At 70.8% G+C, this 57,671-nt stretch carries 46 protein-coding genes (2 of these 46 only partly in view); 36 read left to right on the top strand and 10 right to left on the bottom strand.

Annotation, left to right across the window (positions count from 1 at the left end):
- Both JYK02_RS28475 and JYK02_RS28470 read left to right on the top strand, forming a co-directional pair.
- On the top strand, positions 1-1,140 hold the 3' portion of the coding sequence (locus JYK02_RS28475) for a hypothetical protein (RefSeq protein ID WP_347402605.1). Its footprint begins 81 nt before the window's first position; only the last 1,140 of its 1,221 coding nucleotides appear in the window; the start codon falls outside the window, past its left edge; the stop codon is at positions 1,138-1,140.
- Positions 1,141-1,279: 139 nt separating this feature from the next.
- A complete protein-coding gene (locus JYK02_RS28470) occupies positions 1,280-3,058 on the top strand; it encodes a bifunctional diguanylate cyclase/phosphodiesterase (RefSeq protein WP_207055746.1) in 1,779 nt (592 codons plus the stop codon).
- 31 nt (positions 3,059-3,089) lie between these two features.
- Here JYK02_RS28470 and JYK02_RS28465 read toward each other — a convergent pair whose 3' ends face one another.
- Both JYK02_RS28465 and JYK02_RS28460 read right to left on the bottom strand, forming a co-directional pair.
- The gene (locus tag JYK02_RS28465; protein ID WP_207055745.1) at positions 3,090-3,647 is read right to left on the bottom strand and encodes a DUF192 domain-containing protein; all 558 of its coding nucleotides are present in this window, start codon (positions 3,645-3,647) and stop codon (positions 3,090-3,092) included.
- Positions 3,644-4,048 carry a TIGR02266 family protein gene (locus tag JYK02_RS28460; RefSeq protein WP_120528360.1) on the bottom strand — a complete coding sequence of 135 codons (405 nt, stop codon included), beginning with the start codon at positions 4,046-4,048 and terminating at the stop codon, positions 3,644-3,646. Before JYK02_RS28460 ends, JYK02_RS28465 begins: the two co-directional genes overlap by 4 nt.
- 25 nt (positions 4,049-4,073) lie before the next feature.
- Between JYK02_RS28460 and JYK02_RS28455 the strand changes: the two genes are divergently transcribed.
- The 3 genes from JYK02_RS28455 (at position 4,074) to JYK02_RS28445 (ending at position 7,565) form a co-directional block, all read left to right on the top strand.
- Positions 4,074-6,440 carry a hypothetical protein gene (locus JYK02_RS28455; protein WP_207055744.1) on the top strand — a complete coding sequence of 789 codons (2,367 nt, stop codon included), beginning with the start codon at positions 4,074-4,076 and terminating at the stop codon, positions 6,438-6,440.
- Positions 6,441-6,493: 53 nt separating this feature from the next.
- Positions 6,494-7,021: a hypothetical protein gene (locus JYK02_RS28450; protein WP_207055743.1), complete on the top strand. Its 528-nt coding sequence runs from the start codon at positions 6,494-6,496 to the stop codon at positions 7,019-7,021.
- Between the two features lie 73 nt (positions 7,022-7,094).
- A complete protein-coding gene (locus JYK02_RS28445) occupies positions 7,095-7,565 on the top strand; it encodes a nuclear transport factor 2 family protein (RefSeq protein WP_207055742.1) in 471 nt (156 codons plus the stop codon).
- 4 nt (positions 7,566-7,569) lie between these two features.
- Here the strand turns inward: JYK02_RS28445 and JYK02_RS28440 are convergent, their stop codons facing one another.
- Positions 7,570-8,538, bottom strand: a complete 969-nt coding sequence (locus JYK02_RS28440) for a homoserine kinase (RefSeq protein WP_207055741.1) — start codon at positions 8,536-8,538, stop codon at positions 7,570-7,572.
- A 144-nt stretch (positions 8,539-8,682) separates the two neighbouring features.
- On the opposite strand from JYK02_RS28440, the gene JYK02_RS28435 reads away from it, so the two are divergent.
- On the top strand, positions 8,683-10,269 hold the full coding sequence (locus JYK02_RS28435; RefSeq protein ID WP_207055740.1) for a tetratricopeptide repeat protein: 1,587 nt from the start codon (positions 8,683-8,685) through the stop codon (positions 10,267-10,269).
- A gap of 18 nt (positions 10,270-10,287) precedes the next feature.
- Here the strand turns inward: JYK02_RS28435 and JYK02_RS28430 are convergent, their stop codons facing one another.
- From JYK02_RS28430 to JYK02_RS28420, 3 genes are all read right to left on the bottom strand, one after another.
- Positions 10,288-10,779 (bottom strand): hypothetical protein, encoded by a 492-nt coding sequence (locus tag JYK02_RS28430; protein ID WP_207055739.1) that lies wholly within the window; start codon positions 10,777-10,779, stop codon positions 10,288-10,290.
- A 1-nt stretch (position 10,780) separates the two neighbouring features.
- Positions 10,781-12,118 carry a cyclic nucleotide-binding domain-containing protein gene (locus JYK02_RS28425; RefSeq protein WP_207055737.1) on the bottom strand — a complete coding sequence of 446 codons (1,338 nt, stop codon included), beginning with the start codon at positions 12,116-12,118 and terminating at the stop codon, positions 10,781-10,783.
- Positions 12,119-12,220: 102 nt separating this feature from the next.
- A complete protein-coding gene (locus tag JYK02_RS28420) occupies positions 12,221-14,164 on the bottom strand; it encodes an FHA domain-containing protein (protein WP_347402604.1) in 1,944 nt (647 codons plus the stop codon).
- A gap of 288 nt (positions 14,165-14,452) precedes the next feature.
- Here JYK02_RS28420 and JYK02_RS28415 point away from each other — a divergent pair, with 288 nt between their 5' ends.
- The 19 genes from JYK02_RS28415 (at position 14,453) to JYK02_RS28325 (ending at position 36,509) form a co-directional block, all read left to right on the top strand.
- Positions 14,453-15,934, top strand: coding sequence for a TldD/PmbA family protein (locus tag JYK02_RS28415; RefSeq protein ID WP_207055735.1), 1,482 nt, complete (start codon positions 14,453-14,455; stop codon positions 15,932-15,934).
- A 7-nt stretch (positions 15,935-15,941) separates the two neighbouring features.
- The gene (locus tag JYK02_RS28410) at positions 15,942-17,288 is read left to right on the top strand and encodes a metallopeptidase TldD-related protein (protein ID WP_207055734.1); all 1,347 of its coding nucleotides are present in this window, start codon (positions 15,942-15,944) and stop codon (positions 17,286-17,288) included.
- A gap of 61 nt (positions 17,289-17,349) precedes the next feature.
- On the top strand, positions 17,350-18,360 hold the full coding sequence (locus tag JYK02_RS28405) for a ParB/RepB/Spo0J family partition protein (protein ID WP_207055733.1): 1,011 nt from the start codon (positions 17,350-17,352) through the stop codon (positions 18,358-18,360).
- 47 nt (positions 18,361-18,407) lie between these two features.
- A complete protein-coding gene (locus JYK02_RS28400; protein ID WP_207055732.1) occupies positions 18,408-19,826 on the top strand; it encodes a sigma-54-dependent transcriptional regulator in 1,419 nt (472 codons plus the stop codon).
- A 200-nt stretch (positions 19,827-20,026) separates the two neighbouring features.
- On the top strand, positions 20,027-20,941 hold the full coding sequence (gene gspC, locus JYK02_RS28395) for a type II secretion system protein GspC (protein ID WP_207055731.1): 915 nt from the start codon (positions 20,027-20,029) through the stop codon (positions 20,939-20,941).
- A 28-nt stretch (positions 20,942-20,969) separates the two neighbouring features.
- Positions 20,970-23,573: a type II secretion system secretin GspD gene (gspD, locus tag JYK02_RS28390; protein ID WP_207055730.1), complete on the top strand. Its 2,604-nt coding sequence runs from the start codon at positions 20,970-20,972 to the stop codon at positions 23,571-23,573.
- Between the two features lie 5 nt (positions 23,574-23,578).
- Positions 23,579-25,405 carry a type II secretion system ATPase GspE gene (gspE, locus tag JYK02_RS28385; protein WP_207055729.1) on the top strand — a complete coding sequence of 609 codons (1,827 nt, stop codon included), beginning with the start codon at positions 23,579-23,581 and terminating at the stop codon, positions 25,403-25,405.
- Positions 25,406-25,412: 7 nt separating this feature from the next.
- Positions 25,413-26,669: a type II secretion system inner membrane protein GspF gene (gene gspF / locus JYK02_RS28380; RefSeq protein WP_207055727.1), complete on the top strand. Its 1,257-nt coding sequence runs from the start codon at positions 25,413-25,415 to the stop codon at positions 26,667-26,669.
- 15 nt (positions 26,670-26,684) lie between these two features.
- On the top strand, positions 26,685-26,828 hold the full coding sequence (locus tag JYK02_RS28375) for a hypothetical protein (protein WP_207055725.1): 144 nt from the start codon (positions 26,685-26,687) through the stop codon (positions 26,826-26,828).
- A gap of 72 nt (positions 26,829-26,900) precedes the next feature.
- Complete coding sequence (gspG, locus tag JYK02_RS28370) at positions 26,901-27,320, top strand: type II secretion system major pseudopilin GspG (RefSeq protein WP_207055723.1); 420 nt, start codon at positions 26,901-26,903, stop codon at positions 27,318-27,320.
- Between the two features lie 57 nt (positions 27,321-27,377).
- Positions 27,378-27,845 (top strand): type II secretion system protein GspG, encoded by a 468-nt coding sequence (locus tag JYK02_RS28365; RefSeq protein WP_207055721.1) that lies wholly within the window; start codon positions 27,378-27,380, stop codon positions 27,843-27,845.
- Positions 27,846-27,853: 8 nt separating this feature from the next.
- Positions 27,854-28,579 carry a pilus assembly FimT family protein gene (locus JYK02_RS28360; protein WP_207056306.1) on the top strand — a complete coding sequence of 242 codons (726 nt, stop codon included), beginning with the start codon at positions 27,854-27,856 and terminating at the stop codon, positions 28,577-28,579.
- The gene (locus JYK02_RS28355) at positions 28,576-29,508 is read left to right on the top strand and encodes a type IV pilus modification PilV family protein (protein ID WP_207055719.1); all 933 of its coding nucleotides are present in this window, start codon (positions 28,576-28,578) and stop codon (positions 29,506-29,508) included. Before JYK02_RS28360 ends, JYK02_RS28355 begins: the two co-directional genes overlap by 4 nt.
- The gene (locus tag JYK02_RS28350; protein WP_207055718.1) at positions 29,505-30,179 is read left to right on the top strand and encodes a type II secretion system protein GspJ; all 675 of its coding nucleotides are present in this window, start codon (positions 29,505-29,507) and stop codon (positions 30,177-30,179) included. Before JYK02_RS28355 ends, JYK02_RS28350 begins: the two co-directional genes overlap by 4 nt.
- Positions 30,179-31,615 carry a type II secretion system protein GspK gene (locus JYK02_RS28345; protein WP_207055717.1) on the top strand — a complete coding sequence of 479 codons (1,437 nt, stop codon included), beginning with the start codon at positions 30,179-30,181 and terminating at the stop codon, positions 31,613-31,615. The genes JYK02_RS28350 and JYK02_RS28345 overlap by 1 nt, the downstream gene beginning before the upstream one ends.
- Position 31,616: 1 nt before the next feature.
- A complete protein-coding gene (gene pilM, locus JYK02_RS28340) occupies positions 31,617-33,224 on the top strand; it encodes a pilus assembly protein PilM (protein WP_207055716.1) in 1,608 nt (535 codons plus the stop codon).
- Between the two features lies 1 nt (position 33,225).
- Positions 33,226-33,783: a type II secretion system protein GspM gene (gspM, locus tag JYK02_RS28335; protein WP_207055715.1), complete on the top strand. Its 558-nt coding sequence runs from the start codon at positions 33,226-33,228 to the stop codon at positions 33,781-33,783.
- A gap of 3 nt (positions 33,784-33,786) precedes the next feature.
- Positions 33,787-34,767: a type II secretion system protein GspN gene (gspN, locus tag JYK02_RS28330; RefSeq protein ID WP_207055714.1), complete on the top strand. Its 981-nt coding sequence runs from the start codon at positions 33,787-33,789 to the stop codon at positions 34,765-34,767.
- Positions 34,768-34,877: 110 nt separating this feature from the next.
- Positions 34,878-36,509, top strand: coding sequence for a sigma 54-interacting transcriptional regulator (locus tag JYK02_RS28325; protein WP_207055713.1), 1,632 nt, complete (start codon positions 34,878-34,880; stop codon positions 36,507-36,509).
- An 18-nt stretch (positions 36,510-36,527) separates the two neighbouring features.
- On the opposite strand, the gene JYK02_RS28320 is transcribed toward JYK02_RS28325, so the two are convergent.
- Positions 36,528-38,474 (bottom strand): APC family permease, encoded by a 1,947-nt coding sequence (locus tag JYK02_RS28320; RefSeq protein WP_207055712.1) that lies wholly within the window; start codon positions 38,472-38,474, stop codon positions 36,528-36,530.
- A 177-nt stretch (positions 38,475-38,651) separates the two neighbouring features.
- Between JYK02_RS28320 and JYK02_RS28315 the strand changes: the two genes are divergently transcribed.
- Positions 38,652-39,167, top strand: a complete 516-nt coding sequence (locus JYK02_RS28315) for an RNA polymerase sigma factor (protein WP_207055711.1) — start codon at positions 38,652-38,654, stop codon at positions 39,165-39,167.
- A gap of 12 nt (positions 39,168-39,179) precedes the next feature.
- On the opposite strand, the gene JYK02_RS28310 is transcribed toward JYK02_RS28315, so the two are convergent.
- Both JYK02_RS28310 and JYK02_RS28305 read right to left on the bottom strand, forming a co-directional pair.
- Positions 39,180-39,833 (bottom strand): hypothetical protein, encoded by a 654-nt coding sequence (locus tag JYK02_RS28310; protein WP_207055709.1) that lies wholly within the window; start codon positions 39,831-39,833, stop codon positions 39,180-39,182.
- A gap of 1 nt (position 39,834) precedes the next feature.
- Entirely contained in the window at positions 39,835-42,012 is a 2,178-nt protein-coding gene (locus JYK02_RS28305) for a S46 family peptidase (RefSeq protein ID WP_207055707.1), read from the bottom strand.
- A gap of 123 nt (positions 42,013-42,135) precedes the next feature.
- Between JYK02_RS28305 and JYK02_RS28300 the strand changes: the two genes are divergently transcribed.
- Positions 42,136-42,873 (top strand): M50 family metallopeptidase, encoded by a 738-nt coding sequence (locus tag JYK02_RS28300; RefSeq protein WP_207055706.1) that lies wholly within the window; start codon positions 42,136-42,138, stop codon positions 42,871-42,873.
- 17 nt (positions 42,874-42,890) lie between these two features.
- Here JYK02_RS28300 and JYK02_RS28295 read toward each other — a convergent pair whose 3' ends face one another.
- Complete coding sequence (locus tag JYK02_RS28295; RefSeq protein WP_207055705.1) at positions 42,891-43,550, bottom strand: MBL fold metallo-hydrolase; 660 nt, start codon at positions 43,548-43,550, stop codon at positions 42,891-42,893.
- Between the two features lie 106 nt (positions 43,551-43,656).
- On the opposite strand from JYK02_RS28295, the gene JYK02_RS28290 reads away from it, so the two are divergent.
- The 9 genes from JYK02_RS28290 to JYK02_RS28250 all read left to right on the top strand — a co-directional run.
- A complete protein-coding gene (locus JYK02_RS28290) occupies positions 43,657-44,373 on the top strand; it encodes a hypothetical protein (RefSeq protein ID WP_207055704.1) in 717 nt (238 codons plus the stop codon).
- Between the two features lie 291 nt (positions 44,374-44,664).
- Positions 44,665-47,043: a DNA gyrase/topoisomerase IV subunit A gene (locus tag JYK02_RS28285; RefSeq protein ID WP_207055703.1), complete on the top strand. Its 2,379-nt coding sequence runs from the start codon at positions 44,665-44,667 to the stop codon at positions 47,041-47,043.
- Between the two features lie 10 nt (positions 47,044-47,053).
- Positions 47,054-48,985 (top strand): DNA gyrase/topoisomerase IV subunit B, encoded by a 1,932-nt coding sequence (locus tag JYK02_RS28280; protein ID WP_207055702.1) that lies wholly within the window; start codon positions 47,054-47,056, stop codon positions 48,983-48,985.
- A 97-nt stretch (positions 48,986-49,082) separates the two neighbouring features.
- Positions 49,083-50,549 carry a PEGA domain-containing protein gene (locus JYK02_RS28275; protein ID WP_347402603.1) on the top strand — a complete coding sequence of 489 codons (1,467 nt, stop codon included), beginning with the start codon at positions 49,083-49,085 and terminating at the stop codon, positions 50,547-50,549.
- A 28-nt stretch (positions 50,550-50,577) separates the two neighbouring features.
- Positions 50,578-51,786, top strand: coding sequence for a PEGA domain-containing protein (locus tag JYK02_RS28270; protein WP_207055700.1), 1,209 nt, complete (start codon positions 50,578-50,580; stop codon positions 51,784-51,786).
- A gap of 48 nt (positions 51,787-51,834) precedes the next feature.
- Entirely contained in the window at positions 51,835-54,321 is a 2,487-nt protein-coding gene (gene sppA / locus JYK02_RS28265) for a signal peptide peptidase SppA (RefSeq protein WP_207055698.1), read from the top strand.
- Positions 54,322-54,582: 261 nt separating this feature from the next.
- Complete coding sequence (rho, locus tag JYK02_RS28260) at positions 54,583-56,193, top strand: transcription termination factor Rho (protein ID WP_207055696.1); 1,611 nt, start codon at positions 54,583-54,585, stop codon at positions 56,191-56,193.
- Positions 56,194-56,254: 61 nt separating this feature from the next.
- Entirely contained in the window at positions 56,255-56,521 is a 267-nt protein-coding gene (locus JYK02_RS28255; protein WP_120593041.1) for a hypothetical protein, read from the top strand.
- Between the two features lie 4 nt (positions 56,522-56,525).
- Positions 56,526-57,671, top strand: partial view of a DUF4129 domain-containing protein gene (locus JYK02_RS28250; RefSeq protein ID WP_207055694.1) — the 5' portion only. It continues 744 nt past the right edge of the window; the window shows 1,146 of its 1,890 coding nt (coding positions 1-1,146); it begins with the start codon at positions 56,526-56,528; the stop codon falls past the right edge of the window.

Here is a 57,671-nt window from a genome sequence, read left to right as displayed (position 1 = left end):
CAGTGGCTGGGCCTGCGCGTGGGCCTGCCGGTGCCGTTGACGTGGCTCGTCCCCGCCGCGGTGGTGCTGGCGTGCGCGCGCGGTGACAGGTGGGACCGGGGCCTCTTGAGTGGCCTGGGCCTGCTGCTGGTGGGGCTGCCCTACGGGCTGGGCCTGTCGCCCGCGTGGACGGTGGCGACGAGCGGCGCGGCCGCGGGGGCCCTGCTGGTGCGCTCCCGCCTCAACGACCTGGGCGAGGAGGGTCAGGTCGCGGAGGCCCGCCCCACCCTCGTGCACTACGGCCTGGGCGCCGTGCTGGGCGCGGGGCTCACGCTGGCGGGCGGCGTGGTGGCGAACATCCTGTCGGTGCGGCTCGCGTCCGTGGCCACGCCCACGCTGCTGGCGGCGTCGGTGGTGGGCGGCATCGTGGGCCTCTTCGTGGGGCTGGGCGCCATCGCGGCGCACCTGGGCCTCACGGCCGACCCGGTGGAGGCGCGCGCGGAGGAGCTGCTGCCCCAGCTGTCCGGTGACTTCCTCACGTTGTCCGAGCGTGCGCTGAACCTCTACCGCCAATGCGGCCAGTCGCTGGCGAAGCTGCCCCGCGAGCCCGCGCGCGAGGAGCTGGCCCGCACGCTGGCGCGCATCACGAAGGGCGCGGTGGAGCTGGCGTCCGAGTGGGCCGGCGTGGAGGCGCAGCTCGAGGAGCGCGCCGCCGCGGAGCTGCAGGCCGAGCGAGACAGCCTGGAGCGCAGCGCGCGTGCGAGCACGGACGCGGTGGCGCGCCGGCAACTGGAGGCCGCGGCGGCGTCGCTGGCGGAAGAGGTGGAGCGGCTGGGGGACATGCGTCAGCGGCGGGAGCGCATCCTCGCGAGGCTTCGCGCGGAGGTGGCGCTGCTGGAGCGCGCGCGCGTGGCGCTCCTGTCGCTGCGCAGCGGTCAGGCCCAACTGAAGGCGGCGGAGCTGGCCTCGCTGGCCCGCCGGTTCCGTGCCCTCTCGACTGCCCAGGGAGAGGAGGGCCAGGCGATGGACGCGGTCGCGGCCCAGGTGACGCTGACCCAGGTGGCGCCGGTGGAGGGTGTCCCCGTGACGCCCGTGGATCCGGCGCCCATCGCGTCCGACGGCGCCAAGGTGCCGGAAATCCAGCGGATTCAGGGGGAATAGGACCTGGGGAGGCTGTCAGGGCCTCCCCGCCCCGGGCTCCCGGGAGGCCCCGTGGCAAGCGTCCGTTTTCGATGCCGGGCCTGCCGAGTGGTCGGGGGGGCCTGAAGCTTGCGCCAGAGCGCGGTACATTTCGGGAGTCATGAGCCTGCCCTCCCCCAGCAAGCCTGCGCCGCCACCCCCCTGGCTGTGGAACGGAGATGAGCCGAGGGTCGCCACCGTCTTCCAGCCCATCGTCGATCTGCTCAGCGGCGAGGTGCTTGGCCACGAGGTGCTGTCGCGAGGCCTGGGCCCGGTGGAGTCCCCCAACGAGCTGTTCAACCGCGCGCGGGTGGAGGGCTTCACCTACGAGCTGGAGCGCGCGTGCTGGACCGCGGCGGTGCGGCGCATCGCCACGTTGCCGGAGGCACAGCGGCGCGGGCCCTTCTTCTTCAACGTCAGTCCGGACGTGCTGAGCGACGAGCGCTTTGGCGGCGCGTCCACGCTGGAGCTGCTGCGTCAGCACGGCCTGAGTCCCCAGCAACTGGTGCTGGAGATCACCGAGCGCAGCACCTTCGAGGACACGGAGCAGCTGCGCATGCTCGCGCGCAGGTACGCGGAGCAGGGCTTCGGCATCGCGCTGGATGACTTTGGCGCGGGGCACTCGGGGTTGGTGACGCTGGTGCACAGCGCGCCGGACTTCATCAAGCTGGACCAGGCGCTGGTGCGGGACATCCACCTGCACACGTACCGGCAGCACCTGGTGAAGTCGCTGGTCGCCTTCGCGCAGCGCGTGGACGCGGTGCTCATCGCCGAGGGTGTGGAGACCTGGAACGAGCTGGCGGTCCTGCTGCGCCTGGGCATCCGGCACGCGCAGGGCTACCTGCTGGCACGTCCCGTGAGCTCTCCGCAGCGGCCGGGCGCTGACTTCGCGGAGCGCTGCCGGGAGGCCATCCGCGCCCTGCACCACCGCGAGCACGAGGACGACGAGACGGTGGGCAGCATGATCATCCGCCCGCCGTGCGCCCCGGTGACGGCGCAGGCGGTGGAGCTGGACCGCCTCTTCCGCCGCACGCCGGGCGAGGACCACGTCGTGCTGCTGGACGGCGAACAGCCGCACGCGGTGGTGACGCGGCGGAGCTTCTACGCGCGCTTCGGAGGGGCCGCGGCCAGCACCGCGTCCGCGCTTCCGGAGGGCCCGCGCGAGGCGCTGATGGTGGTGGAGGACGCGACGGCCATCACGGCGCTGGCGCGCATGGCGATGCGCCGTCCGCCCGAGTCCGTCTACGACCCGGTGGTGGTGACGGACGAGAAGGGCCACTTCCTGGGCACGGTGACGATGAAGCAGCTCATCGCGCGGGCCTCGGACCTGGAGCAGCACGCGGCCACGGGAGCGCATCCGCTCACGGACCTGCCCGGCAGCCGGATGATCGAGCGGTGGATCCGCGCCGCGCTCCAGGGCAGTGCGTTCACGATCATCTACGCGGATCTGGATCACTTCGAGGCCTACAACGACCGCTACGGGTTCCTCCAGGGCGACCGGGTGATCCGCTACACGGCGAGCGTGCTGTCGGAGTGCCTGCACCTGCTGCCGGAAGGCTCGAACCTGGGCCACGTGGGTGGCGACGACTTCGTACTCGTGTGCCCGGACGCGGTGGCGCCGGAGGTGTTGCGCACGCTCTGCCAGCGCTTCGACGCGGAGAAGGTCCCGCTCTACGGCCCGGAGGACCTGCGGCGCGGGGGCTTCACCGCGACGGACGCGGCGGGCAACACGGTGCCGGTGACGCTGAGCCTCGCGGCGGTGGACCACCACGGGCTGTCCGCCCACCCCCACCCCGCGGAGCTGTCCGCCGTCGCCGCGGCCCTGCGCAAGCGGGTGAAGGCCGTCTCCGCGCAGACGCACAGCAGCACGTTCCTGTTCCAGCCCGGAGCGGTGAAGTAGCCCTGGCGGGGCACCGCGCCCACGCCAGGAGTCACGGCGTGATGGGGATGGTGCTCACGCCCTCGAACTCCGCCGTGCCGCCCCGGACGATGCCGTTCTTCTGGCACCAGCCGCCCGGCACCTCCAGCACGTACTGGCTGGGGATGCCCACCGTGCGGTTCGTCAACGTGCGCGGCTCCGCGTTCTCGATGATGCCCACGACGCGGCCCTCGGACGTGATGAAGAGCATGTCCAGGGGGATGAGCGTGTTGCGCATCCAGAAGCCGCGCACCTCCTCCTCCGGGAAGAGGAAGAGCATGCCCTGCCCGGCGGGCAGCGACTTGCGCCACATGAGCCCGCGCGTGCGCGACTCCGCCGTGGCGGCGACCTCCACCTCCACGCGGTGCACTCCTCCGTAGGCATCCTTCAGCCGCACGTGCGCGCGCGGCAGGGTCGGCATCACGTAGTCCTCCGCCGCCACGTCCTTCGACTTCGGACGCGCCGGAGCGGGCGCGGCGGGCTTCGGAGGAGCGGCGGGCGCTTCCTGACATGCGCCGCCCACGAAGGCCAGCGCCGCCACGACGAAGCTGAGGCGCGTCCGCGTCTTCATGACGGGTGCTGGGGGTGCAGGGGCTTGTTGAGCAGCTTCTCGGTCAGCTCGGAGCCCAGGCTGTCGGACATGAGCCGCTCCACCAGCGTCTCGAAGTCCACGCGCTGGGACTCGCTGCTGTAGATGAAGCGGATGCCCATGCCGGGCTCCTCCGCGTCGGCCTTGGACCAGACGACCTCGCCCAACAGCTCGAAGGGGGCCTCGCGGTGCGGCACCGTCAACTTGAAGAGGAAGCGCGTGCCGATGGGCAACGGCTTCTTCGTCTTGATGAAGGTGCCGCCCTTGCTGATGTTCTTCGTGTAGTCAGCGAAGAACGAATTGAGCTTCTTGTAGTCGACCTTCAGCTCGATGGGCGCACGACCGTGGGTGCGCAGTTCGGATCCGCTCTTCTGTTCGGACATGCGGCCGGGGAGTATAGGGGACGCCATGCGGCAAGTCCTCCCCCGTGCCCGCGCACTGTTGAGCCGTCCGGCCGTCCTGGCCACCGTGTTGCTGCTCGGCGGTGGGGGGGCGGCCCTCGTGCTGCTCCCGCTTTTCGGGGTGCCCGGCTTCGAGCTGGGCCTGGCCCTGTCCATCGCCGTCGGCCTGCTCGGGGGAGGGACGGGCATCGCCGCCGCCGCCCAGGAGCGCCGCATCCTCACCGGCGCCTCCCCCCGGCCCGCCACGGCGGAAGCGTCCGCCCTGCCCGGAACCGCCGTGGGCCGGGCCCTGGGCGCCAGCGTCGTGCTGAACCTGGGGGTGCTGGTGCCCCCCTTCGTGTGCGCCCTGCTCTTCGCCCGGCTGCGCACCGCGTGCGACCCCTTCGAGCTGGCCGGTTTCTACCCCCTGCTCACCGTGCCCTCCGCCCTGCTGGCGTCCGCGGCGGGCGTGTTCCTGGGCTTCGCGACGGCCCGGCCCCGGAGCGCGGCCGGCCTGTACGCCCTGCTGCTGCTGGCCTCACTGGCGGTGACGGTGTGGCCCATCGTCTTCGGGCCCCAGGTGTTCGCCTTCAACGTCTTCCTGGGTCACCTGCCCGGCCCGCTCTACGACGAGGCCCTCCAGATGACGGCCGCGCTCGGCTGGTTCCGCCTGGAGACGCTCCTGTGGGTGGGCGTCTTCGCGGGGCTCACCCTGGCGTTCCTGGACGTGCGCACCGGGCGGCTGGCACTGAAGGGGGCCCGCGTCGGCGGACTGCTGGGGCTGGTGCTCCCGTGCGCCCTGGGCATCACCTCCCTGGAGGCCCGCGCGCCCCAATTGGGCCTGCGGATGAGCGACGCGTACCTCGCGGAGCAGCTGGGCGGCGTGCGGGAGACGGCGCACTTCGTCCTGCACTACCCGCGCGGCAAGGCCCGCGAGGACGTGGACCGCATGGCCCGCGACCTGGAGTTCCGCTACGCCCAGACGTCGCGCTTCCTGGGCGTGGCCCCCACGGAGCGCGTGCGCGTGTGGCTCTACCGCTCCGAGGACGAGAAGCAGAAGCTGGTGGGCGCCGGCCGCACCCAGTACGCCAAGCCCTGGCGCACCGAGCTGCACATCCAGGACAAGCCCTTCCCCCACTCCACGCTGCACCACGAGCTGGCGCACGTCATGGCGGCCCCGGCGGGCGCGGGCTTCTTCCGCGTCACCACCCGGCTGGGCGTGTGGCCGCTGATGGGCGTGATTGAGGGGCTGGCGGTGGCCGCGGACGACCCCGTGCAGGGCGAGCTCACCCTGCACCAGTGGGCCGCGGGCATGCGCCGGCAGGGGCTGGCCCCGGACATGCGCGCCATCATGGGGCCCAAGGGCTTCTACCAGTCCGCCCCGGCGCGCGCGTACACCGTGGCGGGCTCGTTCCTGCGCTACCTGGCGGACACGTATGGCGCGGACCGGCTGCGCGCCGTCTACGCGCACGCGGACTTCAACGAGGCCTACGGCCGGCCCCTGGACGAGCTCGTCACCGAGTGGGAGCGCACCCTGGACGCGCTGCCCCTGGACGCGTCCACGCTCGCGCGCGCCTTCGCCCGCTTCCGCACGGGCAGCCTCTTCTCCCGCGCCTGCGCCCGCGAGGTGGCCCGCCTGTCGGAGTCCGCCCGCGACGCGCTCGCGAGCGACCCGCAGGACGCGCTGGAGCGCTACCAGCGCGCCGCCTCGCTCCAGCCGGAGGAGCCGTCCTTCCAACTGGGACAGGCCGTGGCCCTGGACGCCCTGGAGCGCGGGCCGGACGCGGCGAAGGTGCTGGCCTCGCTCGCGGAGCAGGTGAAGGACCGGCCCACGCTCGCCGCGGAGGTGGCCGTGGCCCGCGCCGACGTGGCCCTCCACCTGGAGGACGTGGAGGGCGCGAGAGCCTTCCTCCAGGCCGCGCTCGCGCTGGACGCCGCGCCGGAGGTGACGCGCACCGCCCAGGTGAAGCTGGCCGCGCTGGAGACGCCGTCGCGCCGCGCGCCCATCGAGGCATACTTCCGCGCGCCGCAGGAGGAGCTGCGCCTGCTGCTGCTGGACCGGGCCCTCATCGTCTCGCCGCAGGACCCGTGGCTGCGCTACCTGCTGGGACGGCGCCTGCACCAGGTGGGGGCCCCGGCGCTCGCGGGCGAGCAGCTCCAGCGCGCCCTGACGGCGGACCCCGCGCTCCCGGAGGCCATCCGCCGGGAAGCCACGCGGCTGCGGATTGAAGCCGCCTACCTGGCGGGCGACTGCGGCGCCGTGCGGCATGAAGTGGGGGCCCTGTCGGATTACGGGGCCGCCTTCCGTGCGGCGGCCTCCGAGTGGCAGGAGCGATGTGACTTCGAGCAGACGACCTTTCGCGGGCCCCTGGTGCCGCGTCAGGCTTTCCGCTAGACGCGGGCCCCTGCTGCAACGACTCACGCATTGACGGAAAGGGTGGATGGGGCATGCACTTCGAGAAGACGCAGTACATCCAGGGGACGGTGGACGAGGTGGAGCGCGCGCTCCTCGACGAGCGCTACTTCCCGTTCCTCCTCCAGCACCACGGCGTGCTGCTGGAGCTGCAGCCCCTGGAGGTGCGCAACGACGGTGACCGCGTGCACCGCAAGATTCGCTACCGCCCCAAGCCCGTCATCTCCTCCGTGGGCCCCAAGAAGGTGTCGCCGGAGTGGTTCGCCTTCATCGAGACGTCCACCTACGACAAGCGCACCAAGCAGCTCACGTTCACCAACACGCCCACGTCCCACACCATCTCCAAGATGCTGGTGAACACGGGCGTGCTGAAGCTGCGCGACCTGGGCAATGGCCAGACGGAGCGCAAGATGGACGGCGAGCTGGCGCTGAAGGTGCCCTTCCTGCTCAAGCCCGTGGCGATGATCGCCGAGCCGCTCATCAAGACCGAGGGCCTGAAGATCCTCGACGGCGAGCTGCCCGTGCTCAACCGCTTCATCGCTGAAGTCATCCGCGCCAAATAGTCAAAGCGCACGCGGGGCGGCGGGGCCTGGGAATGGGTTGACACAAATGCGGTTGAACCCATAAGGCCCCGCCATGCACAACCGCTTCCTCGCCCTCTGCGCCGTCTTCCTCCTGGCCGCGTGCGCCCCGAAGCGCATCCCCGGCACGGAGCTGGAAGACACCGGTGACACCCGCGCCATCCTCGCCGTGATGGAGAAGTACCGCGCCGCCCTGGAGGCCCGCGACGCGAAGGCCATCCAGGCGCTGGTGTCCCCGAAGTTCCGCGACGACGCCGGCACCCCCGACGACCCCGCGGACGACCTCACCGCCGGCAACCTGCAGCCGCACCTCCAGGCCCTCTTCCAGAAGCTGCAGAACCCGAAGGTGGACTTCAACGTCCGCCGCGTGGAGTTCCGCGAGGAGGACGTCGCGCTCGCCATCTACTACTGGAACGCGTCCTGGCGCATGCCGGGGCTCAACGCCCGGCCCCAGCAGGACTCGGAGCTGGAGCAGATGGTGTTCCAGAAGGTCGACGACGAGTGGAAGATCCTCTCCGGCATCTAGGCCGTCAGAGGTCCACGAGCGTCCGCAGTCCCCGCGGGCCCATGTCGTCGAGGGCCCGCGCCCGGGCCAGGTAGGTGCGGAAGTCCTTGGGCGCGAGCTTGTCCGCGCCCAGCGGGGACAGGTGGTAGTCGCGGATGCGGCTGGTGGTGAAGCGCACCGCGCCGTAGAGGGCGTGGCCGTACAGCGCCCGCTTCTCCACGTCCGCCAGCGGCCGCACGTCCTGGTAGCCGCGCAGCAGCGCCTGACACAGCTCAGGCTGGTACGTCCCCTCGAAGCACCACGCGTTGAGGGTGATGGCCACGTCCAGCGTGTAGGCCTCCACGCAGGCCATCTCGAAGTCGAAGAAGGCGCCCACGCGGTCGCCCAGCCACTTCACGTTGTCCAGGAAGAGGTCCGCGTGGATGACGCCCCGGGGCTCCAGCCCCTGGCGCTCGGCCTCCGCGCGGGAGAGGAAGCCCTCCAGCTCCGCCGCCGCGGACACGAGCTCCGGCTCCGGCCGCTGCGAGAGGCGGTCGAGCCAGCCCCTCACCACGCCCGGGCCGTAGGGGTTCGCGCGCGTGCCTCCGAAGGACTGTGTCACCTGGTGCAGCTTGCCCAGCTCGGCGCCGAGCCGCTCCAGCACCTCCGGCGTGAGGCGGTCGCGGGTGAGCTCCTCGCCGGCGAGCCACCGGAAGACGCTGATCCGTCCGCCGTGCAGGTCCAGGAACGGCGCGGGCCCCGGCGGAACCAGCAGCACCGGCGCGGGGAAGCGCGCGCGGGCCAGGTGCTCCAGCAGGGCCGCCTCGAAGCGCAGGTCGTCCGACGAGCGCACCGTCGTGTGGCGCACGAAGACGCGGCCCGCGTCCGTCTCCAGCTGGTGGTTGGTGTTGATGGAGCCCTGCGGGATGGGCGTGATGGAGCGCACCGCCCCCAGGCCGTAGACGTCCGCCACGCGGGTGAAGGCCTCGGGGGGAAGTGTCGTGTACACGGCCATGGCGTGCCTCCGGGGCGTGCCGCCCCCGCGTGCGTGCGGCCCCCACCCGTTGACACCCCGGGGGGCCAGACCTATCTGTGCATGCCCGTCCTACTTCGCATAACTGTCTGAAAGTCTTCAATCTTTGCGCGTGAGGCCACCCCCATGGAAACGTCGGGCCGCGGTGACTGGAAGCGTCGCGAGGGGCTGGGCAGCGCCCTGGCCCAGGTGGGCGTCGTCGCCGTGCTGCTGGCGGCGGCCGTCGCGTGGTTCGTCCACCGCGGACAGGTGCGCCAGGAGGTGGATGCCCACCTGCGCACGGCGCGCTCCGCGTTCCTGAAGGGCAACCCCAGCGACCTGGCCATGGCGCAGCAGAACCTGGAGGCCCTCTTCGCGCTCGCGCCGGACTCGCGTGACGCGCGGGCGCTGTCCGCGGACCTCCAGGCGGAGCTGTGGCTCACCCACCACCAGCCCGGCGCGGACGCGAAGGCGCGCGAGCAACTGGAGCGCGCGGAGGCGCTGGGCTCGCGCTCCGGTGAGCGCTACGGCGCCCGGGCCCTGCTGCTGGTGGGCGCGGGCCAGACGGAGGAGGCGCAGAAGCTGCTGGAGGAACTGAAGGCCCAGGGCGCCAACAGCCCCAAGCTGACGCTGGCGCAGGCGCGGGTGCTGCAGAAGCAGGGGCGCCTCTCGGAGGCCCGCCAGGCCTTCGCCCGCGCGGCGGAAGGCGCCTGGAAGGACCCGCGCTTCTCCACGGCCTATGGTGAAGCGCTGCTCGACGAGGGCATGTTCCCCCAGGCCGTGGAGGCCTTCTCGCGCGCCACCACCGCGAACCCGGACCACCTGCTGGCCCGGGTGACGTCCGCGCTGGCGCAGCTGTACGCGGGGCGCGCTCCGGATGGCGTGCAGGCCACGCTGGACGAGGTGAGCACCCGCACGAAGGACCTGACGCCCGCGCTCCAGGCCCGCGTGGAGGTGGCTCGGGCGGAGGCCGCGCTGGCGAAGGGCAACCCTGACGGGGCGCTCACGCACGTGGACGCGGCGCTCAAGGCCTGGCCGGACGAGCACTACGCCCTCTTCACCCGCGGCCGGGCGCTCGCGGCGAAGCGCGCTCCGGAGGCCCGGCAGGCCTTCGAGGCGGCGGCGGCGAAGCGGCCCACCGCGCCGCTGCTGACGCTGGAGGGCGCGCGGATGCTCCAGGCCCAGGGCGACGGCGAGGGCGCGCTGGCGATGCTGGACGCCTACGAGAAGACCTTCCATGACGTGAAGGCGAAGACGGCGGACGGCAAGGAGGTCCCCGCGCTGGACCGGGACGACCGGTACTGGCTCGCGCGCGGTGGCGTGATGGAGGCGGCGGGCCGCCAGGATGACGCGCTCGCGGCCTACGACAAGGCGCTCTCGGCGCGCGGCGTGGGGCTGGCCCGGGCGCAGTACGCCAAGGGGTCGCTCTTGCTCGCGCGCAAGGACTTCGAGGGCGCGCGGACGCTGCTCACCGCCGTGGCCCCGGACTCCGGCGCGGGCAGCATGCCGGAGGCGTACGCGGCGCTGGGCGAGCTGCTCTTCGCCCAGGGCGAGTTCGCCGCGGGCTGCCAGCAGCACTACTTCGCGCTGGTGCGGGCCCGCGCGCAGGGCACGCCGGTGGATCAGCTGGCCACGCGCGCCAACGACATCAAGAAGCGCCTGGAAACCAGCGGCCAGCCCGCCATGGCCAAGGCGTGGCTCACCGAGGCCGGGCCGCTCTTCCAGCAGCAGTAGCCCGGCCCCGAGGAATGGCTAGAGCAGCTCCGAGGGGTCCAACCGGCGCTGCTTCGCCTTCACCACGCGCCACTCGCCATCGGCCTCCTTCTCGAAGGTGCCCTCGATGGCGTAGGCGTTGAGGACGCTGTCCCTGGCCAGGTCCTCCAGCTTCTCCGCCTGCGAGCGGCCGAAGATGAAGCGCGCCTGGAAGTCGCCCTGCGTGGGCGACACCTCGTGCACGTCGATGTCGGTGGTGAAGATGCGGACCCACTGCCCCCGCAGCACCTGCGCGGCCAGGATGCGGTGCACGTCCTGCTTGCTCCAGCCCTCCGCCGTCTTGAAGCGCTCGGAGACGCCCTCCATCACCTCGCCGACATCCTTGTCCTCCGCGAAGCGCGTCATCGCGATGATGCGCTGGGTGACGGCGTCCTTCACCCCCGGCTCCTCACGCGGCCAGAAGTACAGCACCAGCGCCGCGGCGGCCACCGCCGCCATGCCGCTCACCACCCGGGCTCGAGTCAGGACCATCTCAGGCGGCCCCGGTCTCCGGCTCCAGCATCATGTCGTCCGCGTCGATGATCTCCAGCGGACGCAGCGCCTCGCCAATCTGCTTCAGGCGGCGGTCGGACAGCTGCTCCAGGTACGTGCGGATGTTGGGGAAGGTCTTCACCAGCCCCTGGAAGGCCTCGCGCTTGAGCCACCCCGCCGCCGTCTTGCGCTGCACCGTCACCGTGGCCGTGGCCCTCAGGCCCGTGAGGAGTGAAATCTCCCCCGCCACGTCGCCCTCGCGCAGCACGCCCAGCGTCACCATGCCGCCCGCCGGGTCCTCCTTCTGCACGGTCATCTCGCCGGCCAGCACCAGGAAGAGGCCCTGGGAGTACTCGCCCTCCACCAGGACCTTCTCCCCCGGCTGGAGCGCGCGGAAGGTGAAGCGCTGGAAGAACGCGCCCCGCTCGGACTCCGGCAGCTGCTGGAACAGCGGCGAGTTCGCCATCAGGTTGCGCATCATGCGCTGCTGGGCGAAGTCCGCCAGCAACTGCGGCACCGCCGGGTGGCTCTTCGCCACCGCGTTGAGGTGCTCGCGGCGGATCTCGAAGACCTCCGAGTCCGACACCGCCGTCACCGTCGCGGTGGGCGGCGCGCCCGTGAGCAGCGCCAGCTCCCCGAAGATGGAGCCGCCGCCCAGGAAGCCCAGGGTGCGGTCCTCGCCGTCCGTCCGGCGCGTCACCTCCGCCTTGCCGGCGACGAGCACGTGCAGGTGGTCATCCGGCTCGCCCTCGCGGCTGATGACCTCCTCCGGCTTGATGGTGCGCCACACCATGCGCCCCACCAGGTCCAGGAACGCGTCCCGGTCCAGGTCCGCGAACAGCGGCAGGGGCGGACGGCTCGCCGGGTCGGCGTTGCCGCCGGTGTCCGGCGCGGCCAGCACCTCGATGGCGCGGTTGGACAGCTCCTCGCCGACGAGGCCCATCAGGTCCGTGTCCACCTTGCCGTCGTACAGGTGCTCCGGCGGCAGGGGCGGCGGCACGGCGGCGCGGCCCGGGGCGCTGCGCGCGGCGCGCGAGTGCACCCGGAAGAGCGTCTCCTTCAGGCGCCGCTCGTTCGGCGACAGCTCCAGGGCCAGCTTGCACGCGGCCATGGCGGACAGCAGGTAGTCGCGGCGCAGCAGCCCTTCCGCGCACGCGTGGTACGCGGTGACGGCGCGCTCGCGCTCGCCCAGCTCCGCCAGACACCGGGACGCCAGCATGCGCGAGCGGTGGTCGGCGGGCACGCGGCGAACGGCCTCCGCGAAGACGGCGAGGGCGCGCTCGAACTGGCGCTCCTCGAACAGGTCCATGCCCAGCTCACGCAACGACGACTCGTTCATCCAGTGTCTCCAGACCGCTCACGACGACAGGTGTGACAGGAACCCATGAGGAGGCCGCCCGCTCCATTCCACGAGCGGCGGCCCCCGGCTTCACGCTTCGCGCTACGAACCGTCGGCCTTCTGCAGGTCGCTCAGCGCCATCTCCGCCTTGCGCTTCACGTCCGCGCCCTCCGCGGACGACTCGATGACGATCTTGAACTGCTCCTTCGCCATCGCGGGGTCGCGGTCGCGCGCGATGTAGGCCGACAGGTACAGCTCTTCCACCTTCTTCTGGAGCTCGTCCAGGCCGTCGCGGGCGCGCGAGTCACCCGGGTTGAGGCGCAGCGCCTCGCGGAAGCTGCGGCCCGCCACCGGGTACTCCTTGCGCTTGAAGGCCGCCTGCCCCGCCGCCACCGACGCGGACGCCAGCTCGTTGTCCAGCGTGTCGCCCAGCGAGCCGTTGAAGCCGATCTGCCGGTACACCTCCGCCGCGCGGCGCAGCGGCTTCACGGACGCCTCCAGGGAGTTGTTCTCGTACTTCTTCTGGCCCTCCTCGAAGGCGGAGCGGAACTGGGGGATGAGCTTCTTCAGGTTGCGCGCGCGGGCCTGGATGTCCGCCTCCGAGCGGAACTTGTCCATCACCCGGTCCACCTCCAGCGTCGCGCGCTGGAAGTCCCCGCCGTTGAAGCGGCGCTCCACGTCCTGGAAGGCCTCCGCCACGTACTCCGCGCGCTTCTGCTTGGCGTTCTCCGCCGCCACCGCCTGCCGGATGCCGGCCTGACGCGCGGCCTGCGCCGCCTCCTTGGCGAGCAGCGCCTCCAGCGCCGTGACCTTCTCCTCGTAGATGGAGCGCGAGGCCGGCGGCAGCTCCGTGATGAGGGTGCGCGCGTCCTCGGGCCGGCGCTCCTCCAGCGCCGCCTCCACGAGCCTGAGCGTGTACGCCCGCTCCCCGGCCTCCAGGTCCTCTTCCAGCTTCTTGCGCTCGCCGTCCGTGCGCGCGGTGCCCTGCGGGGTGGCGGTCAGCTTCGCGCGCGCGTCCGTGTACTTGTTCTCCGCCATCAGCGCCCGGACCGCCTGGAACGAGTCCATGATGTCCTGGAGCTGCTGCGCCGCCTTGGCCACGCCGTCCACGTCGATGCCCACGCGCAGCTTCTCCGCCTCCTGGGCGAAGCGCACCGCGTCCGGGTACTCGCCGTCGCGCACCTTGTCGCGCGCGCGCTGCATCAGCTCCTGGGCGCGCTGCAGGCTGGGGTCCACCGGCGGCTTGGGGGGCGGCTTGTTCCCGCCGGACATCGCCAGGCCCGCGATGAGCATCAGCAGCACCAGGCCGCCCACGGCCGCGCCCACCTTCATCTTGAAGGTCGGCCGGAAGCCCTCGCGCGCCGGCGAGCGCACCGGGCGCGGGCGGGGCACGCCCGTCTTGCGCGCCTTCTCGTCGCGCATGAGGTCCGCGAGCTTGTAGTTCGCGTTGGTTTTCTCATCCAGGCGCGGGTCCTTCTTCTCCTCCTTCTTTTCTTCCTTCTTCTCCTCCTCGCCGGACTCGGCCTTGGCGCGCATCTCCTTGATGAGCTCGCCCTCGTCCACGAAGCGCAGGCGCGTCTTGCCCACGGAGATTTCGTCCCCGTGCTTGAGGATGCACTCGTCGACCTTCTGGTCGTTCACCTGCGTGCCGGAGATGCCGCCCAGATCGCGCATCACCACGCCGCTCTCGCCGTAGACGAGCTCCAGGTGACGGCGGGACACGGTCTGGTCGCCCAGGGCGAAGTCACAGTCCTTGCTGCGCCCCACCACCATGCGCACGCCCTTGAAGCGCTTCTTGCGTCCCTTGTCGACGCCGTCCAGCACCAGCATCATCACCGGCGGGCCGGCGCGCGTCGTCTCGGAGTTGTCCTCCTCCTCGGCGGGCTCCTCCTCCTCCGGACGCACGCTGTCGATGGAGGCCACCCGCGTCTCGCCCGTGCGCGAGCGCACCGGCTCCGCGTCGCCGTACAGCTCCGGGTCTCCTCCGTCCTGGCTGTCCTCGCCCGACTCGGGCGCGGACCAGTCCTCGTCCGGGACAGCGGTCACGCGGCGCGAGCCGCCCCCCGCGGGAGCTTTGGGTCGGCGGTCCGCCGTCGCGCCCCCGGCCGAACGGCCGGTGCCTGAACGCGATGACGGTGAAGGACGGCGAGGAGGCATGGATGGGTCCAGGTTGAAGCGGCCAGCATCTTAGAGCGCGGACCGCACGGTGGGAATGCGCTCCCACCGTTCCTTTCAGGGAAGACGGGCTCGCTCCGGTTCGTTGGCCCGCACGCCGCCCCGTCTCCGATGTAGGTTTCCTCCATTCCCGCTTCCTCCAGCGCCACGAGCCCTCCCATGCCCCGAGTCCTCGCGTCCTCCCGGCGCGCCCGCCCCGCCCAGCTCGCCCCCCCGGCCGCGCGGCAGGCGTCCGCCTCCCCGCTCCTGCCCCCTGGTCTGTTGGAACGTCTGCTGGCGGAAGCCATGGGCCGGGGCGCGGACTTCGCGGAGGTGTACGTGGAGCGCACGTCCACCACCGCCGTGGTGCTGGAGGAGGAGCGCATCCGCAGCGCGCAGGTGGGGCTGGTGCAGGGCGTGGGCGTGCGGGTCATCGCCGGCGCCAAGGTGGGCTACGCCTACTCCGACGACTGGGATGAGGCCGCGCTCGTGCGCGCCGCGCGCACCGCGGCGATGATTGCCCAGGGCGGCGGCTCCGAGCGCGCCTACCCCGTCAAGCGCGTGCCGGTGCCCAGCCACTACCGCGTGGGCCAGCCGCTGGAGGACGTGGCGGTGGCGCGCAAGACGGCGCTGCTCACCCGCGCCAACGCCGCCGCGCGCGCCTTCGACTCGCGCATCCAGCAGGTGAACGCGTCCTACGTGGATCAGACCCGGCGCATCGCCGTGGCCAACACCACCGGCCGCTTCAGCGAGGACACGCAGGACCAGTCCCGCATGAGCGTGCACGTGGTGGCGCTGGGCAAGGGCGGCGAGCGCCGCACCGGCATGTACGGCAGCGGCGGCCGGGTGTCCTTCAGCTACTGGGACGGCGTGACGCCGGAGTCCGTGGCGGAAGAGGCCGCGCGCCAGGCCATCGCCACACTGGGCGCGGTGGACTGCGTGGCGGGGCCGCAGACGGTGGTGCTGGCGCCGGGCTGGAGCGGCATCCTCCTGCACGAGGCGGTGGGCCACGGGCTGGAGGCGGACTTCATCCGCAAGGGCACGTCGCTGTTCGCGGGCAAGCTGGGGGAGAAGGTGGCCTCCGACCTGGTGACGGTCATCGACGACGGCACGGTGTCCAGCGCGCGCGGCTCCATCAACATCGACGACGAGGGCGTGCCCGGCGAGCGCAAGGTCCTCATCGAGAACGGCGTCCTCAAGGGCTACCTCTATGATCAGCTCAACGCGAAGCTGATGAACCAGCGCTCCACGGGCTCGGGCCGGCGCGAGTCGTTCAAGAGCCTGCCCCTGCCGCGCATGACGAACACCTTCCTGGCGCCCGGAGACCACGCGCCGGAGGACATCCTCAAGGAGGTGAAGCGCGGGCTGTACTGCGCCACCTTCGGCGGGGGCCAGGTGGACATCAGCAACGGCAACTTCGTCTTCGAGGTCAGCGAGGCCTACCAGATTGAGGACGGCAGGCTGGGCCGCCCGGTGAAGAACGCCATCCTCATTGGCGTGGGGCCGGAGGCGCTGAAGAACATCAGCCGCGTGGGCTGCGACCCGATGCCGGACCCCGGCATGGGCGTCTGCGTGAAGGACGGGCAGATGATGCCCGTGGGGGTGGGCCTGCCCACCGTGCGCATCGACAACGTCACCGTGGGCGGAACGAAGGTCGGCTGAGGACACCGTGAACTACGAACAGCTCGCGAAGAAGATCGTCCAGCGCGCCGTGAAGAAGGGCGCGAAGCAGGCGGAGGCGTACCTGGAGGTGGGCCGCCAGAGCAGCGTGCGCGTCCGCGAAGGCCAGATTGAGGACCTCACGGAGGCCACCAGCAAGGGCGTGGGCGTGCGGGTCATCGTGAAGGACCGGCTGGGCTTCGCGTACACGTCCGACTTCACCACCGCCGGCCTGGAGCGCGTGGTGGACCTGGCCGTGCAACTGGCGGAGGCCGCCGCGCCCAACAAGCTCAACGGCCTGCCCGGCGCGAAGGACCTGGGCAAGCGCGGGGACACCGGCGTCCTCTTCGACCCGAAGGTCGCGAACCTCCCCGGCGACTGGAAGATCAACGCCGCGCTGGAGGCGGAGCGCGCGGGCCGGGCGCAGGACTCACGCGTGGCCACGTTCGACTCCGTGTCCGCGGGCGACTTCGTGGCGGAGGTGTACCTCGCGTCCAGCGAGGGCGCGTCCGGCGGCTACTCCGGCACGTACGTGTACCTGGTCGCGGTGCCGGTGGCCGCGCAGGACGGGCAGCTCCAGACGGGCTACTGGCTGGACTACAAGCGCTTCCTGGACGACCTGGAGTCCCCGGAGTCCATCGGCCGCGAGGCCACGAAGCGCGCCGTGCGCATGCTGGGCGCGAAGCCGGTGAAGACGCAGCAGGTGCCGGTGGTGTTCGACCCGCTCGTCGCCGCGAGCTTCGTGGGCAACCTGTCCCAGGCCGCCAACGGCAACGCCGTCTACCAGCAGTCCAGCGTGCTCGCGCCGCACGTGGGCAAGCGGCTCGCGGGCAAGCACGTCTCGCTGGTGGATGATGGCCTGCTTCCCCGGGGCCTGGCCACCGCGCCCTTCGACGGAGAGGGTGTCCCCACCCGCCGCACGCCCATCCTGGATGAGGGCGTGCTGTCCGGCTTCCTCTACGACGCCTTCACCGCACGCAAGGCGAAGGCGCGCACGACGGGCAACGCGTCGCGCGGCTACAGCGCGCTGCCGGGCATCGGCACCACGAACCTCTACCTGGAGAAGGGCACGAAGACGCCGGAGGAGCTCATCCGGGAGGTGCCCCAGGGCCTCTACGTCACCGCCCTGCTGGGCCACGGCGCGGATCCGGTGTCCGGGGACATGTCCTGCGGGGCCAACGGCTTGTGGATCGAGAACGGTGAGCTGACGCACCCGGTGCAGGAAGTGACGGTCGCGGGTCACCTCCTCCAGATGCTCAAGGACCTGGACGCGGTGGGCAGCGACCTCCAGTTCCGCGGCGGCAGCGTGGGCGCGCCCACTGTCCGCTTCCGACAGCTCACCGTATCGGGCGCGTAGCCAGCCGCACCCGGTCGCCTACGCTGGCGGGCCTCTTCCTCACGGCACGAGGTCCGCCCGCATGGCCGCGAAGTCCGCCCGCAAGTCCGCCGCTCCCCGGTCGAAGTCGGCCGCGCCGCGCAAGCCGCGCCGCAAGAAGGCCGAGCCGAAGTCGCGGGGCCTGGGTCCGCACGAGGTCGCGAGCGAGGCCGTGGCCTTCCCCGACGCCCTCCTCCAGGCGGTGCGCGAGGACGGCGGCGAGGTGCTCTCCGTCTACCGAGACCCGCTGGGCGGACACCCCGTCGTCTTCGCGGTGCTCCCCATCGACAAGGTGGAGCCCACGCCCTACCAGCGCGACCTGTCCGAGCCCCACGTCAAGCGGCTGGCCACCGCGATGGAGCGGCTGGACCGCTTCCTGGACCCCGTCATCGCCGTGCGCGTGGAGGGGCGCTACTGGACGCCCAACGGCAACCACCGCCTCAACGCCAGCAAGCTGCTGGGCGCGAAATCCATCGTCGCGCTGCTCCTTCCGGACGAGGACGTGGCCTATCAAATCCTCGCCCTCAACACGGAGAAGGCCCACAACCTGAAGGAGCGCTCCCTGGAGGTCATCCGCATGGCGCGCGGCCTCGTGGGCGCGAACCGCCCGGGCAAGGAGTCCGCCTTCGCCCACCTCTTCGAGGAGCCCTCCTTCCTCACGATGGGCGCCGCCTACGAGAAGCGCCCCCGCTTCTCCGCGGGCGCCTACCACCCCTTCGTCAAGGTGGTGGACGGCTTCCAGGACGTGCCCTTGCCGGAGGCCATCGCCGTGCGCGACGCCCAGGCGGAGCGCCTGCTGGAGCTGGACGACGCGGTGGTGGCCGTCGTCAACGCCCTCAAGGAGCGCGGCCTCCAGAGCCCCTACCTCAAGAACTTCGTCGTCGCCCGGCTCAACTTCCTGCGCTTCCGCAAGGACGGCCCGCCTCCCACCTTCGACGCCACCGTGACGCGCATGCTGGCCAGCGCCCGGCGCTTCAACGTGGACAAGGTGAAGCGCGAGGACATCGGCCGCATGGGCGGCGGCCCCATGGAACCGGACGAAGAGCAGGCCTGAAGGGAATGAGGATTGCAGGGCCGTGTTGAGAGAGGCCCCGTACTCCCATGACATCTCCCACGGTCCTGGTCGTCGACGACGACCGCGCCAACCTTGATTCCGTTGCCCGCATCTTCCAGCGGGAAGGCTTCGCCACGCTGTCCGCCGCGCAGGGCACGGAGGCGCTGGAGATGCTCCGGCGCCCGGAAGTCAGCGTCATGGTCACCGACCTGATGATGCCCGGCATGGACGGCCAGGAGCTGCTCAAGGCCAGCCGCGCCATCCGCCCGGACGTGGAGGTGGTGCTGATGACCGCCTACGGCACGGTGGAGACAGCCGTGGCGGCCATGAAGGACGGCGCCTACGACTTCATCACCAAGCCCCTCAAGCGCCACGCCCTGGTGAAGGCCGTGCAGAAGGCGCTGGAGAAGCAGGCGCTCGTCCAGGAGAACACCTCCCTCAAGGCGAAGCTCGCGGAGATCAACCCCGCGGGCGGCCGCGCCATGGTGGGCCAGTCCCCCGCCTTCCGCGCCATGCTGGACACCATCCGCCAGGCCGCGCCCTCCACCGCCACGGTGCTGCTCCTGGGCGAGTCCGGCACCGGCAAGGAGCTGGCCGCGCGCGCGCTGCACGAGCACTCCGCCCGGGCGAAGCAGGCCTTCGTCGCGGTGAACTGCGGCGCCATCCCGGAGAGCATCCTGGAGGCGGAGCTCTTCGGCGTGGAGCGCGGCGCGTACACCGGCGCCGTCACCCGGCGCGAGGGCCGCTTCGAGCGCGCCCACGGCGGCACCCTCTTCCTGGACGAGGTGGGCGAGATGCCCCTATCCGCGCAGGTGAAGCTCCTGCGCGTGCTCCAGGAGGGAGAGCTGGAGCGGCTGGGCGGCACGCAGACGGTGAAGGTGGACGTGCGGCTCGTCGCCGCCACCAACAAGGACCTGCAGAAGGAGGTCGCGGAGGGGCGCTTCCGCGAGGACCTCTACTACCGCCTGCACGTGGTGGAGATCCGCGTGCCCGCGCTCGCCTCGCGCCGCGAGGACATCCCGCTGCTGGCGGAGGCCTTCCTGCGCCGCTTCTCCGCGAAGAACGGCAAGGTGCTGCGCGGCTTCTCTCCGGACGCGCTGAACGTGCTGGAGAACTACGCGTGGCCGGGCAACGTGCGCGAGCTGGAGCACGCCGTGGAGCGCGCCGTGGTCCTGGCCCGCACGGACGTGCTGGAGGCCAGCGACCTGCCGGAGTCCGTGCGCAAGGGGCCGCTGGGCTCCGCAGGCCAGCTCGTCATCCCCATCGGGACGCCCATGGAGGAGATCGAAAGGCGCGTCATCCACGAGACCCTGCGCCACACGCGAGGGGACAAGACGCTCGCCGCCCGCCTGCTGGGCATCGCCGCGCGGACCATCTACCGCAAGCTCGAGCGGGAGCAGGGCGGCCCCGACGCGGCCCCCACCTCCCCGGCGGTCCTCCCCTCCCCCCCCACCAGCGCGGACTGACAGGCCGTCACACCGGCCCCCGCCTGCTTTTGACAATTTGTCCCGACGTCCTGTCCCGGCCGCCCACCTGGCCGGGGCTCCGTCCTATTCCGAAATAATTTCAAGGACTTGGCCGTAAGTCGTGGGTTTGACGCCCGCCCAACGATGGCACCTGCCTTGCTCAAGGTCCCATCTGGGGCTGGCTTTCTCCCGGAAGCGTGATGGAACTCTTCTTTCGCAAGTACTTCTGGAGCGTGAACCTGTTGTTCATCCTGCTCGTCGCCCTCCTGGCGGCGCGCACGGTGAACCTGTTCGTCGAATCCTCCATCTCCCCCGCGCCCGCGTCCGAGGCTCCCGCCCGCGTCGCGCAGCGCACCCACGCCGCGGACAGCGGCCTCGCCACCATCGACGCGGAGCGCCTGTCGCGCCTCACCGGCGTGAAGCTGCCGGAGCCGGAGGTCGCGGTGAAGGAGCCCACGACGCCGGAGTTCGACGCCAACGCTCCGCCGGCCAAGAGCGGCCTGCGCGTGAAGCTCTTGGGCACGCTCGTCGCGGCCAACCCGGACTGGTCCTTCGCGTCCATCCAGGACATGACCACGCAGCGCTCGCAGACGTACATGATCGGCAACAACCTGATGGGCGCCACCGTCATGGAGATCGAGCGCGAGCGCGTCATCATCAACAACAACGGCCGCCGCGAGTTCATCGACGGGCAGCCCGGTGACGGCGCCGTCGCCGCCTACACCCCTCCCCCCGCGGCCACGCCCGCCGCCACCCCGACCAACAGCCTGGGCAACGGCATCAAGTCCACGGGTGAGAACGAGTACGAAGTCCCCAAGGCGGAGATCGACAAGACGTTGAGCAACCTCAACGACGTGGCGATGCAGGCGCGCATCGTGCCGGCCTTCAAGGACGGCCAGGCCGTGGGCTTCAAGCTGTTCTCCATCCGCCCGGACAGCATCTATTCGAAGATCGGCGTCCAGAACGGTGACGTCATCCGCCGCATCAACGGCTTCGACATGAACAGCCCTGAGAAGGCGCTGGAGATCTACTCGAAGCTGAAGGACTCCAGCCGCATCGAGATCGAGATCGAGCGCAACGGCGCGCCGATCCGCAAATCCTACAACGTCCGTTAAACACCCCCGTCAAAGCGCCCGCTCCTCCATGAAGACGACGCTCCCGTCCTGGCTGCTCTGTCTGTGCCTCGCGCTCTCCGGCTCCGCGTGGGCCCAGCGCCGTCCCACCCAGCCCGGTACCCCTGCCCCCGCTCCGGCGGCCCAGGGTGAACGCGACCGGACCATCACCCCGCAGGGCAACGGCAGTGCCGCGCCCACCGAGAACCAGGGCCCCCGCCAGGTGCCCTCGTGCGAGCAGGCCCGGCGCAACGCGCGCTACGGCATCTACTTCGACAAGGTGGACATCGAGAAGCTCGTCCAGACCGTGTCGGACGCCACCTGCCGCACGTTCATCCTCCCGGAGAACGTGCGCGGGAAGATCTCCATCATCGGTCCGGAGAACGGCCGCGTGGAGGTGGACGCGGACTCGTTCTACTCCGCGTTCCTCGCCGCGCTCGACGCGAACGGCCTGGCCGTCTACCCGTACGGCCGCTTCCTGAAGATCGTCGACAAGCGCTCGGCGAAGCAGAACCCCATCCCGACCATCGTGGACGAGGACACCCCGTACACGACGAACGAGCAGATGGTCACCAAGCTGTTCAAGATCAAGTACGTGGAGGTGGAGCCGCTGCGCGGCGTCCTCCAGCAGCTCGTGTCCAAGGACGGCGACACCATCCCGTACCCGCCGGACACCATCATCGTCAACGACGTGGGCTCCAACATCCACCGCCTGGAGCGCCTGATCAACCAGCTGGACAGCCGCTCCTCCAGCGACGAGATGCGCATCATCCAGGTGCAGTACGCCACCGCGCAGGACGTGGCCAACACCATCCAGAAGCTCTTTGAAGCCAAGGCCGGCGCGGGCGGCCGCGCGGGCCAGCGCCCCGGCAACTTCACGCAGGGCACCCCCGGCCAGCCTCCTCCCGGCGCGGAAGGCGTGTCCGGCGGCGGCACCGACTCGGGCGGCGCGGTCACGCTGTCGCAGATCATCCCGGACGAGCGCACCAACAAGCTCATCATCGTGGCCAGCCCCGCCGCCTTCGGCCGCATCCAGGACCTGGTGCGCGAGGTGGACATCCCGTCCGGCAGCGGCAACAAGATCAACGTCTACCCGCTGGAGAACGCCAACTCCGAGGAGCTGGCCAGCACGCTCCAGTCGCTCGCGCAGGGCACCGCCAACCGCCCCCAGCGCGGCCCCATCCCGCAGCAGCCGCAGGGCCTGCCGCGCGCGCCCGCCCAGGCCGCGGAGCTGTTCAGCGGCGAGGTGAAGATCTCCGCCGACAAGGGCACCAACTCGCTGGTCATCGTCGCCAGCCAGGGCGACTACAAGAACATCGTCCAGATCATCCAGCAGCTGGATCAGCCGCGCCGCCAGGTGTTCGTGGAGGCGGTCATCATGGAAGTGAACCTGGACCGCAACAGCGAGTTCGGCATCAACTTCCACCAGGGCTTCAGCCTCAAGACGGACGACGGCGCCATCCCCGGCATCCTGGGCACCAACTACTCCGGCGGCTCCATCCCGCCGTCCTTCTCCCTGGCGAACCTGGCCAGCATGGGCGGCTTCCTCGCCGGCATCCAGGGCCCCGTCCTGCCGGAGCTCAAGAACCTGGGCATCGACATCCCGGCCTTCGGCGTGGTGCTCAACGCCATGCAGCAGTCGTCCGACGTGAACGTGCTGTCCACGCCGCACCTGCTCACCAGCGACAACGAGGAGGCCGAAATCACGGTGGGCCAGAACGTGCCCTTCCAGTCCGGCTTCACCCCGTCCGCGCTGGGCAGCTCGCTGGGCGGCACCGGCACGGGCACCAACGGCGGCATCAATCCTTCGCTGCTGGGTTCGCTGGGCGGCCTGGGCTCGCTGTACGCGCCCATCACCCGCCAGAACGTGGAGCTGAAGCTCACCGTCAAGCCGCAGATCAACGAGAGCGACTACATCCGCCTCGTCATCACGGAGCAGACGGAGGAGATCGCGTCCTCGGACCCCGTCCTGGGCCCCACCACGTCGAAGCGCAGCGCCAAGACGACGGTCATCGCCAAGGACATGGAGACGGTGGTGATTGGCGGCATCATGCAGGACCGCACGCTGGAGTCCGTCTCCAAGGTGCCGGTGCTGGGTGACATCCCCCTGCTGGGCCACCTGTTCCGCGACACCACGCGCCGCAAGACGAAGACGAACCTGCTGCTCTTCCTGACGCCCTACATCATCCGCGGCCAGGAGGACTTCCGTCGCATCTTCGAGCGCAAGATGAAGGAGCGGCAGCAGTTCGTGGAGCAGTTCTACGGCCAGGTCCCCGGCTACGACGTCGCGGTGGACTTCAGCCGCAAGCCCGGCCCCCTGTCGCGCATGAACCAGTCCGTCATCAAGGAAGAGCAGCGGGTGGAGAACGGCGGCAGCGGCACGCCCAACGAGCGCGTCATCCGTCCCGCCGGCGCGGCGCCTGCCTCCCCGTCTCCCGCGCGGCCGGGCGGAGGAGCCCCTCCCGCTCCGGAAGGTGCCACGCCCGCCCCCGAGGGCGAGCAGGCACCGCGAAATTTCGAGGCGCCTCCGGAGGGTTCGGAGAGATCAGCCCCCGCGCCACAGCCCGAGGTGATCGCGCCCACGCCGGACGCGGACGCCGAGCGGCTGCGCATCCAGCCGGGGGACGGAGAGTAAGGACCATGGACCTGACCGCCGACACCACGACGACTCAAGACACCGCCGCGACGCCCGCCGTGTCTGGCGGCCGCAACGACGCCACCCAGGTCGTGGGCCACGGGCTCGCGTACCTCTGTGGCCGGCCGTTGGGGGAGATCCTCCGCGCGCTCGTGCCCTCCCTCACCCCGGAGAAGATCCAGGAGGCGCTCGCCGCCCAGCAGGAGAAGGGCGGACGGCTGGGGGAAATCCTGGTGGGCATGAAGGCGATCAGCGAGGAGGACGTCGCGCGCGCCCTGGGCCACCAGCTGGACCTGCCCTACCTCCAGCGCATCTTCGTGGAGGAGGTGGACGCGGAGCTGGTCAAGCGCATCCCCATCAACTTCGCCCGCCAGACGCAGGTGCTCCCGCTCTCCCTGGAGGGGGACGAGGTGGTGCTCGCGGTGGCGGATCCGCTGGACACCACCGCGCTGGACCACGCGCGCCTGCTGCTGGGCCAGTCCATCCAGCCGCGCATCGCGCTGGCCTCCACCATCGTGGACGCCATCAACAGCGTGTACGACCGCTCCGTCAACGAGGCCGAAGCGCTCGTGGACGAGATGGAGACCACCGAGGACCTGGACTCGCTGGCCCATGAGCTGGAGGAGCCCAAGGACCTGCTGGACGCGGACGACGAAGCGCCCGTCATCCGGCTGGTGAACTCCGTGCTCTTCCGCGCCGCCAAGGAGCGCGCGAGCGATATCCACATCGAGCCCATGGAGCGCGAGCTCCTGGTGCGCTTCCGCATCGACGGCGTGCTCCAGGAGGTCATCAAGCCGCCCAAGCGCTACCAGAACTCCATCATCGCGCGCGTGAAGGTGATGGGGCAGCTCAACATCGCGGAGAAGCGCCTGCCGCAGGACGGCCGCATCCGCATCAAGCTCGCGGGCCGCGACATCGACATCCGTCTGTCCACCACGCCCACGTCCTTCGGCGAGCGCATCGTCATGCGTCTCCTGGACAAGACGGCGACGCTGCTGGACCTGGCGGAGATCGGCATGAGCCCGCAGGTGCTGGCCAACATGGAGTCCGTCATCAAGCGCTCGCACGGCATCGTGCTGGTGACGGGCCCCACGGGCTCCGGCAAGACGACGACGCTCTACGGCGCGCTCTCCAAGATCAACACCTCGGACCTCAACATCCTCACCGTCGAGGACCCGGTCGAGTACCAGCTCAAGGGCATTGGCCAGATGGCCATCGCCCCGAAGATTGGCCTGACGTTCGCGCAGGGCCTGCGCTCCTTCCTCCGCCAGGACCCCGACGTCATCATGGTCGGTGAGATCCGCGACAAGGAGACGGCGGAGATCGCCATCCAGGCGTCCCTCACGGGCCACCTGGTGCTCTCCACGGTGCACACCAACGACGCCGCGGGCGCGGTGACGCGACTCGTGGACATGGGCGTGCAGCCCTTCCTCGTGGCGTCGTCGCTCACCGGCATCCTCGCCCAGCGCCTCGTGCGCCGGGTGTGCCCGGACTGCCGGCAGCAGTACACGCCCACGGACGCGGAGCTGAAGGAGCTGGGCTTCACGCTCGCCAGCTTCAAGGCGAAGTTCAACACGGACCGCATCTACCGCGCGGTGGGCTGCCCGTCCTGCAACCGCAACGGCTACCGCGGGCGCTCCGGCATCTACGAGTTCCTCTTCGTGGACGACGACGTGCGCCAGCTGGTGCTCAAGAACGTGGACGCGTCCACCATCAAGAAGTCCGCCCTGGCCAAGGGCATGACGACGCTGCTGGACGACGGCGTGCGGAAGATCGCCCTGGGCGAGACGACCATCGCCGAAGTGCTGAGCATCACGCAGGAGGACATCTAGGTCCGCCATGCCCGTCTTCGAATACAGAGGCCTTGATTCCCAGGGCAGGCAGAAGAAGGGCCTGCTGGAGGCGGACTCGCCCAAGACGCTGCGCTCCAAGCTGCGCGCCGACGGCATCTTCCTCACCGACGTGCTGGGCCAGGCGGAGGGCAGCCGCGTGGGCGTCTCCAAGGGCGCCAACGCGTCCCTGCTGGCGCGCGACGTGGACCTGCGCAAGCTGGGCCGCGGCCGCGTGTCCACGGAGGACGTCGCCATCCTCACCCGGCAGCTCGCCACGCTGCTGGGCGCGGGCGTCACCATCGTGGACTCCCTCAACGCGCTGGTGGACCAGGCGGAGAAGGAGCGCCTCAAGCGCGCCCTGTCGGACATCAAGCAGCGCGTCAACGAAGGCTCTTCCCTGGCGGACGCCTTCTCCCAGCACCCGAAGATCTTCCCCAGCATCTACATCAACATGGTGCGCGCGGGTGAGGCCTCCGGCGCGCTGGATCAGGTGCTCCTGCGGCTGGCGGACTTCACGGAGAACCAGGCCAAGCTGCAGCAGAAGATCATCGGCACGATGATCTACCCCGTCATCATGCTGGCGGTGGGCGGCGGCATCCTCGTCCTGCTGATGGTCTTCGTGGTCCCGAAGGTGACGAAGATCTTCGAGACCATGCGCGCCACGCTGCCGCTCAACACGCGCATCCTCATTGGCGCGTCCAACCTGATGCAGGCGTGGTGGTTCATCATCATCCCGGCCTTCATCGCCGGCGTGGTGGCGTTCCTGCGCTGGATCAAGAGCCCCAAGGGCAAGCCCAAGTGGGACCGCTTCACGCTGAAGGCCCCCATCTTCGGCAGCCTCGTGCGCCTGCTGGCCATCTCCCGCTTCGCGCGCACGCTGGCCACGCTGCTCAAGAGCGGCGTGCCCATGCTGGCCGCGCTGGACATCGTCAAGGCGGTGATGACGAACTCGGTGCTGGCGGACGCGGTGGAGAACGCCCGCGAATCCATCCGCGAGGGCGAAAGCATCGCCAACCCGCTCAAGCGCTCCGGCCAGTTCCCGCCGCTCGTGTACCACATGGTCGCCATCGGTGAGAAATCAGGGCAGCTGGAGGACATGCTGCTGTCGGTGGCGGACTCCTACGAGACGCAGGTGAACGTGCGCATCGGCGCGCTGACCTCCCTCCTGGAGCCCATGCTCATCGTGGTGATGGGCGTGATGATTGCATTCGTCGCGCTCAGCATCCTGATGCCGATTCTGCAGGTGAACACGGCCATCCATTAGGAGCAGGGGCGCACGATGAACGACACGCTCGACCGGTGGATCCAGCGCGCCACGCTGATGGGCCTGTTGGCCCTGGCCGCCACGCTGGCGACGGTGGGGGCCACCCTCTACGCCCACCGGGACCCGCCCGCGGCCTCAAGCCCGGGCACGCCTCCCTGAAGCGCTTCTGACATCCCGACACACCCATGGCGCGGTGGCTTGCCAGAAAGTCACCCGAAGGTGAGTGAAGACATGCACACGACGAACGCGAAGAAGCAGCAGCGCCGCAAGAACCGCGGCATGACCCTCATCGAGATCATGGTGGTCATCACCATCCTCGGGCTCATCGCGGCGGCGGTGGGCGTGGCCGTCATCCCGAAGCTGGAAGAGGCCAAGCAGGACACCGCGAAGCTGGACATCCGCAACATCCAGAGCGCGATGAAGCTCTACTACACGAAGAAGGGCTCCTACCCGGACACCGCCACGGGCCTCAAGGCGCTGGTGGACACCCAGAACCTGGAGCGCATGCCGCTGGACCCCTGGGGCCGCGAGTACGTCTACATGAACGAGGGCGGCAAGCCGGTCATCACCAGCTACGGCGCCGACGGCAACCCGGGCGGCGAGGGCTCCGACGCCGACATCTCCTCCAAGGACCAGAACGCCCGGCAGTAACGGGCGTTTCCTGAAGCAAAGCCGCGCCTCCCGCGTGTTGTCGTAGGAATGCCCGTGATGACCCCCGAGCACACTTCCTCACCGACGTCCGCGCGCGAGGCGCGATCCGTTCCTGGAGGGCAGGCCCGCGCCCGCTCGCCGCGCCTGGGCCGCCTCCTGCTCCTGGGCGTCTTCCTGGGCGCAAGCCTCCTCGCGTTCGCGCTGGTGTGGGCCACCGAGGACAACACCCTCACGCCCACGCAGCGCCAGGCGCGCGAGCAGATCCGCCGCCTGGAGGGGCTCTTCAAGGCCCACCACCGGCTGATGGGCTTCTTCCCGTCACAGGCGCAGGGCTTCACGCCGCTCATCGAGTCGAAGGTGCTGGACGCGCCGCCCATCGACCCGTGGGGCCACCCGTACCTCTACCGCATGGAGGGCAAGACGGGCGCCGTGCTGTCGCTCGGCTCCGACGGCAAGCCCGGCGGCACCGGCGAGGCCGCGGACCTCTTCAGCGGCGGCATCGTGGCACAGGAGGTGCAGCCTTGAAGACGGCCATGTCCCTGCCCGCTCCCGCCCGCCGCCGTCGCGCTCCGCGCGGCCTGACGCTGATTGAGATCTCCATCGCGCTGGCCATCGCGGCGGTGATGTTCGCCGCGGTGACCGTGGGCATCGGCGCCATCACCGGCGCGAAGGCGAAGGGCAGCGCCACGGAGCTGGCGGGCGTCATCCGCTCGCTCTACGACTCGGCGGCGCTCAGCGGCAAGACGTGCCGGCTGGTGTTCGAAATCCCCGACCCGAAGCGTGAGGAAGCCACGAAGTACCACGCCGAGTGCGCCGCGGGCGGCGTCACCACCTCGCGCGACCGGGACGCGGCGCTGCGGGACGAGGCGCGCGACCGCGAGCGCACCGCGCGCGACGGCAACAACGGCGGCGACGCGCGCAAGAACTACACGCGCTCCGAGGGCTCGCAGCCGTCCGCGCAGGAGCTGATGGAAGAGGAGAAGAACCGCATCGAGTCCCAGTCCACCTTCTCCGCGTACACCGCGGAGGAGATCTCGCCCAAGCAGCTGCCGGCGGGCGTGGCGGTGTCGGTGTGGACGCGGCAGCAGCGCGAGCCGGTGGAGAGCGGCGTGGCCTATCTCTACTTCTTCCCGCAGGGCTACACGGAGCGCGCCATGGTGTTCCTGCGCCAGGGCGACAACGCGTGGACGCTGGACGTGTCACCCCTCACGGGCAAGGTGTTCATCGCACCCGAGGCCCTGGAGGTGCCCCGCTCATGAGATTCCCGACGCACAGGCGCACGGGCTTCACCCTGCTGGAGACGATGGTGGCCATGGCCATCCTCAGCGTCGCGCTGATGGCCATCTTCGACCTCAACTCCGGCGCGGTGGCCAACCACGTCTACACCAAGCGGCTCACCGTGGCGTCGCTCCTGGCCCGCTCGAAGATGACGGACCTGGAGCAGAAGCTCTACGACGACGGCTTCGAGCAGGACGACGACGAGCAGTCCGGCGACTTCTCCGACGACGGCTGGCCCCAGTTCAAGTGGCGCGCCCGCATCATCGCGCCCAAGACGGACGGCGTGACGCCGGATCAGCTCATTGGCGCCATCTTCAACCTGCCCATGGGCGGCGGCGACTCCGGCGACCCGCTGGGCGGCCTGGCCGGCCTCTTCGGCGGCGGCGGCGGCGGTGACGGCAAGGGCAGCACGCCGCCCGGCGGCACCACCACGGCCAGCCCCCTGGGCGCGTCCGCCATGAGCATGGCGCAGCCCATGTTCACGCAGATGGTGGACCAGCTCACCAAGTCCGTCCGCGAGGTGCACCTCACGGTGTACTGGAAGGAAGGCACCCAGGTGGAGAGCGTGGACGTGGTGACGCACGTCGTGTCGCTGGGGCCGGGCGGCGACCGCAACGGCGGCTTCACGCCCAACGCGGGCACCACCGCGGGCGCGGAGAACCAGTGGGTGAACCCGCGCACGGGCCAGGTGGTGGACAACCCCATCCCCGGCCAAAACGGGCAGATGCTGGACCCGAACACGCGGGAGCCGCTGGTCAACCGGGCGCAGGTCCTCAACCAGCTCAACAACCCCAACGGCCGCCAGGGCGGCGGCAACGGCAACACCGGCATCAACCCGCGGCTGCCGGGCGGCATCTTCAACGGCGGCCTGCCGGGCATGCCGCGTGGCCAGGGGGGGATCATCCGATGAAGCGGCGCATGCGTGGCTTCACCCTCATGGAGGTCATGGTGGCGGTGGGCATCACCGCCCTCATGGGCACCGTCGTCGCCCTGGCCTTCCAGACGGGCATCAACGCGAAGGAGGTCGTGGAGGGCGAGGCGGAGCGCTACCGCATGGTGCGCGTGTCGCTCAACCGCATGGCGCGGGAGATTGGCTCCGCCTTCGTGAGCGACCGCTTCGACCTGCGCCGCTTCCGCGACCAGAACGACCGGCCCACCAACTTCATTGGCGAGCGCGACAAGCTGACGTTCACGACGTTCGCGCACCAGCGCCTGTACACGGACGTGAAGGAGTCCGACCAGGCGGTGGTGGAGTACTTCGTGGAGAACTCCAGCGAGCGCGGCGCCCGGCAGCGGCAGGACCTGAAGCGCCGGGTGAACCCCAACGTGGGGGACCGCATGGACCGGGGCGGCACCACCGACGTCCTCTTCGAGGGCGTCAAGGGCGTGGAGTTCGCCTACTGGGATTCGGAGAAGAAGGAGTGGGACGACGAGTGGGACACGCGGCGCACGGAGAAGAAGTCCATCCTCCCCACGCGCGTGCGCATCACCGTCATCGCCCTGGATGAGGCGGGCAAGGAAGCGCGCTACACCACGCAGACGCGCATCGTGCTCAACACGGAACTGCCGAGGTTCAACTGATGGCCCTCCCCTACTTCCAGCAGGCGTTCCGCCGGCGCGGCAAGGCGCGGGGCCCGGTTCCCGCCGCGGCGCCGCCCTCGCAGGCCGCGCGCAAGGACAAGCGCTCGCGCGGCGTGGCGCTCATCATCGCGCTCGTCTCCATCACGCTGCTCACGGTGGTGGCCACGGAGTTCGCCTACAACAGCCGCGTGGACCTGCAGCTCGCCGCCAACCAGCGGGACGAAGTGCGCGCCTACTACATGGCCCGCTCCGGCCTGTCGCTGGGGCGGCTGCTCTTGCGCTTCCAGAAGCAGGTGGACGCGACGCCCATCCCCAACCCGGCCAGCCTGCTGAGCGGCCTCATGGGCGGGGCCCTGGGCGGCGCGGGCGCGGGCGCGGGGGGCGCGAACGCCTTCCAGCCGCAGTCGCTCAACCTCCAGCTCTGGAAGCTGGCCCGCGTGGACTGCCACATGCTCAAGGGGCTGGTGAAGAGCGACGGCGCGGAAGGTGAAGACGGCCGCCCCGTGGAGACGGACCCCGTGCAGGTGGACCCCAAGTTCCAGATGGACGGCGAGGACGGGGAGGAAGGCGCGGGCGCGGCCACGCAGATGGCGGCGCAGATGCAGCGGCGGTCCTTTGGCGGCTTCGAGGGCTGCTTCCTCGCGACCATCAGCGACGAGGAGGAGAAGCTCAACGTCATGCGCCTGAACACCGGCGGCGCGGAGGCGCAGGCCACCGCCGCGCGCATGCTGGACATGTTCGCGGACAAGCGCTTCGAGTTCCTCTGGCAGCAGGACGACGCCAACAAGGTGCGCTCCACGCCCAAGGACACCATCATCGCGCTGAAGGACTGGTCCGACGAGGACGCCACCCAGTCCAACCTCAACGAGCGCGACCCGACGAACCCCTTCGTCACGGGCTTCGCGGACGAGGGTTCCCCGTACAGCCGCTACGAACCGCGCTATGACGTCAAGAACGCGCGCTTCGACAGCCTGGACGAGCTGTACCGCGTGCATGGCGTCAACGACCGCTTCATGGCGGCCTTCCGCGACCGGCTCACGGTGTACCCGGACATCAACTCCAAGCCGAACGTCAACACCGACGACCCCATCATGCTGGGGCTGGCCATCATGTCCGCCGCGGACCCCAACCGGCCGGATCCGCGCCTGACGGACCCGGTGTTCCTCAACGAGCTCATCAGCCGCATCCGCGCCGCGCGCATGTTCAACTTCTTCGGCATGTCGGTGGCGGACTTCGTGGGCGTCGTGGAGCAGGCCGGCATCGCCGTCAACCCGCTCATCAAGGGCAACGTCCAGCAGAACCGCTACCTGGGCGACAAGAGCAAGACTTTCACCATCAAGTCCGTGGGAGAGGCGGGCAGCGTCCAGAAGACGCTCACCGCCGTCATCCGCCTGGACGACGGGCTGGGCAAGCTCGTGTATTACAGAGAGGAATAGCATGGCCCGCATTCTTGGCCTGGACCTGGGCAGCCACTCCGTGAAGGGGGTGGTGCTCAACTCCGGAGCGAAAAGCAGCACCACGCAGGCCTACGCGGAAGTGCGCCGCGCGCAGGAAGGCGAGCGCGCGGAGACGCTGCGCGCCGCGGTGGAGGAGCTGCTCGGGAAGATGCCGCAGGGGCACGTGGATCAGGTCGTCATCGCCCTGCCCGGCCCGTCCCTCACCACGCACGCGGTGAGCCTGCCCTTCTCCGACCCCAAGCGCGTGGAGGCGACGCTGCCCTTTGAAGTGGGCAGCCAGTTGCCGTTCGACATCTCGGAGGTCGTCTACGACTACCAGGTAGTCGGCCAGAAGGACACCGGCGGCAAGGAGAAGGCCGCGGACCTGCTGGTGGGCGTGGTGAAGAAGGAGGAGCTCCAGTCGCTGCTCGCGCTCCTGGGCGGCCTCCAGGTGGACCCTCGCGTCATCACCCACCCGGCGCTCGCGTACCAGAACCTCTTCACGCAGATGCCCGGCCTCTTCGAGGGCGCGTCCGAGGGCGGCCCGGTGGCGGTGGTGGACATCGGCCACGAGCGCACGTCGGTGGCCATTGGCCAGCCGGGCAAGGGCGTGGAGTTCGCGCGCACCTTCGCGGGCGGCGGGCGCGACCTGACGCGCGCGCTGGCCACGGAGTTCCAGACGACGCTGCCGGAGGCCCACGCGTGGAAGGAAGCGCACGGCGCCATGGCGGGCGCCGCGCAGGGGCCGGACGCCGAGCGCGCCGCGAACGCCTTCGTGCGCGGCCTGCAGCCGGTGCTGCGTGAGCTGCGCCCGTCCTTCAAGGCCTTCGCCGCGCGCACCCGCCGGCAGGTCTCCGCGGTGGTGCTGTGCGGCGGCACCGCGCGCATGCCGGGCCTGGCCGAGCAGCTGTCGCGCGACCTGAACCTGCCGGTGCGCGTGATGGCGCTGCCGGCGGACGCGGCCGCGATGATTGGCGCCAGGGAGACGCCGTCCGCGGCGCAGGCGTACGCGCTGGCCATGCGCGGCAACGCGGCCGGGGCCAAGGCGCCGCGCTTCAACCTGCGCCGGGGCGAGTTCGCCTTCAAGGGCGGCTACGACTACGTGAAGGACCGCATCGGCCTCCTGGCCTCCTTCGCGGTGACGCTGCTGCTGTTGCTCATCGCCTTCGGGGTGGTGCGCAACACGGTGCTGTCGCGCCGCGAGGCGGAGGTGGACGCGGTGCTCTGCAAGACGACCCAGCGCATCCTGGGCACCTGCGAGACGAACTACGACCGCGCCCTCAACATGCTCAAGGGCGTGGAGAGCCCCGCCGCGGCGCTGCCCGCGATGTCCGCCGTGAACCTGCTGGCGGAGGTCACCCAGCGCGTCCCGCCGGAGGTGCCGGTGAAGTTCGACCGCATCCAGGTGGACCTGGACCGCATCATGCTCCAGGGGGAGACGGACAGCTCCAAGCAGATCGACACGCTCTCCGCCGCCTTGAAGGGCCACCGCTGCTTCAAGGACGTGAAGGAGGGCAAGGTGGAGAAGACTCGCGACGGGCAGAAGGTGACCTTCCGCCTGGACGTGCAGGTGCAGTGCCCCGGCGAGAAGCAGGGGGGAGAGACCTGACATGGGAAAGCTCAAAGAACTCTTCGCGCCCCTCCAGACGTGGTTCGAGCGGCTCTCCGACCGCGAGCGCAAGCTCGTGGCGCTGGCCGGCTCCGCGGTGCTGGTGTTCGTGCTCTTCGTCACCCTCTTCAGCTTCGCCAACAGCGCGAACGGCTACCGCCGGCGCACGCAGGACAAGCTGGCGAAGCTGCAGGAGGTGCAGGCCCTGGCCACCAGCTACGGCGAGGCCCAGGCGGAGCGCCAGAACGTGGAGCAGCAGCTCACGCAGAGCAACGTGCGGCTCATCACCTACATTGAAGACAAGGCCACCGCCGCGGGCCTCACCGTCCCCAACATGACGCCCAAGGGCGACGTGGGCGTGGGGGACGGGAAGATCATCGAGAGCTCCGTGGAGCTGACCTTCACGGACGTGGACCTGCGCAAGCTGACGGACTTCCTGCGCACGGTGGAGACGGGCCCGGGCATCGTGAAGGTGAAGTACCTGCGCGTGGAGCCCCGGCCCGCCACGGACACCCTGACGGCGTGGACGACCGTCGCCACCTACCGGATGAAGCAATAGCCCATGGCCACTGAAACCAAGACCGCCCGCTGGAAGCTCGTCCTGGGCTACACCGCCTTCGCGGTGGTGGCGTTCGTCCTCTGCCTGCTCATCACGTTCCCCTACGACGCGGTCCGCACGCGGCTCGTCACGGAGGCCGCGGCCCACGGGCTCGCGGTCCGCATCGAGGGCCTGCGTCCCGGCCTCTCCGGCGTCACCGCCACCCACGTGCGCGTGAGCAAGCCGCCCACGCCGCTGGGCGCGGAGGCCGTGGCGGCGCTGGCCCGCGGCGAGTCCGGCGGCCTGGGCCCGGACGAGCTGGGTGAAGCGCTCGTGTTCGACAGCGTGGCGATGCGCCCGTCCGTCTTCCCGCCCGGCGTGGTGATGAAGCTCAAGGGCATGGGCGGCACGGTGGACGTGCACGTGGGCGGCCTGAGCGGCACGTCGCTGAACGTGGACGTGGACGGCGTGCAGGCCAGCGGCGGCAACCTGCCCAAGTACACGGGCGTGGACATGGAGGGCACCCTCAACGCGAAGCTGGCCCTCCAGGCCCCGGGGACCCTGATTCGCGGCCAGCCGGTGGACTGGTCCCAGGCCTCTGGCACGGTGGCGCTGGACACCCAGGGGCTCACCATCAAGGGCGGCAAGGCGGCCATCCCCATGGGCGGCGGCCCCGCGATGCCCATGGAGCTGCCGCGCGTAGTGCTGGGCGAGCTGAAGGGCGACCTCCAGTTCGACAAGGGCCTGGGCACGGTGAGGGATTTGAACCTCAAGAGCGAGGACCTGGAGGGCGCGGGCACCGGCACGGTGAAGCTGGGCCGGCGGCTGGAGTACAGCGAGCTGGCGCTCGACGTGCGGCTGAAGTTCGAGCAGGCCTTCCAGCAGCGGCTGGGCCCCCTGGCGCTCGCGGTGAACATGCTGCCGCAGGACCGGGACAACCCGGGTTGGCGCGGCGGCCGGCTGAGCGGCATGGTGAGCAGCCCCCGCTTCGGTCCCAAGCGGTAGAACCCCGGGGGTCGGTTCCGTCCCTCCCCCACCCTCGGGTTGATGCCCGCGCACGCGCCGTGTAAAGCGCTGCGCGCGGCCCCGGGTGTCCGGGGCTTGGGAGAGTGGTGATGCCGGAGCTGGTGTTCTTCCGTCGAGGCGAGGAAGTGCTGCGGGTGGCGGTGGACCGGGCGCGGGTGGTGCTCGGCCGGGGCGACTCCAGCGACGTGGCCATTCCGGATCCGGAGGTGAGCCGCCAGCAGGTGGCCCTCCTGTGGGACGGCCAGAAGTGCCGGGTGGAGGACCTGTCCGGCAAGGGCACGAAGGTCGCGGGCGCCCTGGTGGAGCGCGGCGACCTGCCCGACGGCGCGGACATCGAGCTGGGCCAGTGGCGCGCGGTGTTCCGCCAGCACGGCGCCAGCGGCGACGCGGACGCGGCCACGGAGGCCGGCAACAGCACCTCCGTGCAGGGCCGGGACGCGCAGCGCTGGCAGCCCGCGCAGCTGCGCGTGAAGCAGGGCGGCACGGAGGCCGTGCACCGGCTCACCGGCGACAGCTTCACGGTGGGCAAGGACGCGGGCAACGACCTGGTGCTCCAGGACCGGTTCATCTCCGGGCGGCACCTCAAGGTGACTCGCAAGGACGGCGTCTTCCACGTCGTGGACCTGCGCTCCACCAACGGCACGTGGCTGGGCCCGGTGCGACTCTTCGAGGCCGAGGTGACGCTGCCCACGTCGCTGCGCGTGGGCGAGGCGGAGCTCATCCTGGAGGCCGTGCCCGCCGCGAAGAAGGAGGCGCAGGCCTTCCACGGCATCCTCGGCAGCGACCCGTCGGTGCGGCAGTTGACGGACCTGATTCAACGCGTGGCCCCGTCCACGGCGGCCGTCACCATCCTGGGCGAGTCCGGCACGGGCAAGGAGCTGGTGGCGAACGCGCTGCACGCGTGCTCGCCGCGCGCGAACCGGCCGCTCATCCCGGTCAACTGCGCCGCCATCTCCAAGGAGCTGATTGAAAGCGAGCTGTTCGGCCACGAGAAGGGCGCGTTCACCGGCTCCGTGGGCGCGCGCAAGGGCGCCTTCGAGGAGGCGGACGGCGGCACGCTGTTCCTGGACGAGATTGGCGAGCTGCCGCTGGACCTCCAGGCGAAGCTGCTGCGCGCGCTGGAGAGCGGTGAAATCAAGCGCGTGGGCGCAAGCCGCCCCCTGCACGTGGACGTGCGCGTGGTGGCCGCCACCAACCGCGACCTGCTGGCGGCGGCGCGCGAGGGCCGCTTCCGCGAGGACCTCTACTACCGCCTGTGCGTCGTGCCGCTGCACCTGCCGCCCCTGCGCAACCGCCGCGGGGACGTGGTGGCGCTGGCGGAGCACTTCGTGCGCGCGTTCGCCCCGCGCGGGCAGACGGTGCGCTTCACCCCGGCCGCGCTGGAGCGGCTCCAGCAGCACGCCTGGCCGGGCAACATCCGCGAGCTGCGCAACGTGGTGCACCGCGCGCTGCTCCTGCGCAAGGGCCCGTCCATCGACGGCAGCGACCTGTCCTTCGACCAGGAGGTCAACCGCGAGACGGGCATCACCGTGCCGGAGCTTCCGCCGGGCATGACGCTGGAGCAGATGCTGGAGAAGCTGGAGCGGCAGATCATCGAGACCGCACTGCGCCGCTTCAACAACAACCGCGAGCGCGTGGCCCGCGAGCTGGGGCTCGCGCGCTCCACCCTCTTCAAGCGCCTGAAGGACTGGGGCCTGACGAAGCAGGACGAGCAGGAGTAGCTCCCGCGCCGCCCCGCCCTACCCGTTCCCCGGGTGGGCGGGGTCGCCCCAGGCCGAGTGCGGCAACGGGTGCGCGTCCGTGCGCAGGTACCAGGGCACGCTGACCACCACCAGGCGCCGCTCGCCCGACAGGAGCAGCGCGCTGCGCAGCAGCTCCGAGCGGCGGCCGTAGAGCATGGCCCGGTACCAGCGCTTCTCCAGCAGCTCCGGCATCACGATGGCCACGGTGCGGCCCGGCACCTCCGCGAGCAGCGCGTCCAGGTAGTCCAGGAGTGGCCACACCAGCGCGCGGTACGGCGAGCCCACGTGCACGAGCGGCGGCGGCCTGCGTCCGGCTTCCAGGAGCGGGCCCTGGACGAAGTGCTGCCACTGCGCGTCCAGCGCCGCCTCGTCGTCGTCGCCGCTGCAGATGTGCACCGCGCGCACGTCGTCGCTCAACTCCAGCGCGAAGCGCAGCGCCGTCTCCGACGCGTGGGACCAGCGGTCCACCGGCACCACGGAGACGAGCGGCGCTCCAGGTGTGACGCGCACCGGCCGCTTCAGCTCCGTCGCCTGCCGCGTGCGCGTGTACGCGGCGTGGACGCGCGACAGCAGCAGCAGGCCCACGGGCACGATGACGAACGCGGCCCAGCCGCCGTGCATGAACTTGGACACGCCCACGATGCACAGCGTGAGCGCCGTCATCACCGCGCCCGCGCCGTTGAGGACGCGGCGCCACCGCCAGCCCTCCTCCCCCCGGTGCCGGTTCCAGTGCACCACCATGCCCGCCTGCGACAGCGTGAAGGCCATCAGCGCGCCAATGGCGAACAGGGGAATCAGCCGGTCGGTGATGCCCTTGCACACGATGAGCAGCACGGCCGCCAGCGCGGACAGCGTGAGGATGCCGCGCGACAGGGCCAGGCGGCGGCCCCGGTGGGCGAAGCCCGGGGGCAGGTAGCGCTCACGTGCGAGCACCTGGCACACCAGGGGGAAGCCCGCGTAGCTGGTGTTCGCGGACAGCGCGAGCACGCAGAGGATGGCGGCCATGGCCACGTAGTAGAAGGCGCCGCGCCCCATCACCGCCGCGATGAGCTGCGACAGCACCGTCTGGTAGTTCGCGCCGTCGGGGTCCGTCGCGCCCACGCCGTACGCCCGGCACAGGAGCGCGATGCCCAGCAGCATCGTCACCAGGATGCCGACGATGATGCCCAGCGTGGCTCGCGCGCGGCGGATGGTGGGGTCGCGGAAGATGGGCACGGCGTTGCTGATGGCCTCCACGCCCGTCATCGCCGTGCACCCGCTGGCGAAGGCGCGGATGATCAACCACGCGCCCAGGGACGCGGTGGGGACCGCCATGGGCGGCGGCGCCTGCACGGGCGTCGCGTCCCCGGTGGCCAGCTTGAAGAGGCCCACACCCAGGACCACGCCCAGCGACGTGATGAAGAACCAGGTGGGCACGACGAACACGGCGCCCGCCTCGCTGATGCCGCGCAGGTTCACCAGGGTGAGCAGCGCCAGCAGGCCCAGGGTGATGGGCAGCGTGTGGGGCCGCAGCGCGGGAATGGCGGACACCAGCGCGCCGGTGCCGGCGGAGATGCCCACGGCCACGTTGAGCAGGTAGTCCAGCATCAGCGCCGTCGCCGCGAGCAGCCCCGCGCCGCGCCCCAGGTTCTGCTTCGCCACCGTGTACGCGCCGCCACCGCTGGGGTACGCGGCGATGGTCTGCGCGTACGAGCCCGCGACGATCATCAAGAGCCCCACGATGGCGACCGTGATGGGGAAGAGCAGCCACAGCCCGGCCGCCCCCAGCGGGCGCAGCACGGTGAGCGCGGCCTCCGGGCCGTACGCGGCGGAGGACAGCGCGTCCAGCCCCAGCAGCGCCACGCCGGTGAGGACGCCCGTCTTCTCCTGCATCGCCTGGGCGTTGGTGAGCGGACGTCCCAGGAGCAGGTCCACGACGCCGTTGCCCGCCCGGCGCCGGGGCATGAACGGCCTCCTGCGTCCGTAGTCGGCCAGTTGGGCCATCGCGCCGTCCCCCTGGCCCGGAAGGTGCGCACCGGCTGTCCACGCGGAAACACGGCCCCGCGGTCGCATGCCCTCCAGGGCCATAGACCCTTTCCCGCGCCCGTTCGTTCCAGGGGAAGACACAGGAGACCGTCCGCCATGGGCCCGCACGCCGCCGTCCTCGCCTTTCCCACCCTGGATGACTTGTACGCCCAGCACCGTCCCCGAGCGCTGGCCATTGCCCGGCGCATCGTGGGGGACACCGACGACGCGGAGGACGTGGTGCAGGACGTCTTCCTGCGCCTGTCGCGACAGCCCCCGGGCATGGACGGGCGGGCGACGTGGACCACCTGGCTGCACCGGGTGATGGTCAACAGCAGCATCAACTGGCTGCGCGCACGCCGCCGCCGGGAGCGGCTGACGCACGCGCCCCAGGAGACCGTGTCGCCGGAGGCCCACGCCATGGGCGCGCAGATGCAGCGCCACTTCCACGAAGCGCTGGAGGAGGTGAACCCCCAGCAGCGGCAGGTGCTCTACCTGCGCGAGGTGCGCGGCCTGGGCTCCGCGGAAATCGCCCGGCTCCTGCGCATCCCCGAGGGCACCGTGAAGAGCGCCCTGCACCGCGGCCGCCAGCGCGCCCTCACCGTGATGGAGGAGCGCGGCCAGCGGCCGTGAGGCACGGGACTTCTACTCGTCGCCCTTGCTGCCGACGAACTGGTCGCCCTTCTCCTTGAAGAGGAGGTTGAAGCTGGTGAGCGAGCCGTAGACGCGGGTGATGTAGCCCTGCATCTCCGCCTTCTCCGCCTCCGTCAGCTTGGGGTGGGCGTTGAGCTTCTGCTCCAGCACGCGGATGCGGTCGCGCACCATCGTGACCTTGTGGAACAGGTTGTCGATGGGCAGGTCCTTCGCCTGGAGCTCCGGGTTGCCCGGCACCAGCCGCACCGTGCCGCCCTCCCACTTGCCCGCGAGCGGCGGCTCACTGAGGCCCGCCGCCTCCCGGAAGATGTCCATCAGCTCTTCGCGCGTCATGTTCAGCCCTTCCAGGTCCACCACTTGCTGCGGATCCGCGCGGTGGCGCACCACCACGGGCGCCACGCTCCGCGCGGTGCGGGTTCGCGTGCTCGAAACGACGGGCGCCGGGGCCGCCGAGCCCCGGGGCGCGTACTTGTCACAGATGGGCGCGGAGGGCGGGAACAGGCCGCGCGAGGTGTACACGCGGCACGGCCCCACCCATCCACGGTGATCCTCGGAGTGCGGACTCCAGAGCTTGCAGTTGCCGCACACCCGCTCATCGGGGCGGAAGGTGGGAAGAGGCCGGGGTCTCGCTCCCGCGTCCGACATGTCAGCGCGCCTCCTTGGCCACCGGCTTGCCCTTGCGGATGTTGAGCTCGCGCAGGAGCGCGTCCGCGTCCTCGACCTGATCCAGGTTCCAGAGGAGGTAGCGCACGTCCACGTTGACGTTCCGGGCCACGTCCGGATTGTAGCCGAAGTCGTTCGCGACGTTCTCCCACACGCGGTCGAAGTTCACGCCGACGAGCTGCCCCTTGCCGTTCACCGTGGGGCTGCCGGAGTTGCCGCCCGTGGTGTCCGCGTCCGCCAGGAAGTCCACCGGCACGTCCTTCAGCCGCGGGTCCACCCACGGCCCGAACTTCTTCGCCTCCGCGGCGGCGCGCACCTTCTGGGGCGCGTTGAAGGGCTCCTCACCCGTGTGCTTCTGGAGCATGCCCGTCAGCGTCGTCTGCGGCAGGTACAGCGCGCCGTCGCGCGGCGTGTAGCCCTGCACCTTGGCGAACGACACGCGCAGCGTGCTGTTGGCGTCCGGGGCAATGGGCTTGCCCGCCTGCGCCATCACCGCCTTGCGCCACGCCGGCCGCAGCCGCGAGGACGCGCCCTGGCGCCGGTCGCGCGTGTCGTCCAGCGCGGCCTGCTCCTTCGCCAGCTCCATGCCGAACGCGAGCAGCGGGTCGCGGCGCGCGACGAGCTGTCCCACGGACTCGTCCGCCATCTTAAGGCGCTCGGCCTGGTTCAGCACCTTGGTGCCCGCGTAGAGCGAGTCGATCTTCGCGGTGACGTCCTTCTCCGAGTACGTCTTGCCGAAGACGGCGTCCACGGAGGTGATGCGCGCGTCCTGCGGGAGCGCCTGCGCGCGCTTCACGAACGCGTGCAAGAGCGCCTTGTCCGCGGCGAGGAAGAGGTTCTTCTGCTCGCGCTCCAGGCGGTCCTTGATGCGCGGCACCTCGCGGTCCATGTACTCCGGGCGGCGCTCCAGGTCCGGCTTCGCGCGCTCCGTGGCCAGCCGGGACACCGTCGCGGCCAGGGCGGGCCCACGCGCCAGGCGGCCGGCCATGGCCAGGAGGAACTCGCGGTCGAAAGTCTTGGAGGCCTCCTTCTGCTCCGCGAGCAGCGCCTCGCGGGCCTTGAGGGCGTCGCCCCACTTCGCGCTGTCCTTCTGCGCCCACGCGACGGTGCCGGCTTCCGCGTCGCGCTGCTTCTCCACGATGTGGCCGCGCTTGAGGCCCGCCAGCTGCCCGCCCGCGTTCTTGTAGACGTTGTGCAGGCCCTTGAGCTGCGAGGCCACGGCGATCTTCCCGGCCGGGTCCTTCTCCCCTTCCGCCTCCAGGATGCGGATGGCCTCGCCCAGCACGTCGCGGATGCGCGGGTAGTAGCGCGCCTGGCGCTCCGCCATCTCGTCCGCCAGCAGCGTGCGGAACGTCGTGCCCGGGTAGCCCAGCACCATCACGAAGTCGCCGGGCTTCACGCCCTCGGTGGACAGCGGGAAGAAGAACTCCGCCTTGTAGGGCACGTTCTTGTCGCTGTACGCGGCGGAGGCGCCGTCCGGCGCGGTGTACGCGCGGATGATGGCGAAGTCGCCGGTGTGGCGGGGCCACATCCAGTTGTCCTCTTCCCCGCCGTACTCGCCCACGGCGCGCGGCGGCGCGTAGACCAGGCGCACGTCCTGCAGCTCCACCGCGTCCACCAGCGTGTAGTTCACGCCGCCGTCGAACGTCGCGACCTGGCAGCGGGTCGCGGGGCGCTTCTCACACTCGGCCACCAGCTCCTTCTGCTTGCGGTCGATGGCCTTGTAGCGCGCGAGGTCGTCCGCGCCCTGCGGCACGGCGGCGTTCACCTCCGCCGTCACGTCCTTGAAGCCGCGCGGCACCTGCACGCGCGAGCCCTTGCCCGGGAGTTCCTCCGACTGGCTCTTCGCGAGGAAGCCGTCGGTGATGAGGTCCTTCTGCGGGGAGCTGTGCTCCTGGATGATGGAGAAGGCGCAGTGGTGGTTGGTGATGATGAGGCCGGAGGCGGAGATGAACGACCCGGAGCAGCCGCCGGTGTTCACCGTGCCCGCCAGCAGGCCCGTGCCGCGCTTGGGGTCCCACAGCTTGTTGGGCGGCAGCTGGAGCCCCTGGGCCTTGAGCCAGGCGGGGCTTAATTCCAGCACCTGCTGCGGGGTCCACTTCCCTTCCCCGGCGAAGGCCGGGGCAGCCACGAGCGAGAGGAGAAGGAGCGTCTTCTTCATGGTGCCCCCATCCCTACTCCGTCCGCCGCCCGGGCGCGACCGTTCCGGTGTCGGGAGCGGGCGTTTTCGCGGAAGATGGAACGCGCTTGGATGTTCCGGTGTCCAGGCAGGAGGGGACCAGCGATGCGGACCGCGAGCGGGGCGACACTGGATTTCGGAAGGCTGGCGCTGCTCCTCGTCCTGATGGGGGCGTCCTGGTACTTCTGGTACTCGCCGGTGCTGTGGCCGGTGAAGGTGTTGGTGGTGATGATGCATGAGACGGGGCATGCGCTCGCCACGCTGCTCGTGGGGGGCTCCGTGGACCGGGTCCACCTCCAGGTGAACGAAGGGGGCAGTTGCTTCTCCCGCCTGCCGCCCGGCGTCTTCAACCGCATCCTCGTGTCGTCCGCGGGCTACCTGGGCAGCGCGGTGGCGGGCGCGGGGCTGATGCTGGCCACGTTCCGCTTCCGGCTGGGCCGCGCGGTGATGGGCGCGGCGTCCGTGTGGCTGGCGGTGATGGGCTTCTTCTACGCGGGGGACCTCTTCACCCTGGCCTTCTGCCTGGGCATGGCGCTGGCCATGGGGCTGGGGGCGCGCTTCCTGCCCACGGGGCTGGTGGACGCGCTCAACCTGTTCCTCGCGGCCTTCACGGCGCTCTACGTCATCTTCGACCTGCGGGACGACCTGTGGAACAGCGCCGTGCGCGCGCAGAGCGACGCGGCCATCCTCGCCAGCGAGACGTGGGTGCCGTCCATCGTCTGGGCGGCCCTGTGGACGCTGCTGTCGCTGGCCCTGCTGGGCGTGTCCGCCTACTGGGCCCTGCACGCGAAGCCGGCGGGTGGCGTGAAGATGCCGCCCATGGCCCGCGCGCGGCGGGTGTGAGCCATCAAGGCCGCGCCCTACTTGCGCGGCCGCATCCGGAAGGCCACGAAGGACGCCATGTCCGGGAAGCCGAAGTACGGGTTCTTCTGCCGGATGGCCTCCATCTGCGCCACCGGCACGTCCGCGTAGTCGTGGCCGGGGAACAGCCGCGCGGAGTCCGGCACCTTCGCCAGCACCTGCGACAGCGAGCGGTACATGTCCTCCGGGTTGCCGCCCGGGAAGTCGCACCGGCCGCACCCGTTGATGAAGACCGTGTCCCCGGACACGAGCGCGTCCTCCGCCAGCAGGCAGTGCGACCCCGGCGTGTGCCCGGGCGTGTGCAGGGCCTGGAACGTGCGCGCGCCCACCGGCACGGGGTCCCCGGCCTTCAGGGGCCGCAGCGCGTCACCGCCCAGGCCGCGCAGCTGGCTGGAGAAGGCGACCTCCTCCGCCTGCGCGTATACCGGCACGTCGTGGCGCGACAGCAGCTCCTCCAGGCCGTTGATGTGGTCGCCGTGGCAGTGCGACACGAACGCGCCCACCAGGCGCTTGCCGTCCTTCGCCACCGCCGCCTCGATGGCCGGCACGTCCCACGCCGGATCCACCACCAGCACCTCCGGGCCGTCCTGGGGCCCCACGAGGTAGACGAAGTTGTCCATCGGTCCGAGCTTGAGCTGGCGTACGTACGGCGTGGGCATGGTTGTCCTCCAGGCGGACACTCTACGTCCCAGGCTTGCCGCCCCGGGGCCTGTTCCCGTTGAATGCCAGCCTGCGTTGTCCCATGCCGTCAGGAGGTCCTCTTCCGTGAAGCGCCTGCCCACCCTGCTCGCCTGCTCGCTCCTGGCTGGCGCGACCGCCTCCGCCGCCGGCCGGACGGCCTCCACCTTCCGCTACAAGCCGTCGCCGGACGACGAGCGGCCCGTCATCGTGGACGCGACCATCGGGCCCCAGGGCAGCGACTTCGCCATGCGCCTGAAGTTCAACAAGGACCCCTTCGGCGAGGAGTGCAAGCAGCGCTGCGCCAACATCACCCTCTTCCTGGACACCGACTCCAGCACCCAGTCCGGCCTGCGCCTGGCCGCCAACAAGGCCCCGGAGAACGGCGCCGACCTGGCGGTCGTCATCCAGGGCGTGCGGGAGTACAAGCGCCAGGACGCGCCCCCGGAGATGGCCCTGCGCGTGAAGGTCCGCCAGCTGGGCTCGGACGCGACCAGCGCGGACGCGGGCGAGCTGCTCGCGGACCTCAACAACAAGCAGGATCCGGAGCGCATCCAGACGGACGGCACCACCGTGTACCTCCTGGTGGACGCCACCAGCGCGCTCCTGCCCTCCGCCCGCAAGGTGCGCGTCATCTACCACCCGCCAGGTGGCAAGGCCCTCACCGCCAGCATCAACGGGATGGCCAGCGGAAGCTCCGGCAAGGGCGTGCAGATCTTCAAGCGCGGCAGCGGGAACTGGGGCCGAGCCCCCGACGCCGAGGGCAAGAAGCCCCGCGCCAACACCCCCGGCGACAACGGCTAGTCCAAGCAGGCCGGCAGTCAGGCGATGAGCGCGCTCCCCTCGGAATTCCGGGGGGTTGGCGGTGGGTTCTAGGCAGGCACAGGACTGCACGGACGTGCAGAAGTGTCGCGCTGGAGCCGACGCAACCTCCCGAATTCGTTCTCAATGTCAGAGGCCCATGGTAGTCCCGGCCATCTGACGTTGAGGGTGTCCGACCCGACTGGTAGTCGCAGCGCGCAAAGGCGTGGCCCGCGCGCTGCGTCACGCACGGTGGGGCGGCCCGTGTGAAACACCCATCTGGATTCCATGACCATGCTCGCAGAAGCCGAAACGAAGTCGCGCAAGAAGCAGGGAGGCCCGGCAGGGGGCGGAGGCAAGGGAGGCGGCGGCGCGTCCGGCGCCGGCGGCGGGGACGGTCTGCCCGCGGGCCTGGCCGAGGAAGCGCGCCGCCGCTACCTCAACTACGCCCTGTCGGTCATCACCTCGCGCGCCCTGCCGGACGTGCGCGACGGCCTCAAGCCGGTGCAGCGCCGCATCCTCTACGGCATGTGGAACGACCTGAACCTGTCGTTCGACACGAAGTACCAGAAGTGCGCGCAGGTCGTGGGCGCCATCATGGGCCGCTACCACCCGCACGGCGACACGGCCATCTACGACGCGCTCGTGCGCATGGCGCAGGACTTCTCCCTGCGCTACCCGCTGGTGGACGGCCACGGCAACTTCGGCTCGCTGGACGGCGACTCCGCCGCCGCCTACCGCTACACCGAGTGCCGCCTGGAGAAGCTGGCCACGGAGCTGTTGGGTGAGCTGGAGAGCAAGACGGTCCGCTTCCGCCCCAACTACGACGGCACCCGCGAGGAGCCCGTCGTCATCCCGGCGCGCGTCCCGCAGTTGCTGATGAACGGCACCACCGGCATCGCGGTGGGCATGGCCACCAACATCCCGCCCCACCACCTGGGCGAGCTGGTGGACGCGCTGCTGGCGCTCATCGCGGATCCGGAGCTGCAGACCAAGGACCTGCTCAAGTGGATCAAGGGGCCGGACTTCCCCACCGGCGGGCAGATCCTCAACGACAAGAAGGAGCTGCGGGAGATCTACGAGACGGGTCAGGGCTCCGTCCGCATCCGCGGTGAGTACAAGCTGGAGGAGCTCAAGCGCGGCGGTCAGATGATCGTCGTCACGTCCATCCCGTACACGGTGAACAAGTCCACGCTCGTCGCGAAGATTGGCGAGCTGGTGCGCGAGCGCAAGCTGCCGCTCATCACCGACGTGCGCGACGAGTCCACCAAGGACGTGCGCATCGTGCTGGAGCTCAAGAAGGACGCCAACCCCGAGCTGGTGATGGCGTACCTCTACAAGCACACGCCCCTGCAGACGAACTTCGGCGTGAACCTCACGTGCCTCGTGCCCTCGGACAACCCGGACGTGGGCACGCCCAAGCGGTTGGACCTCAAGTCCATCCTCCGCTACTTCCTCGACTTCCGCCTGGAGATCGTGACGAAGCGGTTCGAGCACGAGCTGGCGGAGCTCAAGCGGCGCGTCCACATCCTCGAGGGCTTCGAGAAGGCCTACGACGCGCTGGATGAGATCATCCGGATCATCCGCCAGTCCGAGGGCAAGCAGGACGCGGCCCAGAAGCTGATGGCGCGCTTCAAGATGGACGAAATCCAGGTGGACGCCATCCTGGAGATGCGCCTCTACAAGCTGGCCCGCCTGGAGATCCTCATCGTCCAGAAGGAGCTCAAGGAGAAGCGCGCGGAGATCAAGCGCATCGAGGGCATCCTCAAGGACGTGAAGAAGCGCTGGGCCGTCATCCACGACGAGCTGTCCGGCCTCAAGGCCGCGTACACCGACAAGCGCCGCACGCGCATTGGCGGCGCGGGCGCCGAGGAGATGGAGTTCTCCGCGGAGGCGTTCATCGCGGACGAGGACGCCCACGTCGTGATCACCCGCGACGGGTGGATCAAGCGCGTGCGCGAGGTGAAGGACCCGTCCACCACGCGTCTGCGCGAGGGCGACGCGGTGATGGCGGTGCTCGCCGGCAGCCTGAAGGCGAACCTGGTGCTGTTCAGCAACTTCGGCACCGCCTACGTCACCCGCTTCAACGACGTGCCGGCCTCCACCGGCTACGGCGACCCGGTGCAGAAGCTGTTCAAGTTCGACGACGGCGAGCGCGTGGTGGGCGCCCTGTCCCAGGACGCCCGCCTGCCCCAGCCGGAGAAGCTGGTGGCGGTGACGCGCCAGGGTCTGGGCCTGCGCTTCCTGCTGGCGCCGCACACGGAAGTGTCCACCCGCGCCGGCCGCCGCTACGCGAAGACGGGCGAGGGCGACGAGATCATCGGCACCCAGCCGGTGGGCGACAAGGACCTGCTCGCCGTCCTCACGGAGAAGACCAACGCCCTCGTCTGCAAGGTGGCGGAGATCAATGAGCTGGCCGGCCCGGGCAAGGGCGTCCAGGTCATCAAGGTGGACGAGGGCGACAAGGTGGTGGACTTCCTCGCGGCGCCGGCCAGTCAGAAGGACGCCACGCTGGAGTTCGAGACGCAGAAGGGCCGCAAGCTGCACCTGTCACCGGGGAAGTTCTCGGTGACGGCACGTGGCGGCAAGGGCCATGAGATGTCCAAGCGCGACACGGTGAAGGAGGTGGCGCGTCCCGTCACCTTCGTGCCGCTGCCGGAGAAGAAGGAGTAGCGGGAAGGCCATGGCGACCAAGAAGGAAAGCTACACAGGCGCGGACATCCAGGTCCTGGAAGGCCTGGAGCCGGTGCGCAAGCGCCCGGCCATGTACATCGGCGGTACCGACAGCACGGGCTACCACCACCTCCTCTGGGAGATCGTCGACAACTCGGTGGACGAGGTCATCAACGGCTACGCCTCCCTCATCGAGGTCACGCTGCACAAGGGTGGCAAGTCCATCACCGTCGTGGACAACGGGCGCGGCATCCCCGTGGACATGATGCCCAAGCACAAGAAGCCCGCCGTGGAGGTCATCCTCACGACGCTGCACGCGGGCGGCAAGTTCGAGCAGGGCAACTACATCCACTCGGGCGGTCTGCACGGCGTGGGCAGCTCCGTGGTGAACGCGCTCACCAGCAAGCTGGTCATCGAAATCAAGAAGGACGGCAAGCGCCACGTGCAGACGTACGCGCGCGGCAAGGCCACCAGCCCCCTCAAGGTGGAGGGCCCCGCGCGCGGCACCGGCACGTCCATCACCTTCGAGCCGGACTCCGAGATCTTCGGTGAGAAGCAGAAGTTCGACGCGGCCCTGGTGCGCGAGCGCCTGGAGGCGAAGAGCTACCTGCACAAGGGGATGACGGTCGTCTGGAAGGACGAGACGGCCACGCCCGCCGTGTCGGAGACGTTCAAGCACGACGGCGGCATTGCCGAGTACCTCACCAAGGTCGTCTCCGAGCGCCAGAAGCCCATCGTCCCCGCGGGCGGCACGCCGTTCTACTTCTCGCGCGACAACGAGGTCCGGCTGGAGGTGGCGCTGGCGTGGACGGAGGCCACGGACGAGCACATCCGCTCGTACGTCAACGGCATCCCCACGAACCTGGGCGGCACGCACGAGGCGGGCTTGAGGGCGGCCATCGTCAAGGCGATGCGCAACTACATCGAGACGCACGGCCTGACGCCCAAGGGCGTGTCGCTCACCGCGGAGGACATCCGCGAGGGCATCACCGCCATCCTCTCCGTGTACGTGGTGGAGCCCCAGTTCCAGGGGCAGACGAAGGGCCGCCTCAACAACCCGGAGACGACGGCGCAGGTGGACGGCGCCGTGCGCCCGGTGCTGGAGAAGTGGTTCAACGACAACAAGTCCATCGCGGAAGCGCTGCTGGCGCGCATCATCCTGGCCGCCCGCGCGCGTGAGGCGTCCCGCGCGGCCTCCGCCGCCATCAGCCGCAAGTCCGCGGTGAGCCACCGGCTCAACCTCCCCGGGAAGCTGGCGGACTGCTCGTCCACGGACCCCTCGACGAGCGAGCTGTTCATCGTGGAAGGTGACTCCGCAGGCGGCTCCGCCAAGCAGGGCCGCGACCGGCGCACCCAGGCCATCCTCCCCCTGCGCGGCAAGGTGCTCAACGCGGAGCAGGCGTCCACCGACAAGGTGGCCACCAACAAGGAGCTCCAGGACATCGTCAGCGCGCTGGGCTGCGGCATCGGGTCCGACTTCGACATCACGAAGCTGCGCTACGGCCGCGTCTTCCTGCTGATGGACGCGGACAGCGACGGCCACCACATCGCCACGCTGCTGCTCACGTTCTTCTACCGGCACCTGCGGCCCCTGATTGAAGCCGGCGCGGTGCACATCGCCCAGCCGCCGCTGTACCGGGTGGACATTGGCAAGGAGACGTACTGGGCCCTGGACGAGCCGGACCGCGACCGCATCATCCGCGAGAAGGCCAAGGGCAACGCCAAGCCCAACATCATGCGCTTCAAGGGTCTGGGCGAGATGACCGCCGATGAGCTGAAGACCACGACGCTCGATGCGAAGAACCGCATCAGCCTGCGCGTCACCATCGACAACGCGCTGGAGACCGACCGCATCATCAACGACCTGATGGGCAAGGATGTCTCGGCGCGTTACAAGTTCATCACCGAGCAGGCCGGCGAAGTCCAGGAGCTGGACGTCTGAGAAAGCGGGAGTCCCCGCACACCCGGGACGGGCGCGATTCCGTCCCGGGTGCAGCATTGGTCTTCCGCCCCGCCGGTCGGCTAGCATCCGCCGCATCGTGAACACTGCCCGTCTTGCCCTGACTGTCGCGCTCGCCTGTGTGCTGAGCGCTCCCGCCGCCGACGCCGCCACCAAGCGCAAGTCCGCCGCGAAGAAGAAGCGCCCCGCCGCCACCAAGAAGGTGCCCGCGCCCGTCCCCGAGGAGACCTTCACCCCACCGGATGAAGTGGCTCCCGTGTCGGACGCGCCCGTGGCGCCCAAGGCGGCCGCCCCGGCCCCGGCCCCGGCCGCTCCGGCCAAGCCCAACCTCCCGAAGATGGCGGACGTGCCGGCCGCGGTGGTGCGCGCGGCGCCCTCCAACGCCGTCGCCATCTTCGGCGTGGCCCGCCAGCCGGCCGCGACGGACTCCGCGGCGAAGCTGGAGGACACGCTCACCCGGAAGCTGGGCACCGCGGGCGACATCCAGTTCGTGGACCTGGCCACCGCCTTCCCGCCGCCGGAGCCGCAGGGCAACCCCAAGGGGGACGCCCTCTTCGACGAGGGCCGCGCGGCGTACGACAACCTGGACCCGGACACCGCGGCGGTGAAGTTCAAGGCGGCCGCGGACGCCTACGTGCAGCGCCCCGGCGACCTGCGCCCGGAGAAGCTGGGTGAGACGTACCTCTTCCAGGGCGCGTCGCAGTTGCTCAACGGCGACGTGGCCGGCGCGAAGGCGGCCTTCACGAACGCGCTGCTGGCGGAGCCGTCGCTGCGCCCGGACGCGGGCCTGTTCGGCCAGGACGTGCAGCGGGTGTTCGCGGAGGCGCAGACGGAGCTGAACGCGCAGCCGCAGGGCACGCTGGTGGTGAACTCCCAGCCCCAGGGCGCGCGCGTGCTGGTGCGCGGCCGCGAGGTGGGCGTGACGCCGCTGGCCGGCGCGAAGCTGGCCCCGGGCCACTACCCCGTGCAGGTGGTGCTGCCGGGCTACGCCCCGTTCGCGGCGTACACGGAGGTGAAGCCCTCCGCCCCCACGGAGCTGAAGACGAAGCTGGCCTCCGCGCCGGGCCTGTCCGCGCTGCGTGACGCGGCGGCGAAGGCCGGCACGGAAGCCGCGTTCGACGCGGACGGCGTGCCCCCGGAAGTGGGCGCCATCGGCGAGCGGCTCAACGCCCGCTACGTGGTGCTGGCGGCGTCCTTCCAGGACAAGAAGGGCCGGCTGCACGGTGAGGTGCAGGCGTGGGACCTGCGCACGAAGAACCGCCTGCGCGGCGTGGAGGTGGACTTCGGCAAGCGCGACGGCAAGGGCAGCGCGGACGCGGCCGCGGACCAGCTGCACACCTTCCTCGCGGGCGCCGCCCTGCCCCAGAACCGCAAGGAGCAGAAGGACTCCGTGTCCTCCAGCGACTCCGTGCTGCGCAAGCCCTGGTTCTGGGCGGCGGCGGCGGGAGTGGCGGCAGTGACGGCGGGCGTGGTGTACGTGGCCACGACGGACCGCGGCGGCGGCTACAACCCGGTCAATGGCTTCCCCGGTGGAATTTCCTTCTAGGCCGGGCGTCAAGCGCACAGGACTCCTCATGAAAGCCCTTCCGCTCGCGCTCGTGCTGCTGCCCGCCCTGGCGCTGTCAGCCTCCCCTTCACCGGGCCGCATCTCCGCGCTGCTCATCCCCATGGACCCGTCGTCCGAGTCCTCCGGGGTGCAGATGGAGAGCTACATGAACGACGCGCTCGGCAACTTCGCCAGCTACTCGGTGCGAAAGCCGCGCGACCTGTTCGGCCTGCCGGACGACCCCGCCGCGCAGGCGTCCTTCCAGCGCGCGAAGAAGGGCTACGAGGAGAGCCTCAAGGCCTTCGAAGCGCGCGACTACGAGGACGCGGAGCGCAAGGTGCGCGCCACCCTCAAGGAAGTGGAGGGCTCCGTCGCGGCGATGACCTCCTGCTTCCCGCTGTGCGACGCGCTGGCGCTGCACGGCGCCATCCTCCAACTGCGCGGGGACGTGGAGGAGGCGAAGCTGCTGCTCATCGACCTGATGGCGCTCAACCCCACCTTCGAGCTGAACCCCAAGCGCTTCAGCCGGGACTTCATGAGCCTGCGCGTGCAGGTGGCGACAAGCCGCACCTCGCAGCTGCGCGGCAGCGCCACCTTCAAGTCCCGTCCCGCGGGTGCCCGCGTCTACGTGGACGGCGAGCCGGTGGGCTACACCCCGGTGACGCTGCCCACGCTGCCGGTGGGCAAGCACCTGGTGCGCATGGAGCGGCCGGGCTTCCGCCAGTTCGGACAGATCGCCGAAGTCACCCCGGACGACGTGGAGGTCACCACCGCGCTGTCGCCGACGGCCACCTACAAGGCCTATGACGCGCAGCTGGACAAGGTGGTGCCGGACGTGTCGCGCGGCAGCGACAAGCCGGCCAACGCCGTCGCCTCGCTGGGCAAGTCGCTGAGCCTGGACCGCGCCATGGTGGGCACCGTGCGCGTCATCCCGGAGCGCGGCACGGAGCTGTCGGTGGGCTTCTTCGACATCAAGAGCGGCAAGCGGCTGGGTTCGCGCAGGCTGGTGCTCCAGGGCGACGAGTACGGTCAGCTCAAGTCGGAGATGGAGCGGGTGGTCAACCAGCTCATCAACAGCGAGGGCGAACAGGTCGTGAAGAAGCGCGACCCCCTGGACAACCGCAACGGCGCGGAGGACTGGGGTTCGGAGGACCGGGGCGGCAACAGCCGACAGTCCGTCAAGAAGCACTCCGGGGATGATCCGTTGGATAACGTGTCGGGTACCGAGGACTGGTAGCACGCGGCGCTTGTCCCGGGACGGCTCACCTCTAGAGTCCCGGGCCGTATGCGCCACCTGCCGCTGCTCGCCCTCCTCCCCGGCCTCGCGCTCGCCCAGACGGGCGCCGTCGACCGCGCCCCCGCCCCGCCCCGGGGCGTCACGCTGCCGCCCACCAACGCGGCGCTCATCGACGAGGCGCCCGCCCTGTCGCTCAACCCCGCCGGCCTGGGTTTCCAGGACGCGGGGCAGCTCTTCTACCTCCACGAGCGCAACCTCGAGTCCGACTCCGTCGGTGACGCGGTGTTCCTGGGCACGCGCCTCCTGGGAATGGGCGCGGGCTTCTCCCTGGAGTGGATCCGCGGGGAGAACGCGCCGGACTACCGCAAGACGTCCTTCGGCCTGTCGCTGGGCCCCCGCACGCTGCAGCTGGGCGCCGCCCTGCACGACTTCAGCAGCTCGGATGACCGCCGCATCGGCGACCTGACCAGTTGGGACGTGGGCCTCACCGCCCGCCCCTTCCGCGCCCTGTCGCTGGCCGCGGTGGCCAAGGACGTGAACGCGCCGGAGCAGGACGGCCTCAAGCTGCCGCGCCGCTACAACTTCGGCGTGGGCATCCGCCCGCTGGACGAGCGCTACACGCTGGGCGTGGACTGGCTCTTCGCCGAAGGCGGCTTCCGGGAGGGCCAGGCGACGTACACGCTCCAGGCGGAGGTGGTGCCCGGCCTGCGGCTGGGCGGCGGCCTGTCCCACGGCTTCGTCAGTGGCATCCCGCTGGCGCTCCAGTTCGCGGCCACGGTGGACCTGGGCCACGCGGGCCTGACGTACGCGGCGGGCGGCGCCGGGGACGGCCTGGACCACGTGCTGGCGCTGCGCCTGTCTTCGGAGCGCTACCGCTCCGTGCACGGCGGCGGCGGCGTGGTGGCGCTCGTGGACCTGGACGACATGCTGTCCGGCGGCGTGAGCCCCGCGCTGGCGCTGCTGGGCGTGAGCGAGGAGGACCCGTACCTGCGCCTGATGAAGTTCCTGGACCTGGCCACGCGCGACGAGCGGCTCAAGGGCGTGGTGCTGAAGATGGAGGGCCTGCCCGGCGTGGGCTGGGGCACGGCGGAGGAGCTGCGCCGCGCGCTGCTCACGCTGCGCGAGGCGGGCAAGAAGGTCGTGGTGGTGATGCTGTCCGGGGACGACCGCAGCTACCTGGTGGCGTCCGCGGCGGACAGCGTCTACGCGCTCACGGAGGCGGCGCTGCCCATCAACGGCCTGGCCGCCACGGTGACGTCGCTGGGCGGCACCATGGAGAAGCTGGGCGTGCACTGGGACGTGGCGCGCGTGGGTGAGTACAAGACGGCGATGGAGCAGTTCACCCGCTCCGACATGAGCCCCGCGGAGCGCGAGACGCTGGACGCGTACCTGGACGCCCAGGTGTCGCACTACGAGAAGGCCGTGGAGGCGGGGCGCAAGCTGCCCCCGGAGAAGCTGCGCGCCGCATGGGCGCAGGGCATCCTGTCCTCGAAGCGGGCGCAGGCGGCGGGCCTGCTGGACGGCGTGGTGTCCGCCACGGAGCTGGACGCGCGCGTGAAGGAGTGGTTCCCCGGCCTGCGCTTCCACCCGGCGTACTCGCCGCGCGACGAACGCGAGAACCGCTGGGGCCTTCGCCGCCGCATCGCGGTGGTGCCGGTGCTGGGCGACATCACCGGGGGCCGCAGCCGCGAGGATCCGCTGGGCTTCGCGCAACTGGCGGGCGCGGAGACGGTGGTGCGCGCGCTGCAGACGGCGCAGGAGGACCCGTCCGTGGTGGCCATCGTGCTGCGCGTGGACTCCGGCGGCGGCGACGTGCTGGCGTCCGACCTGATGTACCGCGCGGTGCTGGAGGCGAAGAAGCACAAGCCCGTCGTCGCCTCCATGGGCGACGCGGCGGCGTCCGGCGGCTACTACGCGGCGGTGGCCGCGGACGAGGTGCTGGCGGAGCCCACCACGCTCACGGGCAGCATCGGCGTCTTCTACCCGAAGCCCGCGCTGGAGGGCCTGGGCATGAAGCTGGGGGTGAACCAGGAGACGCTCAAGCGCGGTGAGCTGGCGGACCTCCTGGAGTGGTGGAAGCCGTGGACGCCCGAGCAGCAGGCCGCGGTGCAGACCTGGGTGGACGACTCCTACGACACGTTCATCACGGAGGTCGCCCGCAACCGGAAGATGGACAAGGCGAAGGTGGACGCCGTGGCGCGCGGCCGCGTGTGGAGCGGCACGGACGCGCTGGCCCGGGGGCTGGTGGACGGGCTGGGTGGCCTGCCGGAGGCCGTCGCGTCGGCTCGCAAGCGCGCGAAGGTGCCCCCCGCGGAGGACCTGGAGCTGGACGTCATGGGGGACGCGCGCGGCTTCCTCTCCGGTCTGGGCGGTGAGCCGGGCGTGCACGCGCTGGCGGGGCTGCTGCTGCCCGCGCTACCGGAGCACCCGCCGGAGGCACTGTCCGTGCTCGCCCGGGAGGTGGGGCTGGGGTCGCCCGAGCTCCTGCGCCCCGGGCTGAAGGCCATGATGCCCTTCCGCGTGCGCATCCGCTGAGGGGCTCCGAGCCCGGGGAGGTCACCGGGTGGACAGCCCACGCACACGGACGGCGAAATTGCGGGCGCCCCATCCGGGCGCTCTGTTAGGGTGGTGAGTGCCTCCCGGCCGGCGCTAGGGCCGTCGGGGGGTTTCAGGAACCGGCGGTTTCGGCCTTCTCGCAGGCCCCGCGTCCGGCTTCCTGTCCCAAAACCTGCTTCCTGACGTCCCCGGCGGCCCCCTGTGGCCGTCGCCCTCAAGGGCCGTCACGCGTGGAGCCCCATGAGCGAGAATTCCGACAACCCCGAGACCCGCAACCCGCCGCCCCCGCCCGCGGCCGCCCGTCCCCCTCCGCCCCCCGAGGCGGATGACGACGGCGGCGATGACGGCGGAGACGACGAGGGCCCTGACGAGGGTGAAGCCTCCGCGGGAGGCGCCGCGCAGAACGGCGCGCCCGGAGGCCCCGCGGGCCAGGGTGGACGCCGCCGCCGCCGCCGCCGCCGCCGTCGTGGCGCGCAGGTGCACTTCACCCCGGAGGGCCAGGCCTACCGCATGCAGCCCGGCCCGGACGGGCAACAGGTGCAGGTGTTCCTGACGCCCCAGGAGCTGGAGCAGTACAAGCAGCGCCAGGCGCAGCAGCAACAGCAGCAGCCCCAGGGCGGCGGCCAGCCGCAGGGCCAGGAGGCCCGTCCCCAGCAGGACGGCGGTCAGCCGCAGCAGCAGCGCCACGAGCACCCGCGCCACCAGCAGCAGCAGCGCGGCGGCGGGCACCAGCAGGGCGGACAGCAGCAGCAGAACCTGGCGCCCGTGGAGGGCGTGCTGGACACGGAGGCCAAGGGCCCCAACGCGTTCCTGCGTCAGGTGAAGCGCAACCTGCTGGCGTCGCCGGACGACCCGGAGCTGCCCAAGAACCTGGTGCAGAAGCTGCGCCTGCGGCAGGGCCAGTACCTCACCGCGTTCGCGCAGATGCGCGGCCACAAGGGCGTCATCCAGAAGGTGGACACGGTGGACGGCCGCCCGCTGGACGGCGCGCCCCGGCTGCCCCACTTCGCGGACCTCACCTCCGTGGACCCCACCGAGCGGCTGAAGCTGGAGAACGGCCACAAGGAGATGGTCACGCGCGTGCTGGACCTCATCGCGCCCATCGGCAAGGGTCAGCGCGCGCTCATCGTCGCCCCGCCCAAGACGGGCAAGACGATCATGCTCCAGCGCATCGCGCAGGCCATCATCCAGAACCACCCGGAGTGCCACGTCATGGTGGTGCTCATCGACGAGCGCCCGGAAGAAGTGACGGACATGCGCCGGAGCATCAAGGCGGAGGTCATCGCCTCCAGCTCCGACCGGCCCACGGGCGACCACCTCAAGGTCGCGGAGCTCGCGCTGGAGCGCGCCCGCCGGCTGGTGGAGTCCGGCAAGGACGTCGTCATCCTCCTGGACTCCATCACCCGCCTGGCGCGCGCCTACAACAAGGAGGTCGACAGCTCCGGCCGCACCATGACGGGCGGCGTGGACAGCCGCGCCCTGGAGCGCCCCAAGCGCATCTTCGGCGCCGCGCGCGCGACGGAGGAGGCGGGCTCGCTCACCATCATCGGCACGGCGCTCATCGACACCGGCAGCCGCATGGACGAGGTGATTTTCGAGGAGTTCAAGGGCACGGGTAACTCCGAGGTCACCCTGGACCGCCTCCTCGCGGAGAAGCGCGTCTTCCCGGCCATCAACATCGCCCAGTCCGGCACGCGCAAGGAGGAGAAGCTCTTCACCCTGCGCGAGTACGAGAAGGTGAAGAAGCTGCGGCAGATGCTCTTCTCCGTGAAGCCGGTGGAGGCCATGGAGGCGCTCGTCAAACGGCTGGGCCGCTACACCTACAACGACGAGTTCTTCGACGAGTTGTAGGCCCGGATTCCCGCCCGCGCGGGGGTGGTGTGGCGAGCCCTGGATTGCGTAAGGTGAGCGCATGATTCAGGGCTCGGGCCGCTGCCACTACCACCCGGACCGCGCGGGCCTGGGCGTCTGCGTGGAGTGCCGGCGCGTCATCTGCCGCGAGTGCACCACGCAGTTCGAGGGCATCAACCGCTGCGCCAGCTGCCTCGACACGCGCCGCAAGGCGCTGGAGGGGCCGCCGCCCCGGCGCGAGTGGAGCGTGACGCACGTGGTGCTGGCGCTCGTGGGCGTCGTGCTCGTCTGGGGCGGCGTGCTCCTGGCCGCGCACGCGGTGGGCTAGCGCGATGGCCGTCTCCGCACTGGAACTGCGCCCCCGGGGTCCGGTGGCCTTGATGGACGCGGCGCTGCGGCTGTGCGCGCGCGACGCGGGCGTCTGGGCGCTCACGCTGCCGGGGGGCGCGGCGGTGGTGGCCGCGCTGCTGCACCTGGTGGACGCCGTGGACCATGGGCGCTCCCCCACCCTGCCCGCGCTGTACGTCACGCTCGCGTGGTTCCTGCGCGGCGTGGGTCAGGGCGCGGCGTGCCACTACGTGCAGGAGGTGCTGCTGGGCGCGAAGGCGGAGCCCTCCGTGCGGCAGTCCCTGCGCGCGGCGCTGGCGCGGCTGCCCAGCCTGTTCATCGCCGTGGCGTACCTGGCGTTCTTCAACGTGCTGACGCTGATGTTCTCCCTGGGCATCGCGACGATGCTGCTCTCCGCGCAGGGCGTGGGCTACGCGGCGACGATGCAGGGGCGCGGCAGCCCCCTGAAGCTGTACACCCTGGGTTCGCGGCTGCTGGGCCCGGCGCGCGGGACGGCCACCGCGGTGCGCTGGCTGATGAGCATCCAGGTGCTGGTGTTCTTCAACCTGCACGTGGGCTTCAACTTCCTGCTGTACCTCGGGCGGCAGCTCGTGGGCATCGACCTGACGTTCGCGGAGCGGTTCGCGTCGCTGGACAACCCGCCGTGGCTCGTGTTCCTCGCGGCCACGACGTTCGCCCTCTTCGAGCCCCTGCGCGCGGCGACCGCCACGCTGCTCCTGGTGGACGGGCGCGTGCGGCAGGAGGGCCTGGACCTGCTGGCCGCCGTGCAGCAACTGCCGGAGCGGAGCACGAAGCGCGGGGGTGCGCTGGCATCGAAGGGCGCCGCCGCCGCGCTGCTCCTCGCCACGGGCCTGCTGCTCGCGGTGCCCGCTCCGGCCGAAGCGGCTCCGGAATCAGCCCCCGTGGACCGCAAGGCCGTGCGCGCGCGGCTGGTGAAGGTCGCGACGGAATGTGAGCTGCCTGAGCAGGTGGAGGGCACGGCGCTCCGCGACTTCGATGCGCTGGACGCGCGCGAGACGGCCAAGCTGGAGCGCTTCGTGCGCCGCCTGGAGCAGGAGGCCTTCGACAACGAGGACTGCGAGGGCGCGGCGGTGACGCTGGAGGAAGGGCTCGCGCAGGTGACGGCCACC

Origin of the sequence: Corallococcus macrosporus (assembly GCF_017302985.1) — a bacterium.
Classification (GTDB): domain Bacteria; phylum Myxococcota; class Myxococcia; order Myxococcales; family Myxococcaceae; genus Corallococcus; species Corallococcus macrosporus_A.
This window is presented reverse-complemented; position numbering and strand designations above follow the sequence as displayed.

Excerpts from the sequence above, each read along its gene's own strand:
- gspG (WP_207055723.1), top strand. The coding sequence starts at position 26,901 with ATGCACACGACGAACGCGAAGAAGCAGCAGCGCCGCAAGAACCGCGGC.
- JYK02_RS28285 (WP_207055703.1), top strand. The coding sequence starts at position 44,665 with ATGCTCGCAGAAGCCGAAACGAAGTCGCGCAAGAAGCAGGGAGGCCCG.
- JYK02_RS28375 (WP_207055725.1), top strand. The coding sequence starts at position 26,685 with ATGAACGACACGCTCGACCGGTGGATCCAGCGCGCCACGCTGATGGGC.
- gspC (WP_207055731.1), top strand. The coding sequence starts at position 20,027 with ATGGAACTCTTCTTTCGCAAGTACTTCTGGAGCGTGAACCTGTTGTTC.
- JYK02_RS28295 (WP_207055705.1), bottom strand. The coding sequence starts at position 43,550 with ATGCCCACGCCGTACGTACGCCAGCTCAAGCTCGGACCGATGGACAAC.
- JYK02_RS28435 (WP_207055740.1), top strand. The coding sequence starts at position 8,683 with ATGGAAACGTCGGGCCGCGGTGACTGGAAGCGTCGCGAGGGGCTGGGC.
- JYK02_RS28360 (WP_207056306.1), top strand. The coding sequence starts at position 27,854 with ATGTCCCTGCCCGCTCCCGCCCGCCGCCGTCGCGCTCCGCGCGGCCTG.
- gspD (WP_207055730.1), top strand. The coding sequence starts at position 20,970 with ATGAAGACGACGCTCCCGTCCTGGCTGCTCTGTCTGTGCCTCGCGCTC.
- JYK02_RS28255 (WP_120593041.1), top strand. The coding sequence starts at position 56,255 with ATGATTCAGGGCTCGGGCCGCTGCCACTACCACCCGGACCGCGCGGGC.
- JYK02_RS28430 (WP_207055739.1), bottom strand. The coding sequence starts at position 10,779 with ATGGTCCTGACTCGAGCCCGGGTGGTGAGCGGCATGGCGGCGGTGGCC.
- JYK02_RS28440 (WP_207055741.1), bottom strand. The coding sequence starts at position 8,538 with ATGGCCGTGTACACGACACTTCCCCCCGAGGCCTTCACCCGCGTGGCG.
- JYK02_RS28325 (WP_207055713.1), top strand. The coding sequence starts at position 34,878 with ATGCCGGAGCTGGTGTTCTTCCGTCGAGGCGAGGAAGTGCTGCGGGTG.
- JYK02_RS28350 (WP_207055718.1), top strand. The coding sequence starts at position 29,505 with ATGAAGCGGCGCATGCGTGGCTTCACCCTCATGGAGGTCATGGTGGCG.
- gspM (WP_207055715.1), top strand. The coding sequence starts at position 33,226 with ATGGGAAAGCTCAAAGAACTCTTCGCGCCCCTCCAGACGTGGTTCGAG.
- JYK02_RS28400 (WP_207055732.1), top strand. The coding sequence starts at position 18,408 with ATGACATCTCCCACGGTCCTGGTCGTCGACGACGACCGCGCCAACCTT.
- JYK02_RS28300 (WP_207055706.1), top strand. The coding sequence starts at position 42,136 with ATGCGGACCGCGAGCGGGGCGACACTGGATTTCGGAAGGCTGGCGCTG.
- pilM (WP_207055716.1), top strand. The coding sequence starts at position 31,617 with ATGGCCCGCATTCTTGGCCTGGACCTGGGCAGCCACTCCGTGAAGGGG.
- JYK02_RS28365 (WP_207055721.1), top strand. The coding sequence starts at position 27,378 with ATGACCCCCGAGCACACTTCCTCACCGACGTCCGCGCGCGAGGCGCGA.
- JYK02_RS28320 (WP_207055712.1), bottom strand. The coding sequence starts at position 38,474 with ATGCCCCGGCGCCGGGCGGGCAACGGCGTCGTGGACCTGCTCCTGGGA.
- JYK02_RS28425 (WP_207055737.1), bottom strand. The coding sequence starts at position 12,118 with ATGAACGAGTCGTCGTTGCGTGAGCTGGGCATGGACCTGTTCGAGGAG.
- JYK02_RS28270 (WP_207055700.1), top strand. The coding sequence starts at position 50,578 with ATGAAAGCCCTTCCGCTCGCGCTCGTGCTGCTGCCCGCCCTGGCGCTG.
- JYK02_RS28450 (WP_207055743.1), top strand. The coding sequence starts at position 6,494 with ATGCACTTCGAGAAGACGCAGTACATCCAGGGGACGGTGGACGAGGTG.
- JYK02_RS28415 (WP_207055735.1), top strand. The coding sequence starts at position 14,453 with ATGCCCCGAGTCCTCGCGTCCTCCCGGCGCGCCCGCCCCGCCCAGCTC.
- JYK02_RS28310 (WP_207055709.1), bottom strand. The coding sequence starts at position 39,833 with ATGTCGGACGCGGGAGCGAGACCCCGGCCTCTTCCCACCTTCCGCCCC.
- JYK02_RS28280 (WP_207055702.1), top strand. The coding sequence starts at position 47,054 with ATGGCGACCAAGAAGGAAAGCTACACAGGCGCGGACATCCAGGTCCTG.
- JYK02_RS28445 (WP_207055742.1), top strand. The coding sequence starts at position 7,095 with ATGCACAACCGCTTCCTCGCCCTCTGCGCCGTCTTCCTCCTGGCCGCG.
- gspE (WP_207055729.1), top strand. The coding sequence starts at position 23,579 with ATGGACCTGACCGCCGACACCACGACGACTCAAGACACCGCCGCGACG.
- rho (WP_207055696.1), top strand. The coding sequence starts at position 54,583 with ATGAGCGAGAATTCCGACAACCCCGAGACCCGCAACCCGCCGCCCCCG.
- gspN (WP_207055714.1), top strand. The coding sequence starts at position 33,787 with ATGGCCACTGAAACCAAGACCGCCCGCTGGAAGCTCGTCCTGGGCTAC.
- JYK02_RS28465 (WP_207055745.1), bottom strand. The coding sequence starts at position 3,647 with ATGAAGACGCGGACGCGCCTCAGCTTCGTCGTGGCGGCGCTGGCCTTC.
- sppA (WP_207055698.1), top strand. The coding sequence starts at position 51,835 with ATGCGCCACCTGCCGCTGCTCGCCCTCCTCCCCGGCCTCGCGCTCGCC.
- JYK02_RS28470 (WP_207055746.1), top strand. The coding sequence starts at position 1,280 with ATGAGCCTGCCCTCCCCCAGCAAGCCTGCGCCGCCACCCCCCTGGCTG.
- gspF (WP_207055727.1), top strand. The coding sequence starts at position 25,413 with ATGCCCGTCTTCGAATACAGAGGCCTTGATTCCCAGGGCAGGCAGAAG.
- JYK02_RS28345 (WP_207055717.1), top strand. The coding sequence starts at position 30,179 with ATGGCCCTCCCCTACTTCCAGCAGGCGTTCCGCCGGCGCGGCAAGGCG.
- JYK02_RS28460 (WP_120528360.1), bottom strand. The coding sequence starts at position 4,048 with ATGTCCGAACAGAAGAGCGGATCCGAACTGCGCACCCACGGTCGTGCG.
- JYK02_RS28355 (WP_207055719.1), top strand. The coding sequence starts at position 28,576 with ATGAGATTCCCGACGCACAGGCGCACGGGCTTCACCCTGCTGGAGACG.
- JYK02_RS28305 (WP_207055707.1), bottom strand. The coding sequence starts at position 42,012 with ATGAAGAAGACGCTCCTTCTCCTCTCGCTCGTGGCTGCCCCGGCCTTC.
- JYK02_RS28315 (WP_207055711.1), top strand. The coding sequence starts at position 38,652 with ATGGGCCCGCACGCCGCCGTCCTCGCCTTTCCCACCCTGGATGACTTG.
- JYK02_RS28455 (WP_207055744.1), top strand. The coding sequence starts at position 4,074 with ATGCGGCAAGTCCTCCCCCGTGCCCGCGCACTGTTGAGCCGTCCGGCC.
- JYK02_RS28405 (WP_207055733.1), top strand. The coding sequence starts at position 17,350 with ATGGCCGCGAAGTCCGCCCGCAAGTCCGCCGCTCCCCGGTCGAAGTCG.